We start from the raw sequence: 57,671 nt of genomic DNA, 5'->3' as shown, positions 1-57,671 counted from the left end.
GATGACGAACTGAAGCGTTGGTTTGTCGATCAAGTTGAGTCTTTGGAAGACGGTTCAATAAGCCCGAGTCGGCGTGTCGTCTTGCGATTCATCGCTCTCCGAATGGGGGTCGAGCTCCCTCACCTGGAGGTTGGCTCGGTATCGGATAAAGGTCTGGTCGCGGATCATGGCCTCGATGATTGGTTGTCCCGTCGGCGGCGATTTGCGATCCTGCAGGGTCGTGCAATATCTATTCCCTCGGACGGCAAGGTAGTCACGCTCTTCGATGCTGACGGCGAGGCCGACTTGCTGTATCTGAGCGAAAACTGTGTGGCGGTGGAGGACGACTTCTTCGGATCGTCGAAATGGAACGTTCGCGCGATGGATCAAGAGATTACCAACGCTAGCGGCACGATCACGCCGTCGAGCGTACGTTGGTGGGGCCACGTCCACCGCAGCCCAATCGCGCACGTTATCAGGCGTGCAGCGGTGGTCTGGGATGTGCCCCTCGCTTCGCTTGTCGAGAGGGTGTTCTACGTCTTTGCGCGCGACGCTGAGGAGTTCGAGCCCGAGTTGCTCACGTTGCGCGACGTGCATGGTGAAGGCCGGGCCGTCGGGGGGTGGGTTGTCGACCTTGATGCCGCGTCGCTATAGCTTGAGAGTCCGCTTCTCGGGCAGCAATGACTACAGTCGCCTCTTCTGCTTTGAGCGCCAAGCTGGACGTGTGTCGCGAGAGGTTGAGCCGTATTGACCTAGGCGGGTCCTCCCAGCGTGCCCTCCCATTGATTTATGTCCGACCGGGTTTTGGGCACTGAGTTGAACTCCTGAACCCGCAACACGACGAAGCCCGCCCCGCATCGTGCGAGGGCGGGCTTCGTCGTTCCCTGCGTCGTCACCGGCGCTCACCCCGGCCGACGTTCGTACCCTGGACACCATGGCCGATCACGACGCGCACGACGACCAGGAGCAGCGCGCCCTCCGCGCGATCGAAGCCATCAACGCCGGCGCCGACATCGGCGACGAGGCGTCCCGGCTCGCGAACGAGTTCACGGATCGCCACACGTCCCGGCTCACGGCGTGGTTGAAGAGCCGCCGCCGCGGCTAGCGCACCGCCTCAGACCGGCCACTCCCGCGCTTCGAGCCGTTCCAGCAGCACTTCTGCCGCCGAGCCCTCCATCGCGCGGACCCATCTCTGCGTCTCCGACCCGCTCGACGACACCGTCCGCCCGCGTTCGCCGCGTTCGAGCCGCACGTCGACCCGGCCCGCCGAGACGCTCACTCCGCGCAGAGCCCCCGCGGCCACCATCGCGGCGAGCGGATCGTGCAGCGCGCAGCGGCGGTCGGGAAAGACTCCGGCGTAGAAGTCGAGGTAGTGCGGCAGCATGCGCGCCAACGCCTGCGGCACGGCTCCCGGGATCGCTTCGAGGCGCACGAGGTCGGTGGCATCCAGGGTCTGCGTCATCGTGACGTCGAGGGGCACGAGCGTGGTGTCCCAGTCCTGCGCGAACACGACGGCAGCGGCTTCGGGGTCGTTGTGGATGTTGGCCTCGGCCCACGCGGTGACGTTGCCCGAGTGGGCGAACGCACCGCCCATCACGACGAGGTGGTCGAACCGCGCGACCCCGGGCGCCTCGGCGTAGGCCGCGAGATTTGTCAGGGGGCCGAGGGCGAGCACGGTGAGGTCCGGATGCCGTGACGCGACGTGGTCGATCAGCTCGACCGCCGCGCGGGCATCGTGCGCGCGGGCCGCGGCGGACAGGGCGATACCGCCGAGCCCGTCGTCACCGTGCACGTGCGGAGCTCCGCCCGCGTAGGCGCGAGCGCGGAAATCGTGCGCGCCGATCGCGACGGGGATGTCGTCTTCGCCGGCGAGCTCGAACAGCGACAGGGTGTTGGCGGCCGCGCGGGCGGCATCCGTGTTCCCGGAGACGGTCGTGACGCCCACGACCTCGACGGAGGGCTCGGCCAGCAGGTAGGCGAGGGCCAGGGCGTCGTCGATGCCGGTGTCGCAGTCGACGAGGATCGGGCGGCGGCTCATGCGGGGACTCCGTACGTGTCGAGGGCGTCGAGCGCCGGTTGCGAGGCGTCGTCGGCGACGGCGGCGGACCCCACGGCGCACGCGCGGGCGAGGGCGTCGGTTTCGGCGTCTCCGCGGAGCAGTCCGACGACGAGAGCCGCGCAGAACGCGTCGCCCGCGCCGACGGTGTTGCGAACGGTCGTGGGCACTCCCGCGGCCGAAGCCACGAGCTCGCCGCGCCGGTAGAGTCGCGCACCCTCGGCACCGAGCGTCACGCAGAGCAGAGGGGCGTCGTGCACCTCGGGCAGCTGCGCGTACTCGGTCTCGTTGACGATCACGAGGTCGCACCGCTCGAGCACCTCGGCGGGCAGCGGCCGGGCGGGGGCGGCGTTGACCGCCAGGAAGCCCGCAGCGCGCGCGGCGGCCGAGACGACGGCATCCGACACCTCCAACTGCAGCAGGACCGCAGCTCCCGGTTCGATGCCGAGCGCATCCGCGTCGATGGCGGCGTTCGCCCCCGCGCACACGACGATCGAGTTCTCGCCCGTCGCATCGACGACGATGAGGGCGGTTCCGGTCGCGGCGTCCGTGGTCTGCACTCCGGAGGCGTCGACCCCGATCGCGGCGAAGCGGTCCCGGATGCCGCGACCGTCGGCGTCGTCGCCGACGGCGCCGATGAGCCGGACGTCGGCGCCGAGGCGGGCAGCGGCAACCGCCTGATTGGCCCCCTTGCCTCCGGGGCCGCGGTCGAGGACGCCGTCGGCGACGGTCTCGCCGGGGCCGGGGGAGCGGCGGACGCGGGCGGTGAGGTCGACGTTGATGGCGCCGACGACCGTGAGTGGGACAGAGATGGCGGGGCCTTCCGATCAGTGCAGCAGGAGGTTCGCGGCGATGAGCAGCGGCGATACGAGGGCCGCGCCCATGGCGGCGCTCACGAATGGGAACGGGGTGTAGCCGGTGGGCATGGGGCGCTCAGCCTCTCGCGGAGCGGCGGCGCAGGCCCGCCGACACGATGGCGACGAGGGTTCCGACGGCGACGCCGATGACCGTCTCGATCACGCGGTCGCGCAGCAGCATGTCGGGGGCGACGGGGGAGGCGAGCGACACCATGAGCAGAGCCAGCGGGGTGATGAAGAGCATCGCGATGCCGTAGTTGCGGCCGACGAACAGCTCGGCCCCCGCCTGCAGTGCGACCGCGATGAGCAGCACGACCCACGGGGGCAGGTCGAGAGCGAGCAGCGCCGCGGCGATCAGCACGCCCAGGAGCGTTCCGACCAGCCGCTGCACGCCACGGATGAGTCGCGCGGTGACGTGTGCTCCGCCGACCGCGGCGACGGCACCGACCATCGCCCAGTACCAGTGCGTCCCGATGAGCAGGGCCCCGGCGATGCCGGCGACGAGAGCGGCGACGCCGACGGTCGCCGTCATCTCCCACGCGACCGAGCCGATGGGCGGTCGCGTGCGAGCCGGGCGCCGCCACGAGCCGCGCCGCGCGAGGACGAACGCGCAGGTCACGAGCAGGCTCCACAGCACGCTTGCGCCGCCGACGACGAGCACGGTGAGGAACGTCGCGCCGGTGGCGGGGAAGCTTGCGGTGGCTCCCGCGGCGAAGACGGCGAAGAGCGCGCCGGGCGGATGCCACTGGGCGCGGTAGGCGAAGAGGGTGACGGCCGCGGCGAGGACAGCGACGACGGCGACGCTCGCCATGGCGGGGGTGGAGAGGGCCGAGAGGGCGGTCCCGACGAGCATGCACGAGACCAGGACCGTACCCGCCACGGCCTGCATGCGCACGCGCGTGCGAGGGAGGTCGGTGCGACCGTAGAGCGCGGCGAAAGCCCCGAAGCTCGCGTAGACGCTCAGGTCGAGGCGGCCGAGCGCCAGGAGCACGAGAAGCGGGACACCGACGCTCACCACGGCACGCAGAGCCACGCGGTGATCCCCGCGGTGCGGTCCCACGCGGATGACCCCGGTCCACACGCGCCCCCGGGATTCCGCCATCCCTCCAGCCTACGCTCCAGGATCGCGGGCGCCGGGCGTCCCGCGGGGGAGCCGGACCCTCGGGGGAGAGGCGACGGTGCCCGGAGGGATGCCGAGACGTCAAGCGCGTGGCATCCCTCGCTCGATCTGATGGGGTGGAGCGATGGATGCCGAACGCCAGAAGCCCCCGATCGAGCCCGGCCCCGAGCCCGACACGTCGACGGCCGCGGAGGGGACGAGGTCGGATCCCTCGCTGGACGAGGACGATCAGCCGATCGAGTGACGTCTCGACGTCGAACGGTGAGCCGGTCAGCGGCGAGACGTTCTGCGTAGGGTGGAAAGCCCCGACTCGAACGAGGAGAGACGTGTTCCGCACGCCCCTGACCCTGTTTCGCACCCTCGCGATCGCCGAGGCGGTCTCGTGGACGCTCTTGATCGGAGGGTTGATCCTGCGCGCCGTCGCGGACCTGCCGATCGCGGTATCGATCGGCGGGGGGATCCACGGCTTCGTGTTCCTCGCCTACGGCGCGACCGCCGTGCTCGTGGCGCTGAACCAGCGCTGGGGCCTCGGTCCCACCGCCCTCGCGGTGGTCAGCGCCGTGATCCCGTACGCCACGATCCCCACCGAGATCTGGCTCCACCGCACCGGACGTCTGCGCGGCGCGTGGCGCCTCGACGACAGCGGTGACCCGCGCGATCGGCGCCCGCTCGACCGGTTGCTGCGATTCTTCCTCCGTCGACCGTGGGCCCTCGCGGTGGCGCTCGTGGCGGTCGTCGTGGTCGTGTTCGTTGTGCTGCTCACCGTCGGCCCTCCCGGCGGCAAGGGCTGACGTCGGACTCCCCGTCAGCGCACGAGGATGCGCACGCTCGCGGGGACGATCCGACAGGTCGCGGTGAAGGTCTCGACCGACCCGGACAGGGTGGCCGTCGCCCTCCCCGCCCCGAGGAACGCGACCGTGCCGTCGTGCGCGTGGACACTGGGCGAGCGGTCCGAGAAGTGGCGCATCTCGCCGCCCGAGCCGCTCGCGAAGGCGAGGTCGAGCTCGACGGCGACGATCGGACCCGTCTCGGAGCTCACGCGCCAGTCGATCGCGGCGAGCCCTCCGCCCCGGCTCGTCATCGTCAGCGTCGCCGACCCGCACTCCTCACCGCCCACGATCTCCGTGCGCAGAGGCTCGGCCGGGGGCGTGGTGGCGGCACCGCAGAGGTCGATCCCGTGCAGGCGGGCGTAGCCCCGGCCGTTGTCGGTGATGCTCGAGCAGTCCGCCAAGAGCGGGGCCGTGAGGGCGTCGGAGAGCGGATCGGCGCGCACGCTGCCGGTTGCGGGTGCGCCGGAGGCGGGAGGGGCGGGCGGCAACGCCATCGCCAGGGCCGCGACGACGAGGAGCGCGGGAACGGCGGTTCGGATCCGCACGGCGCACCTCCTCGTCGACGTCGATCGAAATCTACGCGCGGAGCGCGGCGGACGCCACGACTCGACGCGGATCGGGTCAGCGCTTCGTCGAGACGGTGACGGTGAACTTGCGATCGCGCGCCACCTGGCGGGTCGGACCGACCAGCCGCTCCAGCGCCGCGCGGTACCGCAGCGAGGAATTCCACACCGTCCACAGCTCGCCGCCCGGCTCGAGCACCCGAGCCGCGTCGGCGAACATGCGGGGAGCGAGACCCTCGTTGATGGCGGCACCCGCGTGGAACGGGGGGTTGAGCGCGATGAACGAGGCCGAGGCATCCGGTTGCGACCGGAGGACGTCGTCGCGAACCACGCTCACGCGATCGGCCACGCCGTTGGCCTCTGCCGTGGCCCGCGCCGAGGCGACGGCGACCGCGGACTGGTCGCACGCGACCACACGGACGGAGGGATGCCGCACGGCCAGGGCCGCGGCCACCACGCCCGTCCCACAGGCGAGGTCGATCGCCCGGTCTCCGCGCGGGGCGGGCAGCTGGGCGAGCATCAGGCGCGTGCCGATGTCGATCGACGCGCCCGCGAAGGCGCCGCCGAACGCACGGACCCGGATGCCGTCGATCTCGGCCCCCTCCGGCTCGGGGATTGCGCCGTCGTGTGGGCCGCGGGCGGTGAGGACGCGGGACTTCTGCCGCGCGTGCGAGACGTCCACGCGGTCGAAGAAGCGCCGCAGCACGTCGTTCATCGACACCGTCATGTGCTTCAGCCGGCCACCCGCGACCACGACGACGTCGGGGTGCGCGTGCAGCGCGATGAGTCCGGCGATGTCGGACAGCGCGTGAAGCGAGCGGGGGAGGCGCAGAAGGACGACGCGGGCGCCGGTGAGCAGGTGCGCGTCGAGCGCATGAGACACGAAGGAGTCCTCGAGCTCGGCATCGCGGGCGTTGCGCGCGAGGGCTTCCTCGCCCAGCAGCTCGTCTTGATGGACCCGGATGCCGCGGGCTCCGGCATCCGCCGCCGCCAGGGTCAGTGCCCCGTAGGAGTCGCCGACCACGACGAGCTCTCCCTCACCGAGCGCGGCACGCACGTCGGCGGATTCGTCCAGGATCAGACGATCGGCGGCATCGACGGCCACGAGGTCGGGACCCTCGAGATCGGGGTGGCGACGCAGGGCATCGAACGAGAAAGGCACCGGACCACGCTACCCGGGGGTGACGTGACGCGGTGCCTGACCGAGATGCGTGCTCAGCGGGTGCCGAAGTGGAACGGCAGCGCCAGCGAGGCCGAGACGAGGATGATGCCGAGCGCGAAGAACAGCGCCGGAGCGGCAAGAGAGAACGAGATGCCGGTCAACAGCATGCCGCCGACGAACAAGATGAGAGAGACGATGAACATGAGGATCCCTTCGGTCGCTCCAGGCTATCGTGCCGAGTCCGCGCGCGAGTGCGCGGCCGGGGTGGCGTGGGGGTCGAGCGCGTCCGGAGCGCGGCCGTCGACAGGACGGATACCGAGAGCCGCGTGCGCCCAGAGGGTACTGCCGGCCACGGCTGCGGGCATGACCGCCACCGCCCCGAGCGGGACGAGGAAGCAGAGCTGGGTCGCGACGCCGAAACCGAGGGCACGTGCTCGGTTCGTGCGGAGGAGCTCTCTGCGCGCGCGCCGATCGAGCCCCCGGGCGGAGAGCGCGCGCGAGGTGAGTTCGTCGGCCAGGAGCCACCCGGTCAGCAGCACGCCGGTGACAAAGCCCAAGACTCCGCCGACGAAGGGGATGAGGCCGATGAGCCATGCCAGAGCAGCGGCCACGATACCCCGGAGGATGAGACGCACGCTGTCTGCGACGGCCCGCCAGAAGCCGTACTCTGCGGCGGGGACCGCGCCCGTGGCGCTGCGCTCGGTCGCGCGCCAGATGCGGTCGTAGAACGGCTCGCCCACGGCGAGAGTGACGGCGGTGAACGACACGATGACCACGAGGACCGCCGCGCCGAACGACGCGAGGCCGATCGCCGCACGGAGAGCGCCGGCCCACACCGGTGCCCACGCGTCGGCGAACGGCGTCCAGTCGTCGACGAGATCGGGAAGGACGAGACCCCACGTCACGAGCGCGGCACCGAGCAGCAGGCCGACGATCGTTCCCGGGATGAGCCCGAGCGCCATTGCCCCGGGGGTTCGGCGCCATTGGCCGAGACCGCGGGCCAGCAATGCCGCTCCGGCGAGGAATTCGCGCATGCCGGAATTGTGACAGACGCCACCGACGTCGAGAGGAAGGTTGCGCTCGCCGCCGATGTCGGCGGGCAGTGCCAGGATGCCGCTATGCGCATCCGCACCACTTCGACGCAGCGCACGTACCGGTACGTGCGACTGGCGCTGATCGGTGCGACGGTGTTCCTCGCCATCGGTGTCGGCCTCGAGCTCGCGCGCGGCGACGGGCTGCCGTCGGTCAGCGCGACGTATTACACCCCCGCGGGCCCGGTGTTCGTGGGGGCGCTGAGCGCGACGGCCCTCGCCCTGCTCGCCCTGTCGGGCCGCAGCCTGGAGCAGGGCCTGCTCGACATCGCGGCGGTGCTCGCTCTCGTGATCGCCTACGTACCGACGACCATCTCGTCGAACGCCTGTGCCGACGGTCTGCGCTGCGTGCCGCCGGAGGTGAGACCGACCGTGGCGAACAACGCCGTGGCGGTGGCATCCGTGGTTCTTCTCGGGGCGGTCGCGGCGGGGATCCTGGCACGCGTTCAGGGCACCGCGAGTCGCGGGGTAGCGCTCACGGTCGGGGTCATCGTCGTGCTGGTCGCCGGGGGAGCGGCGTGGGCTCTGGCCGCGCCCGGGGTCTTCCTCGCGTGGGCGCACGAGATCGCCGCGGTCGCGTTCTTCGTTCTGATCGCGGCGGTCGCCTCGATCGCGGCGTGGAGGCCGCGGCGCAGCGGGCGGCTGCGGCGGGGAGTCCGTCTCGCCTACGCGGCCGTGGCCGTGGCGATCGTGCTGACCCTGGTCCTGCTCGTCATCGGGGTCGTCTCGGGCGTGGAACGCACGGGCTTTCCGGTCGTGCTCGTGGGCGAGTCGGCGGCCCTGGCGCTCTTCGCGATCTTCTGGCTCGTGCAGACGGTGGAGCTCTGGAACGACGCCGACCCGACCCTCCGGGAATAGACGCCGCGCACTCTCGTTGAACTTGATACGACGGCGCTCAAGTAGCAAACTTGAGTGAACCGCACTCACGTATCTCAGGAGACGGAATTGCCCGAAGAATTCACCCCCGGCGACGGCGCTCAGTCGTTCGACGAGTTCCTGGCCCGCTACCTCGCGGGCGAGCAGGCGCGAGCCGAGCGCTCGATCGACCTCAGCCGGTTCCTCAGTGCACGCACGCAGGACGCCCTCCAGGCGGCCGGACGTTTCGCGCTCGGCCGAGGCCAGCGTGAGCTCGACGCTCTGCACGTGCTCCACGTCCTCGTCGGACGCTCGCCCGCCAAAGAAGCCGTCGCGCGGCTCGGCGCCGACCCCGCCGCGATCGCCCGTGCGGCCGAGAGCCGCCTTCCCGCCGCCGCGACCCCCGCGAACGTCGACGGTGCCGTCGTCGCCGGCTCCGTGCAGCGCGCGCTGTTCCACGCGTTCCAGGTGGCGCGGGCCGCCGGGTCCACCTACGTCGACCCCGACCACCTCTTTTTCGCACTCGTCCTCGCCCAGGACGCGCCCGCGGGGCAGATCCTCGCGCAGGCCGGAGTGACCGCCGAGGCCCTCACCCAGGGGGTGCGCGAGACCGTCTTGGGCGGCGACGAGAACGAGGTGGCCGACGAGTCGGCATCCGCGACTCCGAACCTCGACCGCTTCGGCACCGACCTGACGGCGCGGGCCGTCGCCGGTGAGCTCGACCCGGTCATCGGTCGCTCCGATGAGATCGAGCAGACCATCGAGATCCTCAGCCGCCGCACGAAGAACAACCCCGTGCTGATCGGCGAGGCCGGCGTCGGCAAGACGGCCGTCGTCGAGGGGCTCGCCCGCGCGATCGTCGCCGGAGAGGTGCCCGAGCAGTTGCGCGGTACGCGCGTCGTCTCGCTCGACCTCGCGGCGATGCTCGCCGGAGCGCGCTATCGCGGCGACTTCGAAGAGCGCCTCACCCAGACGATGGAGGAGGTCGCGGCATCCGACAAGCTCGTCGTCTTCATCGACGAGGTGCACACCCTCGTCGGCGCGGGCGGGAGCGGAGACGGCTCGATGGACGCCGGGAACATCCTCAAGCCCCGCCTCGCCCGCGGCGACGTGCACCTGATCGGCGCCACGACCGTTCGCGAGTACCGCACGATCGAGAAGGACCCCGCCCTGGAGCGGCGCCTTCAGCCCGTGCGCGTGGGCGAGCCCTCGATCCCGGATGCCGTGGAGATCCTGCGCGGGCTCCGCTCGGCGTACGAGGAGCACCACGCCGTGACGTACACCGACGAGGCGTTGCGCGCGGCGATCGAGCTGAGTCACCGTTATCTGCCGGACCGCGTGCTGCCCGACAAGGCGATCGACCTCATCGACCAGGCGGGCGCGCGGCTGCGGCTGCGGCTGGGCTCGACGGTCGACACGACGGCGCTGCTCGAACGCCTCGCAACCCTGGAGGCCGAGAAGAACGCCGCGGTGTCCGCCGAGCGCTACGAGGAGGCCTCTCGTCTGCGCGATGAGATGGCTGCCGTGCAGACGCGGCTCGACGAGGCGACGGCCGGCCCCCGTGCCGCCGCGGTCGTCGACGAGCCCGAGATCGCCGCGGTGATCAGCCGTGCCACCGGCATCCCCGTCGCTCGCCTCACCGCCACCGAGCGTGGTCGTCTCGCCGAGCTCGAGACCGAGCTGCACGCCCGGGTGATCGGGCAGGACGACGCGGTCGCCGCCGTGGCGAAGGCGGTGCGCCGCAACCGCACGGGCATGGGCGACGAGAACCGCCCGGTCGGATCGTTCCTGTTCCTCGGCCCCACCGGCGTCGGCAAGACCGAACTCGCGAAGGCTCTCGCGGGCTCGTTGTTCGACGACGACGCAGCGGTGATCCGCTTCGATATGAGCGAGTTCGGCGAGCGGCACACCGTGTCGCGCCTGATCGGTGCCCCTCCCGGATACGTCGGCTATGACGAGGCCGGTCAGCTCACCGAGCGTGTGCGCCGCAACCCCTACGCCGTCGTGCTGTTCGACGAGATCGAGAAAGCCCACCCCGACGTCTTCACGCTGCTGCTGCAGGTGCTCGACGACGGCCGGCTCACGGACGGACAGGGCCGCACGGTCGACTTCCGCAACACGGTCATCGTGATGACCTCGAACCTGGGCGCCGAGTTCCTGGCATCCCGCTCGGGCGCGATCGGCTTCACCACGACGGGTCGCGAGTTCGCCGATGCCGACCTCCGCGACCGTGTGATGGGAAAGCTCCGCGAGGCCATGCGTCCGGAGTTCCTCAACCGCATCGACGACATCGTGTTGTTCCGGAAGCTCGAGAAGACGCAGCTGCGCGAGATCGTGGGGTTGCTGCTGGAGGCGACCTCGCGGCGACTGGCGTCGCGCAACGTCTCCCTCGAGGTCACCGATGCGGCGGTGGACCGTCTCGCCGAGATCGGGTACGAGCCGGAGTACGGAGCGCGGCCCCTGCGCCGGGTCATCCAGCGCGAGGTCGACGACCGTATCGCCGACCTGTTCGTGTCGGGTGAGCTGAGCGATGGCGCAGCGGTGACGGTGGATGCCACGGACGCGGGCATGACGGTCACCCCCGTCACCGCCGCTCTCGCCGCCTGACGAGCCCCTTCTCGACGCCCCCGGTGCTTCGGTGCCGGGGGCGTCTTGGCGTGGGGGCGTTTCGCCCGGGCAGCGGCGACCCGCGCGCCAGCCCCTCCCGATGTCGGAGGTTCGCGGCAGAGTAGAGACATGAGTCGTATCGGCACGATCTTCAGCCCGTACCCGCATCCGCCCGAGAAGCTTCGCGACGCAGCGCGAGCGGCCGAAGACGCGGGGGTCGACGAGCTGTGGCTGTGGGAGGACTGCTTCCGCTCGTCCGCGTGGGCCGCCGCCGCCGCCGCTCTCGCCGTCACCGACCATCTGCGCATCGGAGTCGGCATCGCGCCGCTCCCGCTGCGCAACGTCGCGGCGTCGGCGATGGAGATCGCGACGATCGAGCGCATGTTCCCCGCACGCCTCCTGCCGGGCTTCGGCCACGGGGTGCAGGACTGGATGCGTCAGGTCGGCGCCAAGGCCGCCTCACCGCTCACGCTCATGCGCGAGCAGCTTCCGGCCCTCCGCTCGCTGCTCGCCGGTGAGACGGTGAGTACCGAGGGGCGCTACGTGAAGCTCCGCGACGTCGCTCTCGACTGGCCGCCTCCCGCGGCGCCGCTCGTCTATGCCGCCGCCGAAGGGCCCAAGACCCTCTCCCTCGCCGGGGCCGTCGCCGACGGGGTGGTGCTCGACAGCAGGCACACCGTCGCCGAGATCGCGGCGGCCGTGCAGACCGTGCAGAGGGGTCGTGCCGAGGCGGGCCGTGAGGGCCGCACCGATGTCGTCGCCTACGTGCTGACGGCGTTCGGTGCCGACGCTCTCGAGCGCGCCACCGCGGTGCTCGCCGATCGCGAAGACGCGGCGGACCGCGTGCTCGCCGGCTCGGTGACAGAGGTGGCCGAGGGGGTCGCGCGCTTCCACGCCGCGGGCGTCGACGACGTCGTTCTTCTCCCCACCGACGACGTCGACCTCGCCGCCTTCTTCTCGGCGGTGGGTCAGGTCGCGCTGGCCCTGCCGAACGCGGGAGGTGCGTCATGACACGAGGAACCGTTTCGCTCGGACTCGCAGGCTCCCTCGGTCCCGACGCCGTCGCGCGGATCGCTCCGGCCGTCGAGAGAGCGGGCTTCGACACCCTCTGGATCAACGACACCCCCGATGGCGATGCTCTGGCTGCGCTCGCCGCCGCCGCGCGTGTCACGGATCGTCTTCGACTCGCGACCGGCGTCGTCCCGGTCGATCGCCGGCCCGCCGACGCGATCGCCGCCGAGGTGGCATCCCTCGGTCTTCCGCTGGACCGCTTGACGATCGGTATCGGCTCGGGCATGGCCAAGCAGGGCGCCCTGGCCCGGGTGACCGAGGCCGTCTCCGTGCTGCACGAGGCCGGCGTGCCCCGCGTCCTCGTGGGGGCGCTGGGCCCCAAGATGCGCCGCACGGGGGCGGAACTCGCCGAGGGCGTGCTGTTGAACTGGGTACCGCCCACCGAGGCTCGAGACCAGGCCGAGGCCCTCCACGCCCTCGCACCGGCCGCGCACGTCGCGGTCTACGTGCGTACCGCCGTGGTCTCGGCCGCCCGCGAGCGCCTCGACGCCGAGACCGCCATGTACGCGTCGTTCCCGAACTACGCCGCGAACTTCGAGCGGATGGGGGTGGATGCCGCGGCCACGACGATCCGCGACGCCGCCGGACTCGCAGACGCGCTCGAGGCATACACAGCGGCCGCCGACGAGGTCGTGCTGCGCGCGATCGTGCCCGAGGACACGGTCGAGGCGTATGTCGAGTTCGTGCGGACGACGGCGCCGGCCCGGCACAGCGGCCACGCGGCATCAACGGACCCAGACGCCGTACCGCCACGCCCGCCGGGGTCGTGATGACCCCCTGCTGAGGCCGGTCGGGCCGCGCGCGAGCGGCCCCGCCGGCTTGCACGGATGACAGACTGACCCCATGCCGCGTCGCACTGGTCTCACCGTCCGTTCCGTCGCCCGCGGGGTGCTGGCCCTCCTGCTCGTCGGGGCCGGTGTCGGCCACGTCACGTGGGGTCGGCGGGGCTATCGGATCGTCGTCCCGGGATGGGCCACGCGACTGCTTCGGACGGACAAGGACGCCATCGTCGTGGCATCCGGGGCCGTCGAGGTCGTCTTGGGGGTCGCTCTCGTCGCCCTGCCGCGGGAACGCGGACGCATCGGGGCGGCCATCGCGGCCTTCTTCATCGCCGTGTTCCCGGGAAACGTGCACCAGTGGCGGACCGGGCGTTCGGCGCCGGGGCTGAACACCGATCGCTCCCGCTTCATCCGTCTCTTCCTGCAGGTGCCGCTTGTCGCGTGGGCGTGGTGGTCGACGCGCGCCCGGTGACGCCCCTGCCGCGGTTCGGAACGGAACTCGCGGTGCAGAGCCGATGAATCACACCTCGAGCCGCTGACTGCCCCTCAGGCCGCCTCGCCGAGCTCCAGGATGCCCTTCTCGAATGCCGCGCGAGCGAGCACCTTGTACCCGTGGTCGGCGAAGAACACCGTGAGCCGGTCGTCCTCGATCGCCATCACGGTGCCGGTGCCGAACTCGCCGTGCTCGACGGTCGAGTCGATCCGGATGCCGTCGTCGTCGGACGTCTCGTCGCGCTCGTCGACCGTGGCCGCGGTGCCGGCGTCGCATCGATCGCACGACCCGCACTGGGCGGCAGTCTCGACGCCGAAGTACTCGAGCAACGCCCGCCGGCGGCAGTGCGTGGTCTCGGCGTACCCGCGCATGATCTCGATGCGCGAGGCTCGAATGCGCTCCTCGGCCTCGTCGCGCTCGCGCACGGCGCTGACCGCGTCGCCCGCCGATACCTTCGCTTGCGCCGAGACCCCCTCGGGGCCCGAGACGGCGAGCCCGCACGCCACGAGCTGATTGAGCACCCGGCCGATCGCCCTGACCGAGCGTCCGCTCTCGTCGGCGACGTCCCTCGCGCGCACCGGCTTCTTCGTCCGCTGGAGCACGTCCCACACCCCCGCGATGTCGGCGCGCTTGGTGTGACCGCCCGCGAAGAAGGAGCGCAGCGAGAAATCCTCGGCGCGGTAGTGCAGGATCGCCCGCGCGGGTTGCCCGTCGCGTGCCGCTCGGCCGATCTCCTGAGCGTAGGAGTCGAGGGACTCGGTCACGTCGGCGTGCACGACCAGACGAACGTCGCTCTTGTCGACGCCCATGCCGAACGCGGAGGTTGCCACGACCACGTCGAGTTCGCCTGCGCTCCAGGCGGAGTGCACCTCGTCGCGCTTCTTCTGCGCCATCGCACCGTGGTACGCCGCAGCTCGCAGGCCGAGCTCACGCAGTTCCTCGGCATACGAGTCGGTGCCCTTGCGCGTCGCCACGTACAGCAACGCCGGGCCGCCGGCATCCTGGACGTCCGCGATGACGGCGCGGCGCTTGTCGGCGTCGTGCTCGTGCCGCCGGACCGCCATGTGGATCTCGGGGCGATCCATGCCGCGCACCTCGAGGTGAGGCTCGCGCATGCCGAGGCTTTCGACGATGTCGTCTCGGACGGGAGCGGATGCCGTGGCCGTCAACGCCAGCACCGGGGGGTGACCGAGCGCCTCGATGGCGTCGCCGATGCGCGCGTAGTCGGGACGGAAATCGTGGCCCCACGCCGACACGCAGTGCGCTTCGTCGATGACGACGAGGCGCACGTCGGCTTTCGAGAGTCGATCGAAGACCTCGTCGTTGGCGAGCTGCTCGGGTGCGAGGAACGCGTACACCGAGTCGGGGCCCTCGATCGCCGCCCACGCCTTCTTCTTGGCGGCGGCACCGGTGCGGGAGTTGAGGGCGACGGCCGCGGGGGCGTCGGGGGCGGCGTCGATCGAGTCGATCTGGTCGCGCTGCAGGGCGAGCAGGGGAGAGATGACCACCGTCGTCCCCCCGAGCTCGCAGCCGGCGATCTGGTAGACCGCCGACTTTCCTGCGCCGGTGGGGAAGACGACGAGGGTGTCGCGACCGCTCACGACCGCGTCGATCGCCTCGGCCTGACCCGGCAGCAGGTCGTCCCATCCGAACACCTCACGGGCGGTGCGGGCGGACTGTTCGAGTGTGGCGGGAGCGTTCACGAATCCTCATTCCTCGGGGAGGACCCCAGCACACTCCAGACCTCCGACATCGATCCGGGGGTTGCGAGGCCGGGCCGGATCTGTTCTCACCGGAACGGCCGCACAGGCGATCCTCCTCCGAAGGTGCCGGGTTCTCCGGCGCTGCATGGCACCGCCGCCGGTTCCGCACAAGCGTCGCCGCGATGTCGGAGGGGGATGCCAGGATGCCGACATGCTCTTCGGCGATATCGAGACCGCGCTTGCGGCGGTGACGAACACGCGTTCTCGACTCGCGAAGGTCGCCGCCCTCGCCGCGCTGGTGCGCGGGCTGGACCCGGACGAGATCGAACCGGCGGTGGGGCTGCTCACCGCGTCACCGCGGCAGGGCCGCCTCGGGGTGGGCTGGCGCACGCTCTCGGCGCACGACGGCGGTCACGCAGATGAACCGAGCCTGACGATCGGCGACGTCGACGCGGCTTTCACGCGGCTGACCGCGGTCGGCGGCGCCGGGTCGGGGGCGGAGCGCACGCGCCTGCTCGACGAGCTCGCCGAGCGCGCGACGGCGCGGGAGTGGCATCTGCTGATCCGGATCATGACGGGCGAGCTGCGCACCGGCGCCCTCGAGGGGGTGCTGCTGGATGCCGTGGCCCGAGCCTCGGATCGCGACGTCGCTCTGGTTCGTCGCGCAGCCATGCTGTCGGGCGACCTGGGCGCGACAACGCGCATCGCGCTGACCGCCCCCGCTGCCGATCTCGCGGCGGTCGGACTCGTGGTGGGTCGCGGCATGCAGCCGATGCTCGCCTCGACCGCGACGAGTGTCGCGGAGGCGATGGCGGTGACGGGGCGTGCGTCCGTGGAGTACAAGCTCGACGGGGCCAGAGTCCAGGTGCATCGGCACGGTGACGAGGTACACGTCTTCACCCGCACGCTGGCCGACATCACCCATCGCGTTCCGGAGATCGTCGAGGTCGCCCTCTCGCTCTCCGTCCACGACGTGATCCTCGACGGAGAGACCCTCTCGCTCGACGAGGACGGCGGCCCCCGGCCGTTCCAAGACACCATGGCGCGCTTCGGCGCCGAGTCGGCGCGCGAGATCGCTCTCCGGCCCTGGTTCTTCGACATCATGCACGTCGACGGTCGTGACCTCGTCGACGAACCGCTCGCCGCGCGCCTCACCGAGCTCGAGAGGGTCGCGGGAGAGCACCGCATCCCCGCCGTTCTGACCGACGACGCGGAAGTCGCCGACGCCTTCGCGCGCGATGCTCTCGCCGCCGGTCACGAGGGCGTGATGGTCAAGGGTCTCGACGACGCCTACACCGCGGGGCGCCGCGGCAAGAGCTGGCTCAAGGTGAAGCCGGTGCACACGTTCGACCTCGTCGTCCTCGGCGTCGAGTACGGTTCGGGGCGACGTTCGGGATGGCTGTCCAACCTGCATCTCGGCGCGCGCGATCCCGAGGGGCGTTTCGGCGAACCCGGTGGCTTCGTAATGGTCGGCAAGACCTTCAAGGGTCTGACCGACGAGCTGCTGCAATGGCAGACGGCTCACTTCGCCGAGCGGCAGACCGGAGAGGTGGCGGGGGGTCTTCGCGTGGCACCCGACACCGTCGTCGAGATCGCCATCGACGGGGTGCAGCGGTCGGTGCGGTACCCGGGCGGCGTGGCGCTGCGCTTCGCCCGGGTGAAGACCTACCGTTCGGACAAGACCGCGGCCGAGGCCGACACGATCGACACCCTGCGCGCGCTGCTGCCCGGCGGCGAAGCAGCGACGAAAGGATGACGCGATGAGTCTGGCCCCCTGGCTCGACGGTGAACTCGGTTACCGCAGCTTCGGCACCCCCGGCGCTCCGCGTGCCGTGTTCGTCCTGCGCACCGGCGACGTCGCCACCACCGACCCCGACGCCCGGGTGACTTCGGGCTTCGACGTGCGGATCGTCGCCGTCGGTCTCGACGCCCCCGAACTCGAAGATCCGCCGGTGTTCGGGGGACAGACCCCCGCCGGGCTCACCGTCGAGGCGTTGAGGGCGCTGCTCGAGCGCGAGGCCCCCGGCGCGACGGTCGGACTGGTCGGCGAGCGGTCTGCGGGACCGATCGCGCTCTATCTGGCCGCGGCCATGGGTGAGGTCGTCGACCGTGTCGCGATCGTCGGCGTTCGGAGCCCGACCGACGCGCTGAGCCGTGACCTGCGAACGCCGCTGCTCGACGATCTCGCGGCCGACGTCCTGGTGGTCGTGGGCCACGATGGCCCCGCGGGGCAGGGCGACGCTGCGTGGTACGTCGACCGGTTGCGCTCGGGCGCCGCGGAGGTCATCCACCCCGACGAGATCGGCTCGGTCAACGGCGAGGTCACGCTGACCTCGGTCTGGTCGCGCGTGCTGACCCACGTCGCCCCGGGCGCCGAGCGCCGCTGACGGCGCGGGTCGTCACCGGCGCGGGGCGCCGAACGGCCCGCCCAACCTCTTCGACCCGTTGAGTGTCCAAAACACCCGGACGCCCGTCGAAATCGTCCGGGTGTTTTGGACACTCGAAGTGAGGGCGAGCGTCCCCGCGAGGGCGAGGTGGCCGTGAGGGCGAGGTGCCCGCGAGGTCGAGTGTGCTCGCGAGGGCGAGTGCGCCCGGTAGGGCGAGTGTGCCCGCGAGGGCGAGCGTGCTCGCGGCCGTGATGCCGCCGACCGTGCCCCGGATGGGGCCGCGCGACCGCGCCTCTGCCTCGCCCGTTCGCGTCCCTTGAGTGTCCAAAACACCCGGACGCCCGTCGAAATCGTCCGGGTGTTTTGGACACTCGACGCGGGCGCCCACGTCTGCTCAACCGCGCAGGGCCACTCATGCGCACGCGAGGCCACGTCCGCCAGCGCGTCGGGTCCGCGTGCCCGCGCCGCCTCAGGCCCGCGAGACCGCCTTCACCTGCACGACGTTCGACTCCTCGTCGACCTCGACGTGGTCGGTCTGCGCCTTGAGGAAGTCCGAGAAGCTGCGGAACCCGAGCGCCTTCTCGCTGAACGACGGATCCAGACGCTTCATCAGATCCTTCACCGCCGACGCGTGCAACCACTCGCCGTCGGCGCGCTCCGCCTCCAGTTGCATCGCACGCTCGAGCAGGTCGACCGCGGGATCTTTCGAGCGCTTGCGCGCGCGGGGCCGCGACGGGGCGGGATCCTTCTTCGTCTCGGCGAGATTCGGGATGCCGGGGAGGGAGTCGTAGGCGTCGAAACGGTCGCACGCGGCGGCGAGCGACTTCGCCGTGGACCCGGCCACGCCGACCCCGACGACATACCGGCCGAGCCGCTTGCACCTCTGAGCGAGCGGCACGTAGTCGCTGTCTCCGGCGACGACGACCACGTGCGACAGGTCGGGGAGGCGGAACATGTCTTCGACGGCGTCCACCGCGAGACGGATGTCGGCGCCGTTCTTGGCGTAGGCCGCGGCCGGGAAGAGCTGCACGAGGTCGACCGCGCGAGCCACGAGCTGCGAGCGGTACTCGGCGTTGACCGGTGACGACCAGTCGGCGTACGCGCGGGTCAGCACCAGCGTGCCGAACGATGCGGCGTAGTCGATCACCGCGCCGACGTCGATGGTCGCCTTGGTCAGGCGCTCGGCGATCTCGGGGTCGATCGGATTCTCGGCGATCTTCTGCCGATCCCGCGAGTAGGCGTTCCGGCCGTGCACGCGGTCGTACCAGGACATCACGATGTTGTCGAAGTCGAGGTAGACGGCGACGCGGGCGGTCTGGGTGTCGGGCATGCCTCCAGTCTGACCCGTCGCGGCGGAGCGCGGGTAGCCCTCGCCGCTCATCGCTCGCCGGGGTACACCACGCCGATCTGGCGTCGCACCTCGTCGAGCACGCCCATGATCGCGACCGTCTCGTCGATCGACAGGATGTCGTTCGACCCGGTGCCGGCCGCGACGAAGCGCTCTGCCGCCTGCGCCTGGAACTGCATGCCGCGGCCCTCGACCTCGGTGGTGAACTCCTCGATCACGTCGCCGTCGGGGGAGACGACGCGGAACGACGTGGGGGTGTACCAGACGCGGTCGATCTCGATGCGGGCTTCCGTACCGACGATCTGCGCCGTGTTCAGGCCGGCCCCGCGCGACGACGACACGGTGCTCGACAGCGCCCCGCCGGAGTGCACGAACGCGGTCGCCACCTCTGCATCGCTACCCGCGTCGGAAAGCCGTGCGAGAGCGGTGATGCGCTCGGGGAGGCCCAGGACGTCTATCGCGAACGAGATCGGGTAGACACCGAGGTCGAGCAGGGCTCCGCCGCCGAGTGCGAGGTCGTTGAGGCGGTGAGCCGGGTCGGTCGAGATCTTCTGGGTGTGGTCGGCCGAGACCACCCGGATCTCACCGAGGGTGCCGGCGGCGAGGATCTCGCGGATGCGCACCATGTGCGGCAGGTACCGCGTCCACATCGCCTCCATCGCGAGAAGACCCTTCGCGGCCGCCGCGTCGCGGATCTGCGCCGCCTCGGAGGCGTTCAGGGTGAAGGGCTTCTCGACCAGCACGTGCTTGCCGTGCTCGAGGGCCAGCAGGGCGTTGTCGAGGTGGCCGGGGTGCGGCGTCGCGATGTAGACGATGTCGACATCGGGGTCGGCGACGAGCTCTTCGTACGAGCCGTGCGCGTGCGCGATGTCGTATTGCTCGGCGAAGGCGCGAGCGCTGTCGATGCGGCGCGAGCCGACGGCGGTGACGTCGAGGCCCGCGGTGCGCAGGTCGGAGGTGAAGGCGTGCGCGATGCCGCCCGTTGCGAGGATGCCCCAGTGCAGTCCGGTCATGCGATCCACCGTAGCCGCGTCGGCCGACATCGGCGTAGCGCCCGCCCGTCGTACGCCGCGGACATCGGATGCCGGCATCCCCGGGGCTCCGCGACGTCCCACGACCTAGGCTCGTCGCATGACGCCCGTCGAGCGCTTCCGCGAGCTGCTGTCCATCCCGACGGTGTCGCGGGTCGACCCGGGCGAGGTCGACGACTCGGCCTTCGAGACGTTCCACGCTGCCCTCGAACGGCTGTACCCGCTGGTCCACGAGCGATTGGAGCGACAGGTCGTGGCCGGCCGCTCGTTGCTGTACCGCTGGACGGGAACGGCGAGCGACGCGCCGCTGGTCCTCCTCGCCCATCAGGATGTCGTCCCCGTCGACGGGCAGGAGTGGCGGCATCCGCCTTTCGCCGCCGACCTCGTGGGGGAGGGACCCGACGCGACGATCCACGCGCGCGGGGCGATCGACGACAAGGGCGCTCTCGTCGCCATTCTCGAGGCCGTCGAAGCGGCGCTCGCCGAAGGGGTCACCCCGCGCACCGACGTGTGGCTCGCTTTCGGTCACGACGAAGAGACTCGCGGCACCGGGGCACAGGCCATGGCCGCGCTCCTGGAAGAGCGCGGCATCCGTCCGGCCCTCGTGCTCGACGAGGGGGGAGCGGTCGTCGAGGGCGCCGTTCCCGGCGTCGCCGTGCCCACCGCGATGATCGGCGTCGCCGAGCGCGGCGCCGCGACCTTCGAGCTCGTGACGCGCGAGGCCGGGGGCCACGCCTCGACCCCGCCGCGCATGCCCGCGACGGCCCGACTCGCTCGGGCCATCGATCGCCTCCGGCGTCGTCCGTTCCCGCGTCGGCTCGTCGCTCCCGTCCGGGCGATGCTCGCCACCGCCGCCGCTCACACGAGCGAGCCCGTCTCGACGCTGTTCCGCCGCACCTCGCTGTCGGCTCCCGCGGTGACCGCGGCCCTGTCGGTGCTCGGACCCGAGACCAACGCCCTCGTGCGCACCACTGCGGTCGTCACCCGTCTCGAAGGTTCGGCGGGCGAGAACGTGCTCGCCACCTCGGCGCGGGCGAGCGTGAACGTGCGGCTGCTGACCGGCGACACACTGGCCGACGTCGCGATCCACCTGCGTCGAGCGGTGGCCGACCCGCTCGTCGACATCGAGCTGCGCCACGGCGACGATCCTTCGCCGGTCTCGCCCTGGCAGGGGGAAGCATGGCGGCGGTTGTCGCGGGCGGTCACCGACACCCTCGGCGCCGACACCGTGCCCCTGCCCTACCTGCAGCTCGGGGCCAGCGACAGCCGGTTCTACACGGGGATCACCGACGCGGTGTACCGCTTCGCGCCGTTCCACCTCACGCGCGCCGAGCGCGATGCGCTGCACGCTCCCGACGAGCGCATCCGAGTGGACGTCTGGCTCCGCGGCATCCGGTTCTATCGGGCACTGCTCGAGTCCTGAACGGGTTCGCACTCAGCTGGTCGACTGTCCCGCGGCGACATCCCGATCCGATCCCGAGACGTCGAGCCGATGCTGATGCGCCGGCCCCGACGCGCCCACGACGACCCGCCCCGCCCGCGCACCCCGGCGGATCGCGCTGACGTGAGCACGTTCGGGCGGACCGAGCCGCGTCGGCTATCCTCGTGTGACCGGTCACGCAACAGCGCGCGACCCGCAATGAGGCGGACCATGAGCGACACCGATATTCCGGAGGCGACGGGGCGCGCGCCGAGCATCCGCGACGTCGCGCGGCTCGCGGGGGTGTCGTATCAGACCGTCTCTCGTGTGATCAACAACAGCACGCAGCTGCGTCCCGAGACCGCGGCCAAGGTGCGATCCGCGATCGCCGAGCTGAAGTTCGTGCCCAACCAGGCCGCTCGTGCCCTCGCCACCAGCCGCTCGCGCCTGATCGGCGTCCTGGGGCCGCGCGCCACCACCCACGGCACCGCATCAATGGTGCAGGCCATCGAATCCGCCGCTCGCGCCGCCGGTTACCGTCTCACCGTCACCAACCTCGCCACGAGCGCCCCCGACGATGTCCGCTCGTCGATCGACCACCTCATGCAGCAGTCGATCGAGGGGCTCATCGCGGTGGCTCCGCAGACCCGGGTCGTCCCGATCCTCGACGAGCTGAAGCTTCCGGTGCCGGTGCAGATCGTCACCTCGACGGACACCTCCACCACGCACAACGACCAGAGCGCGGGGGCACGCGCCGCCGTCCGCCACCTCATCGAGCTCGGGCACTCGCGCATCCTCCACCTCGCCGGTCCGCGTGACTGGGTCGAGGCCGATCACCGTATGCGGGGGTATCTCGCGGAGATGGATGCCAACGACCTGTCGCCGCGACCGCCCGTCCTCGGCGATTGGACGGCGCAGTTCGGCTTCGAGGCGGGGCTGGAGCTTCTGCGCACCGAGGATGCCACCGCGGTGTTCGCGGGCAATGACCATATGGCGCTCGGGTTCATGCATGCCGTGCGAGCCATAGGTCGTTCGGTCCCCGAGGACATCTCCGTCGTCGGTTTCGACGACGTCCCCGAATCCGCGCATCTCTGGCCCCCGCTCACCACGGTGCGCCAGGACTTCGTGGGCATCGGCACGCGCGCGGTCGCCGATCTCCTGGCATCCCTCGGCGAGGTGAACGACGACAAGCCGGTGGTCGAACCCGACCATCTGCGTCTCATCGTGCGGGCGTCGACGGCCGCACCCCGGGCGTGAGCCGCGCGCCGCGCACGTCACGTTTCGGCAACGGCTGGACTTCGAGCGCATCGAGACTTGACAGTCCCGCCTGGCGGGGAGGTAGCATCGCTCACACGATGTGAACGGTCACATGACCGGGTCACACGGCCGACGGGACTCGCTGCGGAGCGGATCCGTCGAGACGAAGACGTTTCGAACGACGCGGGTCGCACCGCCTCGCCGAGGGCCCTTCGTTTCGCCCCCGAAGCCGTGCGCCCCGACGCGACCCGTCTGCATCACCGCGGTGGGCTCCAGGGGGAGGCGCCGCGACAAACACCCAACGGAGGGAACCAGAGTGAAGAAGCACAGCATGCTCAAGGCGATCGCGGGAGCGGGCGTCCTCGCGCTCGGCATCGGCCTCGCCGGTTGCGCGGGAGACCGCACCGGCGCCGGCAGCGGAGACTCGCAGGAAGCCGGTGGCACCATCGGCGTCGCCATGCCGACGCAGCAGTCGGAGCGGTGGATCGCCGACGGCAACAACGTCAAGTCGCAGCTCGAGGAGCTCGGCTACCAGGTCGACCTGCAGTACGCCAACGACGACATCCCCACCCAGGTCTCGCAGATCGAGAACATGATCACCACGGGCGCCAAGGCCCTGATCGTCGCCTCGATCGACGGCACCACGCTCACCGACGTGCTGCAGCAGGCCAAGGACGCGAACATCCCCGTCATCGCGTACGACCGCCTCATCAACGGCACCGAGAACGTCGACTACTACACGACGTTCGACAACTACAAGGTCGGCGTCCAGCAGGCCACCTCGCTCCTGACCGGCCTGGGCGTCCTCGACGCGTCGGGCAAGGACACCGGCGCCGCCGGCCCCTTCAACGTCGAGCTGTTCGCGGGCAGCCCCGACGACAACAACGCCACGTTCTTCTGGAACGGCGCCATGGACACCCTCAAGCCCTACATGGACAAGGGCGTGCTGAAGGTTCCCTCCGGCCAGACCGAGTTCGGCCAGGCGGCCATCCTCCGCTGGCTGCCCGAGACGGCGCAGAAGCGCATGGAGAACATCCTCACCGTCATCGGCGGCACCAAGCTCGACGGCGTCCTCTCGCCCTACGACGGTCTGTCGATCGGCATCATCTCGGCCCTGACCTCGGGCGGCTACGCCGCCAACGCCCTCCCCGTCATCACGGGTCAGGACGCCGAGGCCGGCTCGATCAAGTCGATCATCGCCGGTGAGCAGTACTCGACGATCTTCAAGGACACGCGCGAGCTGGCGAAGCAGGCCGTGACCATGGTCGACGACATCCGCAAGGGCGAGAAGCCCGAGGTCAACGACGAGAAGACCTACGACAACGGCAAGAAGGTCGTTCCCTCGTACCTCCTGCAGTCGACGATCGTCACGAAGGACAACTACAAGGAAGTCCTCGTCGACAGCGGTTACTACACCGAGGCCGACCTGGGTTGATCCCCGGAGGGGCTCTGAGCCCCTCCACCCCGCCTCCGCCGCGGCCCACCGGGTCGCGGCGGAGGCTCCTGCGGGTCCGCGGCATCCCGCACCCGCCCCACATTCCGACCGGCCACGAGCCGGTTCTGCAAGGAGGACCTCGTGAGCACCATCCTCGAGATGCGCTCGATCACCAAGGAGTTCCCCGGCGTCATCGCGCTCGCCGACGTGTCACTGACCGTCGAGCGCGGGACGGTTCACGCCATCTGCGGCGAGAACGGCGCCGGCAAGTCCACCCTCATGAAGGTGCTCAGCGGCGTGTACCCCGCGGGCGACTACCGCGGCGAGATCGTCTTCGACGGCAACACCGTCGAGTTCAAAGACATCCGCGACAGCGAAGCGGCCGGCATCGTCATCATCCACCAGGAGCTCGCCCTCAGCCCCTACCTCTCGATCGCCGAGAACATCTTCCTCGGCAACGAGATCACCCATCGCGGTCTCATCGACTGGGATGCCACGAACCGAGAGGCCGCCAAGCTCCTCGCTCGCGTGGGTCTGGGCGACAGCCCCGACGTCCCCGTCAACGAGATCGGCGTCGGCAAGCAGCAGCTCGTCGAGATCGCCAAGGCGCTGTCGAAGGACGTCAAGCTGCTGATCCTCGACGAGCCGACCGCGGCGCTCAACGACGACGACTCCGAGCACCTGCTCGATCTGATCCGTCACCTGCGCGGCCAGAACATCACCTGCATCATCATCAGCCACAAGCTCAACGAGATCCGTGCGATCGCCGACGAGGTCACCATCATCCGTGACGGTCGTACGATCGAGACCCTCGACGTGGCCACCGGCGGTACGAGCGAAGACCGCATCATCCGCGGGATGGTGGGCCGAGAGCTCGAGAACCGCTACCCCGACCGCGACGTCGAGATCGGCGACGAGGTCCTGCGCATCGAGGACTGGAACGTCAGCCACCCGACCGATGCGAGCCGCGTCGTCATCCACCAGGCGAACCTGAACGTGCGTGCCGGCGAGGTCGTCGGCATCGCCGGTCTCATGGGCGCGGGGCGCACCGAGCTTGCGATGAGCGTCTTCGGCAAGAGCTTCGGCTCGCGCATCTCGGGCAACGTCTACATCCGCGGTGAGAAGGCCGACACCTCGACGGTTCCCGCGGCCATCCGCAGCGGGCTGGCGTACGTCACCGAGGACCGCAAGGGCGCCGGGCTCAACCTCATCGACACGATCAAGCGAAACATCTCGATCGCCGGCATGCGCAAGCTCGTCAAGGGCGGGTTCGTCGACGGGGACGAGGAGTACCTCGTCGCCAACCGCTACCGCAAGTCGATGAACATCAAGGCGCCGAGCGTCGACGTGGTCGTCGGCAAGCTCTCGGGCGGCAACCAGCAGAAGGTCGTCCTGTCGCAGTGGCTGTACTCCGACCCGGAGGTGCTCATCCTCGACGAGCCGACGCGCGGTATCGACGTGGGCGCGAAGTACGAGATCTACACGATCATCAACTCCCTCGCGGCGCAGGGGAAGGGGGTGCTGGTCATCTCCTCGGAGCTGCCGGAGCTCCTCGGCATCTGCGACCGCATCTACACCCTCAGCGAAGGCCACATCACCGGCCAGCTGCCCATCGAAGAGGCCACTCCCGAGGCACTCATGGTGCTCATGACGAAGGAAAAGGAAGCCGACCATGTCAGCGCTTGACAACACCGTGACCCCCCAGGGTCCCGCCACGCCGAAGGGCCCCGTCGGCGGCGGTGCCGGCAACGGTGCCGGCGGCATCGTGCAGTTCTTCACGTCGCGCCTGCGCGAGATCGGCATCTTCATCGCGCTGATCGTCATCGTGCTGCTCTTCCAGGCGCTCACGGGCGGGCGTCTGCTCACCGCGGGCAACGTGTCGAACATCATCGTTCAGAACAGCTACATCCTGATCCTCGCGATCGGCATGGTGATGATCATCATCGCCGGCCACATCGACCTCTCGGTTGGCTCGGTCGCCGCCTTCGTCGGTGCGGTCTCGGGTGTGCTCATCGTCCAGTGGGGCCTGCCCTGGTGGCTGGGCATCGTCCTCTCGCTGCTCCTCGGCGCCGTGGTCGGCATGTGGCAGGGATTTTGGGTCGCGTACATCGGCATCCCCGCGTTCATCGTGACCCTGGCGGGCATGCTGCTCTTCCGCGGTCTGACGCAGATGACCCTGGGCAACACCCAGATCACGCCGTTCCCCACCGAGTACCGCGCCCTCGGCGGCGGCTACCTGTTCCCCGATCTCTTCCCGGCGGCGTCGTCGCCGGCCGAGTGGATCACGGTCGCCCTCGGCGTACTGACCCTCGTGCTCTTCGTCGTCTCGCAGGTGCGTCAGCGCGCCAAGCGTGCCGCCCTCGAGCTGCAGAACGAGCCGCAGGTCGCCTTCCTGGTCAAGCTCATCGGTGGCGGCGCGCTCATCGCGTACCTCACCTACCTGCTGGGCGTCGCGCCCGGCTCGCGCGGCACGCCCATCGTGCTCGTCGTGCTGGCGCTGCTCATCATCGGCTACTCGACGGTCATGAGCCGCAGCGTCTTCGGCCGCCACATCTACGCGCTCGGCGGCAACCGCACCGCCGCGAAGCTGTCGGGCATCAACACCCGTCGCGTCGACTTCATGCTGTTCGTCAACATGGGCGTCCTCGCGGCCCTCGCCGGCATCGTCTTCACGGGCCGCCTGAACTCCGCCGGTCCCGGCGCGGGAAACCTCTTCGAGCTGGATGCCATCGCGGCATCGTTCATCGGTGGAGCGGCCGTCCAGGGTGGTGTCGGCCGCGTGGTCGGCGCGATCGCCGGTGGTCTGGTCATGGGTGTGCTGAACAACGGCATGTCGCTCATGGGTATCTCGACCGACGTCCAGCAGTTCATCAAGGGTCTCGTGCTGCTGCTGGCCGTGGCCTTCGACGTGTGGAACAAGAACCGCACCCGCGGTTGATCCAGGCTCTTTCTTCGAACGCCCCGTCGCCTCGTGCGGCGGGGCGTTCGTGCGTCCGGCGCGTGAGGGGCCAGTTCTTGTCGCCGACGCTCGCGCTCGGCGACAAGAACTGACCGCTCACGCGCGTTCGGGATAACCCGAAAACGCGCGGGGGCTGACCGGGCGGTGCCCGCGCGGGCCCCCCTCTAGCGTGGAACCCATGACCACGGCATCCGTCCTCCCGCCTCCTCCGCCGACGCCCGCGAGCGCAGAGACCGCCCCCGCGGCCGGGGCGGATCAGCCCCTCGCCGCGCGCGTGCGGATCGCCTCGCCGGGTCGCATCGCCGGGGCGGTGGCCCACCTCGCCGCGCTCGGCGTCATCGGGCCGGGCGTCTTGGGCGCCGTGTTCGGCTTGTTCGGCGCCGGGGTCGGTCTCCTCGCAGCCCTGTTGATCGGTGTGATCGCCCTCGTCGCTCTCGTCTACGTGCTCTTCGCGATCGCGTGGTTCGAGCGGGTCCGCCTCGACGGCCTGTACGGTCTCGGGCTTCCCGTTCTGCGCCCGCGTCGGAGCGCACGCCCGGGCTTCGTCGGCGTCCTGCACACCATCTGGCTGCAGGCGATCGATCCGGGCCAGTGGCGTGCCGTCGCTTCGTTCACCATCGCGACGATCCTCGGAGTCAGCACGCTCGGGGTCGTGGGCTTCACGGCCTGGGGTCTCGCGGTGACGGTGAGTCCCCTCTTCGGCTGGTCGGACATCAACCTGCTCGGACTGCTCCCGCTTTACGGGATCGCTGCGCCCCTCGTGGGCCTGCTCGTCTTCGTCGCCTCGCTCGCCGCGATGGTCGGTCTCGCCGTGCTGCACGGTCTCATCTCCCGAGCGATCCTCGTGCCCTCTCGTGAGGTGCAGCTCGAGGAGCAGGCGCGTGCCTCCGACACCCGGCGCGCCGGGGCCGTCCGCGCCGCCGAGGTCGAGCGCACGCGCATCGAACGCGATCTGCACGACGGCGTCCAGCCGCGGCTCGTCTCGATCGGCATGACCCTGGGCCTCGCGCAGACCAAGATCGACGACGACCCCGAGGCCGCGAAAGCCCTCATCGCCGAAGCCCATGCCTCGACCAAGTCGGCCATCACCGAGCTGCGCCAGCTCGCCCGCGGCATCCACGCCTCCGTCCTGGACGATCGCGGTCTCGACGCCGCTCTCTCGGCCCTCGCTTCGCGGTCCCACATCCCGGTCACTCTCGATGTGCGTCTGCCGCACCGGTGCTCCCGCCCGGCCGAGGCCGCGGTGTATTTCGTGATCGCCGAGGCGCTGACGAATGCGGCGAAGCACTCCCGTGCGACCGGATGCCGTGTCCACGTGCGCCTGCGCGACGACGCGACGCTCTGGGCACGGGTCGAAGACGACGGCCTGGGCGGCGCCCGGATCGCGCCCGGCGGCGGCCTGGACGGGATCGTCAACCGCGTCACCGCGGCCGGCGGCACCGCGCGCATCGACAGCCCCCAGGGCGGTCCGACCACGGTGGAGGCGAGCATCCCGTGCGCATCCTGATCTGCGAGGACTCGGTCCTGCTGCGCGAGGGGCTCGTCCGCCTCCTCGCCGACGACGGCCACGAGGTCGTCTCGTCGCTCCCGGATGCCGACGGTCTCGAGGCCGCGGTCGCGGAGACCACCCCCGACCTCTGCATCCTCGACGTGCGGCTCCCGCCGACCTGGACCGACGAGGGCATCCGCGCGGCGATCGCGCTGAGGTCCCGGCATCCGGGGCTGTCCGTCCTGGTCCTGTCGCAGTACGTCGAGGAGCAGTACGCCAGCGATCTCATCGCCGACGGGCAGGGCTCGCTCGGGTACCTGCTGAAGGACCGGGTCGCCGACGTGCGCGACTTCCTCGACACGGTCGCCCGCATCGCCGGGGGAGCGACCGTGCTCGACCCCGAGGTGGTCGGGCAACTGCTGGCCCGGCGCCGTCGCGACGAGCGACTGCAGCTACTCACCGAGCGCGAGCGATCGGTGCTCGCCCTCATCGCCGAAGGCCGCTCGAACCAAGCCATCGCGCAGGCCCTCTTCGTGTCCGAGGCGAGCGTCGAGAAGTACATCACCGCCATCTTCACCAAGCTCGGCCTCGAGCAGGACGAGACCGGCAACCGCCGCGTCATCGCCGCCCTCGTGCACCTGGGCCACGATCACACCGGAGCGACCTCATGACCTCGCACTCACCCTCGACCGCGTCGAACCCGGGCCCGCGGCACGGAACGCCCTTCTTCGTCTCGCTCGCCACGATCGTCGTCGGAACGTGCGTCCTCGCGGGGGCGGTCGTCTCGGCGGGAGTGAGCGCGGCGGCCACCCTGCGCGACAACGGGCCCGCGTACGCCGCGAGCGAGACCTCGACGACCGGACTCACCGCGCTCGATGTCGACGTGGCCGGCGGCTCGCTCACGATCGCCTACGGCGACGTGTCGGAGGCGCAGCTCGACGTCGACGGGGGTGGGACGGGCGACTGGACGTTCGAACGCGACGGCACCACGCTGCGGGTGAGCTCTCCGCGGACGAACGTCGTCGGGTGGTCGAACCCCGCCGGTTCCGCGACCCTGCTCCTGCCGCGGTTGTCGACCACGACGAACCTCGACGCGCGCATCGAGGTCGCCGGTGGCGCCCTCAGGCTCGACGCCGACTTCACCTCCCTCTCCGTGCAGCTCGCCGGGGGCGACGTGGATCTCGCCGGAGACGTGCGCACGCTCTCCGTCTCCGTCTCGGGCGGCGCGGCCTCGGGCACGCTCACCGGCGTCGGGGACGCCACGCTCGAGGTCGCGGGAGGCAGCCTCGCCACGACGTTGAAGGGCGATGCCCCCGCTCGCACGAAGGTCACGGTCACAGCCGGATCCGCCGACATCACCCTGCCGGACGACGAGTACAACGTCACGACTGACAGCGGCCTCGGCCGGGTCGACAACGGCCTGCGCACCTCGAACTCGGCGACCGCGGTCGTCGACGTCGAAGCGACGCTGGGTCAGGTGTCGCTGCGGTCGTAGCGCCGTTGCGCAGGGTCGGACCTCTCGCCCTGGGGCGGCAGGTTCCGGCCCCGCGTCCGGCTCGACACGGCGATCGCGACGAGCACGAGCACGATGCCGAGCACCTGCGGCGGCGCGAGCGACTCGCCGCCGACGGCCACACCGAGCAGCACCCCGGTCACCGGGTTCAGCAGACCGATGAGTCCCACGGCGCCCGCGGGCAGATGTCGGAGTCCCGTGAACCAGCACACGAATGCCAGCGCCGTCGCGATCACCGCGATCCCGACGTACGCGGCGAGGCCCGTGGCATCCACCGTCGGAGGAGCACCTTCGACCGTCAGGGCGACGGCGACCAGGGCGAGACCACCCGCGGTCAGCTGCCACGACGTGGTCGCCAGAAGGGGCGTGTCGTCTTTCCAGCGGGTCGTGAGGATCGCACCCAGCGACGACGCCAGAAGGGCGACGGCGGATGCCACGACCCCCGCGAGCGGAACGGCTCCGGTACCGAGGCCGACCACGAGAGCGACCCCCGCGAGGCCGAGGGCTGCGCCGACGGCCCAGCGCGCCGTGGGGCGCTGGGCGAGCAGGGGCCACGCGAGTCCGGCGAGGGCCAGCGGGGCGAGGGCCATGATCGAGGCGGCGATCGACGACAGCAGCAGCTGCGCCGCGACGTAGACGAGCACGAAGAACGCGCCGAAGTTCAGCATCCCGAGCACGGGCGCTTTCCACCACCATGCCCCGCGGGGCCGACGTCTCGCGAGCGCCCACAGCAACAGGCCCGCCGGCAGGGCGCGCAGGGCAGCCCCCCACAGCGGTGCATCGGCCGGCAGGAGGTGCCGCGTGACGACGTACGTCGCACCCCAGGCGATCGGCGCGACGGCAGTGACGGCGAGGATGCGCCATTTTGCTTCCATGGAAGATATTGTACTTTCCGCGGAAGATAGAATGGGTGCCATGACCCCGACGACCGACCGCGTCGACACCCTCACGGCGCAATGGCACGCCGAACGCCCCGACATCGACGTCTCACCGATGCAGGTGATCGGACGCCTGCACCGTCTCGCCGACCACCTGCGCGACGAGCTACTCGCCGTCTACCGCCGCTACGGTCTCGGCGAGGGGGAGTTCGACATCCTCGCCGCTCTCCGCCGCGCGGGGGAGCCCTTCGCCGCGGCCCCCGGCGAACTCGCGCGCCACACGATGGTGACCAGCGGGGCGGTGACCAAGCGCGTCGATCGACTCCTGGCATCCGGTCTCGTGGTGCGCGATGGCGACGCCGACGACGGGCGCGCGCGGGTCATCCGGCTGACACCGGCCGGACGCCGCGTGATCGACGAGGCCTTCACCGCCCACATGGCGAACGAGCAGCGTCTGCTCGCGGGCCTCGACGCCGAGCAGCGTCGCGCGCTCGAGGCGCTGCTGCGTGACTGGGGTGCGTCGCTCGGCGTGTGAGTCGCCGACGCGCTTTCGATCCTGTGGGTCGCGGCCGGACCCGGGTCATTTCCAAGGATTCGCTGCGCCTCAGGTTCGGGGGAGCAGGGGCCGTTGGATCCGTCGCTCGTATCGCACGATGCAACGCGTGCGCTGGGCGAGGTCGTAGGCCGCGACGCTGTCCGGGTCGACGAGTGATGCTTCCCGATATCGTTCGTACTCCGCCAAAGACGGGAACGAGAACAGCGCGAAGGCCTCGTCGCTATCGCCTTCCGCGGGCAGGAAGTACCCGTGGTGGACGCCGCCGAACCGAGGAACGATCTCCATCCATCTCTCGGCGTACTCGATGAACGCGTCGATCGCTGCCGCGTCGATCTGGTAGCGAAGGTGGATCGTGATCATCGTTTTCTTCTTTCGCCGGGGTGTGCGATGTAGGGCGCGGGTTTCAGAGGGGACGAGAATGACGTCGCGGTGGAGCACGGAGAGGACTCTCCTGGCGTTTCCGCGGCGCACCCCATCGTCGTTCCGTGAGGCGCGCTGCTGATCTGACGATAACCCCGCCACGCCTCGCGAGAAGGCCCGGTCGGCGGCCATATCTCACCGGAAAACTGCCAGGGACGGAGGCCGGTCATCTCCGCGCCGTAGCGAGCGGGTACCGCCTGACGACGGGGCTCGATCCTTGAGCGCGTGAGGCGCTGCTTCGCGCCTGAGGCGCGTCACTCGGCGTGTGCGCGAGGCACCAGTCTCCACGTCACGAAGGGCGCGCCGGCGGGACCGGGGCGGGTCTGATCGCTGGGCAGCCAACCGCGCCGGCGATAGAAGGCTTTGGCGCGTTCGTTGCGGTCCCAGACCTCGAGATGGGCGGCACGCCCCCGGGACTCCGCAACGAAAGACGCGTACAGGGTGTCGGCGACACCGGTCCCGAACCGCGCAGGCTCCACGTACAGGCTCTGCAGCTCCACTTCTTTCGCCTCGGCAGGCTGACGCAGGCAGCAGAAGGCGATGACGACCTCGTCTTCGACCGCGCACAGAACGACAACGCCCTGCTCCGTGACGAGGCGCCGCCACATCGGGCGCCGGTCGTGCCCCGAATCCTCCGCCGAGAGCGCGTCGCCGTAGTAAGCCGACCGAGACCGCACGTGCAGCGCGGCGATCGCATCGGCATCGTCCGCTCGGGCGCGCCGAACCACCACGGCCTCGCTCATCGCGGCGAGACGTCGGCGATCACGCGATCGATCCAGACGCGGCGTTCCAGAGCCGTGATCGCCTCGCGCTCGAACCACCGGATTTCGAGAAGCTCCTCGCCGTCGGCGACGGCGTCGCCGAGCAGTTCGCAGTCGTACGCGGTCATGACGTACCCGACGCGGTCGCCGTTCGGATAGGTGACCATCATCGGTTCTCCGCCGTAGACGCCGACGATGCCGCGGATCCGGACCGACGCGCCCGTCTCTTCGTGCACTTCGCGCAGGAGCGCCTCAGAGGGCTCCTCCCCGGGTTCCACCCCGCCGCCGATCAGGCTCCAGGAGCCGCCGTGGCGATCTCGCGCGAGCAGGAACCGGTCGCCGTCGCGGATCACTGCCGTGACCCCGGGCAGCAGGAGCAGGTCTGATCCGATCCGCGCCCGGATTGAGCGCACGTAGTCCGACATCGGCATCCGTCGAGTCTAGGTCTGTGCGTCCGTCGCCAGCCGTGGGTCTCGGCAGGGGCGAGCCCCGGCGACTCACCCGCCCTTCAGCGCCTTCGCGATGCGCTGCGGCGACACGGGCTCGGCCGTGCCGAGGCGCTGAGCGAACAGGCTCACGCGCAGTTCCTCGAGCAACCACCGTGTCTGCACGAGGTGCGCGGGGGCGTCCGCGGGGAGGGGCATCGTCCCTCCGGCATCCACGAAGCCCGCGGCGGCGCGCTCGTATTCGGTCATGCGTTGGCGGTCGCGGCCGGGGTTGTCCGACAGGGTCTTCACCCGTTCGAGCGCTCCCGCGAGGTAGCGCGGCAGGTGCTGCAGTCGCGCGAGGCCGGTGCGGGAGAGGAAACCGGGGAAGATCAGCCCCTTCACCTGGCCGCGCACGTCGTTCAGCGCACCGAGCAGGGTGATCGACGAGGCGTCCTTCATCGCGCGGTCCACCTCGCGCTGCGCGAGCAGGACCTTGGCCGCGAGAGACACGGTCTGGAAGGTGCGCTCGACGGAGACGGACGAATACGCATCGCGCACCCGCTCGAACTCCGCCTTCGTCCGGACGACGCCGCTCGTGCTCTCTCGCAGCAGCACGTCATCGGCCAGGGCGACGCGCGCGTCTTCGATCAGCGCCTTGGCGTTCTGATACGGCGAGGCCGCGAGCGCGAGCTTCTCGTTCGCGGTGAGGTGGTCGAGAACGTACGTGGCGGGGGAGGGGACGGCGAGCAGCATCAGGCGGCGGATTCCGGCACGGGTGTGTCGCGCGGCGTCTTCGGGTGTCGCCTCGACGCGCAGGGCGACGCTGTCGCCCTCGTCGACGAGCGCCGGGTACCCGCGGACCACGCCACCGGCGACGGGGGTGTCGACGACCTCGGTGAGCTCGTCGAAGTCCCAGCTGGTGAGCTTCGAGCGCGACGCGAACGCCGGCGAGGCCTCGGCGACCTTCGCCGCCGACCGGGCGGCGGGGCGCTCGCGCGTCACGGCCGACTCGACGCTCGAGCGTGCGCGGTCGGCGAGGCGGCGTTGCAGGGTCGCGAGGTCGCGGTCGCTCCCGATGGCGCGTCCGCGAGCGTCGACCGCGCGGAACGAGGGCATGAGGTGACCGGGCACGCGCTCGAGCTCGAAGTCGGCGGCGCTGACCCGCTGGTTCGCGACGCGCTGCACGAGGGCGGCGAGCGCGTCGACGAGCGTCGTCTTCGGCAGGCCGTTTGCGTGCTCGGGGCCCTTCTCGGCGAGTTCGGCCGAGAACTTCTCCGCCCAGTCGGCGGCGGGGACGACGTTGCGGCGGATGGCCTTGGGAAGCGCGCGCAGCAGCGCGGTGACGAGCTCGTCGCGCATGCCCGGCACCTGCCAGTCGAAGCCGTCGGGTCGCAGCTGCGCGAGCAGCGGCAGCGGGACGACGACCGTCACACCGTCGTCGGGCGCCCCGGGCTCGAAGCGGTAGGCGAGGTTGAGCGTCTGGTCTCCTTGACGCCACCGCGCCGGGAAAGCACGGTCATCGCCCTGGGCCCGGTCGCCGGTGAGATCGGACTCGCGAAGGTCGAGGAGGTGAGGTGTGCGGTCGGCGGCATCCTTCCACCAGGCCTCGAACGAGCGCACGTCGGTGACGTCGGCGGGGATCCGCGCGTTGTAGAACGCGAAAACCGCTTCGTCGCCGATCAGGATGTCGCGGCGCCTCTCGCGCTCCTCGATCTTCTCGAGCAGGCGGCGCTGCTCCTGATTGCGGCGGAGGAACGCCGTGAGGCGCTTGTCGAGCACCGAGGGGTCCCACTCGCCCTCCACCAGCGCGTGTCGCACGAACATCTCACGCGCGAGCGGGCGGTCGAAGCGGGCGAGCTGCACGCGGCGACGGCCGACGAGCTCCACCCCGAAGAGAGTGACCTTCTCGTAGGCGGCGGCGGAGCCGGCATCCTTCGACCAGTGCGGCTCGCTCAGCGACCGCTTGACGAGGTCGGGGGCGAGGTCTTCCGCCCAGGCCGGGTCGACGGCGGCGACCGTGCGGGCGAACAGGCGCGAGGTCTCGACGAGCTCGGCGGCCATGACCGCGGAGGGACGCTTCTTCTTCAGGCCCGAGCCCGGGAAGATCGCGAACCGCGCGCCGCGCGCGCCGATGTATTCGCCCTTCGTGGGGCGGGCGTCGCCGGGAGCCTTGCGGTCCTTCGTCTGGGCCATCGTTCGCGGATCCAGGATGCCGAGGTGCGACAGCAACCCGGACAGGATCGCGCGATGGATGGCATCGCCGGCGGCGTGGCCCTCCGGGCCGTCGCCCTGGTCGGCGCGTGTCGAACCGCGTTCCGATATGAGTGAGCCGCGTCCCGATCTGTGCGGCCTGGAGGGGGCTGAATCAGCCCCAAGTGGGACATGGCTCCCCGAACCGCGCCCACGCCCACCGTCGCCGCGCCCGCCCTCGCCGCGCGCCTCGCCCGACCCGCGCTCGCCGCCCAGCGATCGCAGCTGCCGGTGCACGTCGACCCACTCGCGGACCCGCACGTAGTTGAGGTGCTCGCTGCGGCACAGCCGCCGGAAGGCGCTCGAGCCGAGCTCGGACTGCTTCTCCTGGAGGTACTCCCACAGGTTGAGCAGGGAGAGGAAGTCGCTGGTGGGGTCGGTGAAGCGCGCGTGGAAGCGGTCGGCCTCCTCGCGGCGGTCCTCCGGACGCTCGCGTACGTCCTGGATCGACATGCCCGACACGATCGCCAGCACCTCGGACTGCACGTCGTTTCGCCGCGCCTCGACGAGCATGCGAGCGAACCGCGGGTCGATCGGCAGGCGCGCGATCTCGCGGCCGATCTCGGTGAGGCGGGGACCGTCGTCGTCACGGCGCCCGCGGGCGTTGTCCCGCCCGCCGCGTCCGCGCGACGGGTCGCCGTCGCTGCGCACATCGCGGTCGCGCGAGGTGTCGGCCCCGCGCGACCCCGGCGCCGGCAGCTTCACCGCGCCGAGCTCCACGAGCAGGTCGAACGCCGCCTTCACGCCCCGCGAGTCCGGCGGCGTCAGGAACGGGAACGCCTGGATGTCGCCGAATCCGAGCGAGAGCATCTGCAGGATGACGGATGCCAGCGAGGTGCGCAGGATCTCGGGCTCGGTGTACTCGGGACGACGTGCGAAATCGTCTTCGGAGTACAGCCGGATCGCGATGCCCGGTGAGGTGCGGCCCGCGCGACCAGAGCGCTGCTGCGCCGAGGCCTGCGAGACGGCCTCGATTGGCAGGCGCTGGATCTTCGAGCGGTTGCTGTAGCGCGAGATGCGCGCGGTCCCGGTATCGACGACGTACCGGATGCCGGGGACGGTGAGGCTGGTCTCGGCGACGTTCGTGGCGAGGATGATGCGTCGACGCACGCCCGCGACGGTGGACCGCTCGAACACGCGGTGCTGTTCGGCGGCGGACAGCCGCCCGTAGAGGGGGAGCACCTCGGTGGGCGCGGCGTCCTTCTGGTAGGCCCCGCGGATGGCGTCCGCCGCGTCTCGGATCTCGGCCTCGCCGGGGAAGAAGACGAGCACGTCGCCCGCGGGCTCGCGGTCGAGCTCGCGCAGGGCGGCGACGACGGCTCCGACCTCGTCGGCGTCGTCGGCATCGCGCCGGGTCTTGGCCGCGGGTCGTGCCGAACTCCTGACTTTCGAGGGCCCTGCGACCGCGCGACCTCGGGATGAGGGGGGTTCGGCGCCGTCCACATCCGAATCCTCAGGAGTTTCGCCCGCGTCGTCCGCGCCGTCGACCGGCCGATACCGGATCTCGACCGGGTACGTCCGGCCCGACACCTCGATCACCGGTGCCGGAACCGGCTCGCCGCCGGGCTCGGCGGGGGCCGCGGCGAAGTGTCGCGCGAAGCTCTCGGGGTCGATGGTCGCCGAGGTGACGATGACCTTGAGGTCGGGGCGCTTGGGCAGGATGCGGCGGAGGTAGCCGAGCAGGAAGTCGATGTTGAGCGAGCGCTCGTGCGCCTCGTCGACGATGATCGTGTCGTAGCGGCGCAGCAGCCGGTCGCGGTGGATCTCGTTGAGCAGGATGCCGTCGGTCACCAGCGCCACGCGCGTATCGGCCGACACCTTGTCGGTGAAGCGCACCTTATACCCGACGGTCGAGCCCAGCGGCACCTGCATCTCGTGGGCGATGCGCTCGGCGATCGTTCGCGCGGCGATGCGGCGCGGCTGCGTGTGCGCGATGGAGGTGCGGCCCAGCTCGAGGCAGATCTTGGGCAGCTGCGTCGTCTTTCCCGAGCCGGTGGCCCCGGCGACGATCACGACCTGGTGGTCGCGGATGGCGCGCGCGATCTCATCCCGCGCGGCGCTGACGGGCAGCTCGGGCGGGTAGACGATGACGGGTTCGACAGACACAGCCTTTCAGCTTATCGCGGCCCTACGGCATCGACGCCTTCTGCTCCACGATCCGTCGAGCCGCGGCATCCACTTTCACGGCGAACGCGGGGTCGCTCTCGGCGCGCGCCAGCACGGCCTGGTGCATCTCGGGGTAGACCGACGGGTCGGCCGACACGAGCAGCAGGTCGACACCGGCGTCGACGGCGAGCGTCGCGCGGTCGGCCGGAGACCAGGGCTGCACCTGCCGGGCGGCCGAGAGGTCGTCGACCGTGATCACCCCGTCGAAACCGACGCGGTCGCGCAGCACGTTCACCACCGCGGCTGAGAACGCGGCGGGTGCGTTCGGGTCGATCTGGGCGTAGATGGCGGTCGACATCATGACGATGGCGTCGCCCTGCGGCAGCACACTCTCGTACACGCCCACATCGGCGCCGTCCGCGGTGACCGTGTCGTCGGTCACGCCCGTGCGCGTGTCGGTGTTCTCGTCGACGTGGCCGAGGCCTGGGAAGTGCTTGAGCGTCGGCATCACACCGCCGTCGCGCATCCCGGCGGCGAACGCCCCGGCCTTCGTCGCGACCGCCGCCTGGTCGTAGCCGTACTCGCGCGCGAGCGCGCCGATCGGAGGATTGGATGCCGCAAACTCCGGGCTGGTGACGATGTCGGCGACGGGCGCGAGGTTCATGTTCACCCCGGCCTGAGCGAGCTGCGCGCCCCAGGTCGCGGCCGACGAGCGCAGCGCCGCGTCGGTCTGGGTGGCCTGCTCGATGGCCGAGGGGATGCGGTCGAAACCCGGGCCCTTCAGCACCTGGACGGTGCCGCCCTCCTGGTCGGTGGCGACCCACAGCTCCGGGGCGCCCGCGCCGACGGTGGAGGTGAACTGCCCGATGAGTCCCGCGGTGGCCTGGGTGCCGGCATCTGACCGTCCGTGCAGGAAGATCCCGCCGACGTGGTCGTCGCGCACGGCCGCGAGGGTCGTGGGGTTGGCGCCCTCGACCGAGGTGCCGACCATGAACATCTGACCGACCTTGTCGGCGAGGCTCATTCCCGCGAGGGGGTCGGGAGTGGCGGTCGGCGTGGGCGTGGGAGTCGCGGTGGGGGAGGGGGATGCCGACGGCGCGGGGGCCGCGGCCGGGGCACATGAGGTGAGGGCCAGGGCCGCGAGCAGCAAGAGGGCGGTCGAGCGCGTGGCGGTTTTCACCCAGCAATGCTCCCCGACGACTCTGGACGGTTCCCGGGACTTGACCGCGACCCGATGGCCTCGATCAGCCGTTGCCGGCCGAGCACGTCGCCTGGTTCGCCTTGGTGCCGCTGACGTTGCTCGGCAGTTCCACCACGCCCGGCGCGGCGCTGGCGTCCGTGGCATCCGGGGCGGGGGTGCTCGCCTCGGGGGCGGGCTCGCTCGGCGCGGCGGTGGGAGCGGACGGGTCGGCGATGACGCCGCCGTTCGCGCCTTCCTGGCCGGTCAGCTGCAGGGGAGCGTTGGTCTCCAGCGCCTCCCACAGCGTCGCCGCCGATGCCTGGTCGGGGATGACGTGGTTGTTGTCGGCGGGGTCGTCGACCACGGGGAACTGCACGAAGGTGATGTCCGAGAACGGGACGTCCTTCAGCGTGTACGCGAGTTGCGCGATGCGGATCGGGTCGGCGAGGCTCTCGCTCGGCTCGATGTTGTTCACCGCGGTGTTGGCCAGGCCGATGAGCGTTCCGGGGTTGGAGAGCACCTCGTCGCTGCGGAGCTTGTTGATGAGGCGAGACAGGTACTGCTGCTGGTTGCCGATGCGGGCGAGGTCGCTGCCGTCTCCGATGCCCTTGCGTGTGCGCAGGAAGGCCAGGGCGTCGTAGCCCTTGACCACCCGCGGGCCGGGCTCCCAGTCGATGCCCGCGTCGGGATCGTCGATGCCGTCGCCACCGATGCAGACCTCCACGCCGCCGATGGCGTCCGTGATGTTCACGACGTTGCCGAAACTCACCTTCGCCGCGAACGGGATGCTCTGCCCGCTCAGCTCGGACACGGTGTCGGCCACGCACGTGAGCCCGCCCGCCTCGTACGCGGAGTTGATCGGCGCCTTGTACGAGGCGTTCGAGACCGTCCCGTCGGGGTTCGTGCACTCCGGGATGCCGATCTGCAGGTCGCGCGGGAAGGACACGACCGTGACGCGACGGGGATTGGCCGACACGTGCACGAGCATGTTGACGTCGTTGCGCGTGCCCTCGTTGCCGGGGTCCGAGCAGCGGGCGCCGAACGCGGCCTTGACCTGGTCGTCGCACTCGTCCGTGCCGACGACCAGCACCGAGAACGGCTCGTTGTACGCGCTCAGCGCGGGCGGCTCGGCCGGTGCGTCCTTCAGGGGTACAGCGGCTTCTTGCAGCCGCTGCGACAGCGAGAAGGCGTAGAAGCCGCCCACAGCGACCGCCGCGACGAGCACGACGGTGACGGCGATCGCGACGAGCTTCGCTCCGCGGCGCCAGGTCGAGGAGGGATCACGTCGAGCGTGCCGGGTGGGGGGCTGCGGCGTCATCACGGTAGTCAACCACGCGGACTCGCGGTCAGGGCAGTCGAGGGGTGGAGCGGCCGGAGAATCGACCGCCCCACCCGGTGGACGATTACTTGCCGCCCTCGGTGAGCGTCACCTCGATCGGGGTGTAGCTGCCGCCGACGGCGACCCCCTCGTCCTTCAGCTCGCTCAGCGCCGCCTCGATGTACTCGTTCGAGTGTGCGGACTCGGCCGGCTCGGTGGTGATGAGGTTCAGCCCGTCCTGGTTGACGGCCTTGAGCGCGCCCTGCACCGTCTTGTCCCACGCCGCGGAGTCGATCATGCCGAACTCCCCACCGGTCCAGATGAGCTTGTTGACCTCGTTCATCTGCCAGAGCTGATGGGTCGGCCCCACCGGGAAGGCGTTGACGCCCGGAGCGGTCGCGGCCTTGTACGTGATGTCTGCGGCCTCGGCGGGGTTGTCGCGCGCGAACACCCACCCCTTCACGACCGCCTTGAGGAAGCGCTTGGCCGCGTCCGCGTACGCGGGGTCGTCGGCCAGGCGCTTCGTGTCGGCCCAGATCGCGTCCTGCAGCATGGCGCCGGCGGTGTCCTCGTACGAGATCACGTTGATGTCGTCCATCGTGTAGAGCTTGCCGGTGGCGGGGTTGACCGTCTCGAGCAGCTGCGCGAGCTCGTTGTAGGTCATCGCCTGCGCGGCATCCACGTCCTTATCGAGCAGGGCGTTCATCGAGAAGTCCTGCGTGGTGATCTTCACCGTCGAGGCGTCGAGGCCCTTGTCGGCCATCGCGGCGAAGATCTCCCACTCGTTGCCGAAGCCCCACGAGCCGATGCGCTTGCCCTCGAAGTCGTCGACGCTGGTGATGTTGGAGTCCTTCCACGACACCTGGGTCGTGCCCGACTTCTGGAACACCTGTGCGATGTCGGTGAGCTCGACGCCCTGGTTCTCGAGCGTTCCGAGCACCTTCGGCACCCACGCGACGGCGAAGTCGACGTCGCCGGCGACGAGGGCGTCCTGCGGTACGATGTCGCCGCCCGAGGGAAGCACCTCGACGTCGTCGAAGCCCTCCTCTTGGAAGTAGCCCTTGTCGAGGGCGACGTAGTAGCCGGCGAACTGCGCCTGCGGGAGCCACTGCAGCTGCAATTTCACCGACGTGAGGGGCGTGAAGTCGGCGCCGGACGACGATGGCGTCGATCCTCCGCCCGAGCAGGCGGAGAGAGCGAGGGCCGCGACGGCGACTCCCGCGATCGCGCCGAGAGCGCGACGGGTGCTGTGTCTCATGGGTGGTCCTTCCGGTTCTGGTGGAGCAGTTCGGGTGGAGCAGGCGGTGAGTGTCTACGGGCGCAGCGCGCCGAGGCGCCGGGCGACGATCCGTTCGAGCAGGGCGGTGAGCAGGAAGAAGAGCAGCCCGATCGCGATGCCGCCGCCCACGAACGCCCAGGCGAGGGCCGCGCGTCCCGACTTGGCGTACGTGGCGATCGCGGTGCCGATACCGTCGGCGGGCCCGCCGAAGTACTCCGCGACCAGGGCGGAGATGACGGCGAGGGATGCCGCGACCCGCACGCCCGTGAGCAGGTACGGCAGCGCGGTGGGCAGCGTGAGCCGCAGGAACGTCTGTCCGCCGGTGGCGGCGGTGGCCCGGAACAGGTCGCGCTGCACCGGGCGTGTCTGCCGGAGACCCCGGAGGGTGTTGACGAACACCGGGACGAAGGCGGCGATGCCGGCGACCGCTTGGCGGCCGAACTGGCTCGACGCGCCGAACATCGTGTTGAGGATGGGGGTGAGGGCGACGATCGGCACCACCGCCAGCGCGGCGACGAGCGGGGCGGTCATGCCGTCGACAGGACGCCAGGTCGCGGCGAGGGCGGCGAGCAGCACCGCGATGACGGTTCCGGCGAGCAGACCCACGAGAGCATTCGTGCCGGTGATGCCGGCAGCCTCCCACACGAGTGGGGCGCGCCCGACGAACTCCGCCGCGACGGCGAACGGGGCGGGCAGCATGCGCGGCGCGTTGCCGGAGGCGACGAACGCGTACCAGGCGAGGAGGCCGGCGATCCCCACGACGACGGGGGCCGCGAACCGGGCCCAGACCGGGAGCCGGACGGCGTTCATCGGGTACCCCCGAGAGCGACGGATACGTCGGAGCGCTCCGCGGCGACGGATGACACGGCATCCCGCATCCCGCTCATCGCTCGTTCGCCCGCTGGACGGGGGCGCCGTGCAGCGCCTCGCGGACGGCCGTGACGCGGGCGAAGAACTCGGGTGACTCACGGAGGGCCTCATCACGCGGGCGACCGGGGCGCGTGTCGATCACGTCGGTGATGCGGCCCGGGCGAGGGCTCATCACCACGACCCGGTCCGAGAGGAACACCGCCTCGGGGATGGAGTGCGTGACGAACACGACGGCGGCGCCGGTGTCGGCCGCGATGCGGGCGAGCTCGGACTGCAGGCGTTCACGGGTCATCTCGTCGAGCGCACCGAATGGTTCGTCCATCAGCAGCAGGCGGGGCTGTGCGGCGAGGGAGCGGGCGATCGCGACGCGCTGCTGCATGCCGCCGGAGAGCTGGTCGGGGTAGCGGTCGACGAAGTCGGTGAGACCGACGAGCTCCGCGAGTTCGGCTACCCGTGCGTCGCGGCGCGTCTTCGCCCACTTGTGCAGGTCGAGCGGCAGGGCGATGTTCGCCGCGACCGTCAGCCACGGCAGCAGAGCCGCCTGCTGAAAGGCGATGCCGTAATCCTGGTCGAGCCGCGCCTGGTGCGCGGTCTTGCCGTAGAGCGTGAGCTCGCCGACGCTGGGGGAATCGAGATCGGCGATGAGCCGCAGGAGCGTCGATTTGCCGCAGCCCGAGGGGCCGATGAGCGAGACGAACTCGCCGGCGGCGACGTCGAGTTCCACGCCGGTCAGCGCGATGACCTCCCCACCGGCCGTCGCGAAGGTCTTGCCGATGCCCGAGGCCCGGACGGCGAGGTCCGATAGAGGTGGCGGTGGTCATGCGGTGTCCTCCCCGCGACGGAAACGATGAAGGGCGACACCGATGAGGGTCACGCCGAAGGCCGCGACGAGTCCCATCACGACGGTGCCGAAGGTGGGCGCCCAGGGGGCGGCCGGGTCGGACGAGGCCTGACCCGCGAGCTGGATGAGCATGCGCCCGATGCCGCCGCGCAGGCCGATCGAGACCTCCGCCACGACAGCCCCGACCACCGCCGAGGCTGCCGCGAGGCGCAGGGCAGGCAGCAGGTGCGGCACGGCGGAAGGCAGGCGCAGGCGTACGAGCGTCTGCCACCACCCGGCGGAGTTCGCGCGCATGAGGTCGAGGTGCATCGCATCGGGAGCTGACAGGCCCCGCAGCATGCCGATCGCGACGGGGAAGAACGCCAGATACGACGCGATGAGCGCGACCGAGAACCACGGCGGCCACGGGAAGCCGGATCGGTCGACCTGTGTCCCGATGGCGTTGACCACCGGTGCGAAGGCGATGAGCGGCACGATCTGACTGACGACGATCCAGGGGAGGAGCCCCGCCTCGACGAGGCGCCAGCGTTGCATCGCCACCCCCAGCAGCGATCCGACGATCACGCCGATGAGCCAACCGAGCGCCGCGAGACCCAGCGTCATGCCCGCGGCCGCGGCGACCGAGACGATCAGCGGTGGGGTGTCGCCACCGCTGGTGGGCGCGAACATCCGCGTCACCATCTCCCAGACGTGCGGCATGGCGCGGTCGTGCGTGCGGGGGAGCAGAATGACGCCCGACCCGGCCGACCCGTCGCCGCCCGCCGTGACGCCGTCCGCGGGGCCGAGCAGCTTGGACAGCTCCCACACGGCGATGACCGCGGCGACACCGGCCACGCCCCAGCTCACGCGGATCGCGGTGGCGCGCCCCCGGGAGGAGGGGATGCCGCGCGGCATCCGCTCCTCAGAGGCGACCGCCGCCGCGGTCCCGGGTGCCACCGCCTGATCGGTCACCGCTTCGCCGTCACCGGGGGAGTGAGAGCGGGGATGACGGTCTCGCCGTAGACCCGCATCGTCTCCTCCTTGTTGTCGTGCTGCAGGTAGCCCGCGAACTGGGTGACTCCCAGGGCACGCAGCTTCTCGAGCTTGGCGATGTGCTCCTCGGCGGTGCCGAGCACGCAGAAGCGCTCGACGATCTCGTCGGGCACGAAGTCGACGTGGTCGTTGTGACTCTTGCCGTGCGAGTTGTAGTCGTACCCGGTGCGTCCGGCGATGTAGTCGGTGAGGGCTGCCGGCACGTCGGAGTCGCCGCCGTACTTCGACACGATGTCGGCCACGTGATTGCCGACCATCCCGCCGAACCACCGGCACTGCTCGATCATGTGCGCGCGAGCCTCGGGGGTGTCGTCGCCGATGTACATCGGAGCGGCGACGCAGAACGCGATGTCGTCGGGGTTGCGCCCGGCTTCCTCGGCAGCGCGGCGGACGGTGGCGATCATCCATTCGGCGATGTCGAGATCGGCCAGCTGCAGGATGAACCCGTCGGCCACCTCGCCGGTGAGCTTGAGGGCGAGGGGGCCGTAGGCCGCGACCCACACGTCGAGCTTCGACCCGCGACTCCAGGGGAACTGCAACGTCGCGCCGTTGTACTCCACCGCGCGGGAGTTGCCGAGCTCCCGGATGACGTGCACCGACTCGCGCAGCGCCTTCAGGGTCGTGGGCCGCCCGTTCGTCACGCGCACGGCGGAGTCTCCGCGACCGATCCCGCAGATGGTCCGGTTGCCGTACATCTCGTTGAGGGTGGCGAAGGTGGATGCCGTGACCGTCCAGTCGCGGGTGGCGGGGTTCGTCACGAACGGACCGACCGTGATGCGGCGGGTGGCGGCGAGGATCGCCGAGTGCACGACGTAGGGCTCTTCCCACAGCAGGTGCGAGTCGAAGGTCCAGACGTGGCTGAAGCCGTGCGCCTCCGCCAGCTGCGAGAGCTGGACGACGCGGGCGGCGGGAGGGTTCGTCTGCAGGACGACGCCGAAATCCATGGGTTCTCCTCTCAGACCAGGTACTGGCTCAGGCCGCGTTTGACGAAGCGCCCGTCGCCCTTCGCGCCGATGTATGCGCCGTCGTCGACGACGACCTTGCCGCGCGAGATGACGGTGTCGACGTGCCCGTCGATCTCGTAGCCCTCCCACGCGGAGTGGTCCATGTTCATGTGGTGGGTCTTGCCCACGCCGATCGAGGTATGGCCGGCCGGGTCGTAGACGACGATGTCGGCGTCGGCATCGGGGGCGATGACGCCCTTCCTGCCGTACATGCCGAACATGCGCGCCGGCGTCGTGCTGGTCAGCTCGACCCAGCGCTCGAGCGTGATCTGCCCGGTCACGACGCCCTGATACATGAGGTCCAAGCGGTGTTCGACCGAGCCGATGCCGTTGGGGATCGCGCGGAAGTCGCCCTGGCCGAGCGTCTTCTGGTCCTTCATGCAGAAGGGGCAGTGGTCGGTGGAGACCATCTGGATGTCGTTGGTGCGCAGCGCCTGCCACATGTGGTGCTGGTGGCCCTCGTGCTTCGAGCGCAGCGGCGTCGAGCACACCCACTTCGCGCCCTCGAAGTCGCCCCACTCCTCGCTCGAGGCGCCGAGCTGGTCCTCGAGAGAGAGGTAGAGGTACTGCGGGCACGTCTCGCCGAACACGTTCTGTCCGTTGTCGCGGGCCCAGGCGAGCTGCTCGACGGCCTGCTTGGCGCTGACGTGTACGACGTACAGGGGGGCGCCGGTGAGGTTCGACAGCATGATCGCGCGGTGCGTGGCCTCTTCCTCCATCTGCCAGGCACGCGCGACGCCGTGGAAGTACGGCGAGGTCTTGTTCTTCTCGATCAGCTGCTCGGCGAGCACATCGATGACGGGGCCGTTCTCGGCGTGCATCATCGTCAGCAGGCCGGTGTCGGCGGCGACCTGCATCGCGCGCAGGATCTGCGCGTCGTCGGCGTAGAACACGCCCGGGTACGCCATGAACATCTTGAAGCTCGAGATGCCCTCGTCGATCAACCCGGGCAGGGCGGCGAGGGAGTCGGCATCCACCCCTCCCACGATCTGGTGGAAGCCGTAGTCGATCGCGCAGTTGCCCGCGGCGAGTTCGTGCCAGTGGGCGAGGCCGTCTTGGACGCGCTCGCCGGTGCGCTGGATGGCGAAGTCGACGATCGTCGTCGTTCCACCCCATGCCGCGGCGCGGGTGCCGGTCTCGAAGGTGTCCGACGCACTGGTGCCGCCGAAGGGCAGCTGCATGTGCGTGTGCGCATCGATGCCGCCCGGAATCACGTACTTGCCCGTCGCATCGATGACGGTGTCGACGGATGCCGCGGGGTCGTGGCCCAGCAGGGTCGAGCCCGGCGCGAGCACGGCGGCGATCGTCTCGCCGTCGATCAGCACGTCGGCGGCGCTGCGACCGGTCGCCGACACGACGGTGCCGCCCGTGACCAGGGTGGTCGCCATCTCAGGCCTCCACGATCTCGCCGTAGGTGTCGGGGCGGCGGTCGCGGTAGAACTGCCAGTCGTCGCGCATCTGCTGCACGAGGTCCATGTCGAGGTCGCGGATGAGCACCTCCTCGTGCTCGGAGGAGCCGACCGCTCCGACGTGGTTGCCGCGCGGGTCGATGACCTGGCTCGTGCCGTAGAAGGTGACGGCTTCGTCGCCGTACTCGTTGTCCTCGCGGCCGACGCGGTTGGGCTGGAGGACGAAGTAGCCGTTCGCCACGGCCGCACACGGACCCTCGACCTCCCAGAGGCGGTTCGACAGGCCGGGCTTGGTGGCGTTGGGGTTGAACACCATGTGCGCCCCGTTCAGGCCGAGCTCGCGCCAGCCCTCGGGGAAGTGGCGGTCGTAGCAGATGTACATGCCGACCTTGCCGACCGCGGTGTCGAAAACGGGATAACCGAGGTTGCCCGGACGGAAGTAGAACTTCTCCCAGAACTTCTCGAGGTGCGGGATGTGGTTCTTGCGGTAGCTGCCGAGCACCGTCCCATCCGCGTCGACGAGCACCGAGGTGTTGTAGTAGACGCCGGTCTGGGCCTCTTCGTAGATCGGCAGCACGCTGACGAGTCCGAGCTCTTTCGCGAGTGCCGCGAATCGCTGCACGAGGGGACCGTCGATCGGCTCGGCGTAGCGGTAATACTTCTGATCCTGCGTGATGCCGAAGTAGGGGCCGTAGAAGAGCTCCTGGAAGCACACGACCTCGGCACCCGCCGCCGCCGCATCGCGAGCGAACTGCTCGTGCTTGTCGAGCATCGATTCCTTGTCGCCGGTCCACGTGGTCTGCGTGATGGCTGCGCGCACGGTCGTCATGCGATTCTCCCGATCTCACGGCCGGTGCCGTGTTCTGTTACTGTCGCGGCTGAACATTTCCCGACGATTTCCGTGCGTGACAACACGGTGAAGAGAAGGGGCTTCGCGCGATCTGCCGGCGCCGCGGGGAACGACGAGGGCGAGGGACGACATGCTGGAAGCCGAAGCACTGACCGAACGCTCCTCGGCGGGTCTCGCGTCGGAGATCGCGCGCCTCGTCACCGATGGGACGCTGGTGCCCGGCGAGCGCCTGCCGACGGTGCGCGCCGTCGCCGCCGAGCTGAGAGTGTCGACCGGAACCGTGGCCGCGGCGTGGCGCGCGCTCGCCGACGCGGGGGTCATCGTTTCGCGGGGTCGCGCCGGTTCTTTCGTGCGCTCCGAGCGGCGGGAGTGGCTGAGCCCGCGCGTACGGGGCCTGGCCCTCGATGCCCCCGGTGTTCCCGCGCCACCCCGAGGGCTCGGAGGTCGCGTCGCCGCCTCCGCGCGCCTCGACCTCTCGCGCGGAACGCCCGACCCGGCGCTCCTGCCGTCGATCGCGAGGGCGCTGTCGCTCGCGCGACCGCGCGCCGACACGGGCCGGTACCACGACCTTCCCGTGCTGCCCGAGTTGTACGACGTCCTGATGGAGCAGTGGCCGGTGAGCGGCGTCGAGGCCCTCACGGTGGTCGACGGCGCTTTCGACGGCATTTCGCGCACGGTGGATCAGGTGGTCCGTTTCGGCGATCGCGTCGCCGTGGAGTCCCCGGGGTTCCCGTACATCTTCGATCTCGTCGACGCGGCGGGCGGCATCCCTCTTCCGCTCGAGAGCGATGCCGACGGCATCCTCCCCTCCTCTCTGGCGAGGGCTCTGGCGCGACAGCCCTCGACGCTCGTGCTGCAGCCGAGGGCACAGAATCCCACGGGGGTGTCGATGTCGTCCGAGCGAGCCCGCCGGCTCGCCAACGTGCTGCTGACCGTACCCGGGGGTCGTCGGGTCACCGTGATCGAAGACGACCACTCGGCGCTCATCGCCACGGCGCCCGCCGTCACGCTCGCGCGCTGGATCCCCGCTCAGGTGGTCCACGTGCGCGGCTTCTCGAAATCCCACGGTCCCGACCTGCGGATCGCGGCCCTCGGCGGTCCCGCCGACATCGTCGAACGCATCGTCCGCCGCCGCATGCTCGGGCCGGGGTGGACCTCGCGTCTGCTCCAGAGCGTGCTGCGGGAACTCCTCACCGATTCGAGCTCGATCGCCGCCGTCAGCACCGCTCGTCTCATCTATCGCGACCGGCTCGATCGCCTCGCCGACGCCCTGCGGCGATGCGGAGTCGACGTGGGCGCACCCGACGGCATCAACCTGTGGGTTCCCGTGCTCGACGAGCGCGCGGCGGTCGTGCATCTCGCGGCCGAGGGGATCGCGGTGTCGGCGGGAGCGCCCTTCGTCGTCGAGGCGTCGCCCGAGTCGGGGGCGGTCGGCGGGCGCGTGCGCGTCACCGGGGGATCGGTGTCGGAGAACGTCCGTCTCGTCGCCGAGGCCCTCGCCCGCGCGGCGATCGCCCCGCCGCTGTCGTGATGCGCGCGACGCGCGCGCTTCGTCCCCGCCCTGCGCACCCCGTCAACCCCGAAGCCGCTTCGAATCGATTCTCCTAGGCTCGATGCATGACCGTTCCTTCAGTTCAGCTCAACGACGGAAACTCCATCCCCCAGCTCGGCTATGGCGTGTTCCTCGTGCCCGCCGACGACGCCGAGCGTGCCGTGTCCGAGGCCCTCGAGGTCGGCTACCGACACATCGACACCGCTGCCATCTACAAGAACGAAGAGGGCGTCGGTCGAGCGATCGCCGCCAGCGGTATCCCGCGCGACGAGCTCTTCGTCACCACCAAGCTCTGGAACGACCGCCACGACGGCGACGACGCGCACGCCGCGATCGACGAGAGCCTCCAGAAGCTTCAGCTCGACGCCGTGGACCTGTACCTCATCCACTGGCCCACCCCGAAGAACGACAACTACGTCAACGCGTGGCAGAAGCTCATCGAGATCCGCGAGGCCGGCAAGACCCGCTCGATCGGCGTCTCGAACTTCCTCGTGCCGCACCTCGAGCGCATCGTCGCCGAGACCGGCGTCACCCCCGTGGTGAACCAGATCGAGCTGCACCCCGCCCTCAGCCAGCGCGAGATCGCCGCGTGGGGCCACGAGCACGACATGCACATCGAGTCGTGGGGTCCGCTCGGCCAGGGCAAGTACGACCTGTTCGAGATCCCCGCGGTGAAGGAAGCCGCCGAGGCCCACGGCAAGAGCCCGGCCCAGGCGGTGCTGCGCTGGCACATCCAGCACGGCTTCATCGTGTTCCCGAAGTCGGTGCGCCGCGAGCGCCTCGAAGAGAACTTCGCGCTGTTCGACTTCGAGCTCTCCGCCGACGAGATGGCCGCGATCGACGCGGTCGACCCGGGTGACGGTTCGGGCCGCGTCGGCACGCACCCTGACGACCTCAACTGACGTCGCCGCGACCGCGCGCATGAACCGCCTCGCGAACGCCTCGAGCCCCTACCTGCGGGCCCACGCCGACAATCCCGTCGAGTGGTTCCCCTGGGGGGCCGAGGCGTTCGCGCTCGCGGCCAAGAGAGACGTCCCCGTGATGATCTCGATCGGCTACAGCACCTGCCACTGGTGCCACGTCATGGCGCGAGAATCGTTTCAGGATGCCGAGACCGCCGGCATCCTGAATGAGGGCTTCGTCTCGATCAAGGTCGATCGCGAGGAGCATCCCGACGTCGATGCCGCCTACCTCGACGCCGCGTCCGCCTTCACGCCGCACCTGGGCTGGCCGCTGACGGTGTTCGCGAGCCCCGAGGGGCGCGTCTTCTACGCCGGCACGTACTTTCCGCCCTCGCCCCGCCCGCCTCAGCCCTCATTCCGCCAGGTGCTCGCCGCGGTCCGAGAGGCGTGGACCGAGCGACGGAGCGAGGTGGATGCCACGGGCTCCTCGCTCCGAGATGCCCTGGCCGCCGCAGCCACCGCCCCGGCCGACGCCCCGCCATCCCTCGACCAGCTCGCGGCCGCCGCCCGCGCGATCGCCGCGCGTGAGGACCGCGAGTACTTCGGCTTCGCCGCGGGCCCCGCCTTCGAGACCCCGAAGTTCCCGAACACCCCGGTGCTCCGCTTCCTGCAGCACCCCGCCCTCGCCTCGGACGCTCCGGATGCCGCGGACGTGGCATCCCGAGCCCTGTCCGCCATGGCCGGCTCCGACCTGCACGACACGGTCGAGGGCGGATTCTTCCGGTACGCCACGCGCCGCGACTGGAGCGTGCCGCACTACGAGCGCATGCTCACCGACAACGCCGCGCTCGTCGAGGTCGCGCTCGCCGCGGGCGACGACGCCACGGCGACCGATGCCGCCCGCTTCCTCGTCGACGTCCTGCAACTGCCCTCCGGCGGGATCGCCGCCGCCCAGGACTCGGAATCGATCATCGACGGCGTCCGCAACGAGGGCGGGTACTACCGTGTCGCGGACCGTTCGGCACTGCAGCCCCCCGCTCTCGACGCCAAAATCGTCACCGGCTGGAACGGGCACGCGATCGCCGCCCTCGCCGCCGCCGGAACCCGAACCGACCCCCGCTTCCTCGAGGCGGCGCGCTGGGCCGCCGACGCGGTGCTCGAAAGCAACGTCGCCGACGACGGGACGCTGCGCCGCGCCTCGCTCGACGAGGTCCGCTCCGCCGCCCCCGCGACGCTCGAGGACTACGGCGGACTCGCGCGGGGCCTCCTCGCCCTCGCCCGTGCGACCGGCGAGGTCGCCTATGCCGCGCGGGCGCGGGCGCTCGTGGACCTGTGCGTCGGCGACGACGGCATCCGTCCTCCGGGTGGTGGTGACCCCGTGCTCGTGGGGCAGGGCATGCAGTCGCACGCCGTGCCCACCGACGGCGCCTCGCCCTCGGGCCCGTCGGTGTTCGCCGCTGCCGCCCTCGACCTGTGGCGCCTCGGGGCGGGGGAGCGCTACCGGACCGCCGCGGAGACCCTGGTCCGGGCCGCGGCCGACGCCGCGTTGTCGTCACCCCTCGCGCACGGCGCGATCCTCGAGGTCGCCCTCGGCCTGGCCTCGGCCCCGCGCCAGGTGGTCGTGGTGGGCGAGACGGATGCCGAGATCGCCGACGCCGCCCGCCGGATCGCCGCCGACGTGGTGGCGGTGGTGTCGCCCGCACAGGCTGTCGCTTTCGCCGAGGCGGGGTTCGAGCTGTTCGAGGGCAAGGTCGCCCAGGGCGGCGAGGCGACGGCGTACGACTGTCGTGCCTTCACGTGCGCGCTGCCGACGACGGATGCGGGGCAGTTGGTCTGACTGAGGCGGGGGGGGCGTGGCTGCCTTCTCACCGGTTGGTCGCAGAACACTTCGTGCACCGTTGCGGCGGGGGCCTCAATCCAGCAGGTGCCGCAGATATCTCCCGGGCGACTCGAGGAACCCGCGCTGCAGCCGCACCAGCTCCAGGTCTTCCCACGCGCTCTCGCGAATGCCCCAGTCGCCGAGCTCCAGGATCGTCGCCCCCGGAAGTGCCACCAGCACGGGGGAGTGAGTCGCGCAGATCACCTGCGTCCCGCGCGAGCGCATACGGTCGAGCGACGCCAGCCAGCGCAGCGTCGACGAGAACGACAGCGCCGCCTCGGGCTCGTCGAGGCACGCCAGCCCCGCGACATGGTGCGGGTGATCGAGCGTCTCGTCGAGCAACGCATTGAACGATTCGCCGTGGCTCAGGGTGTGCAGGCTGGGAGCGTCGCCGCCGATGTCGTCGCGCCACGAGTAGTAGCTGTGCATCGTCTCTGCTCGCAGGAAGAAACCCCACCGCGGCGCCCTCGGGCTGCGTTCGATCCGCAGCCACTCGCCGAGCGGACTCTCGGTTCGCCGCGTCTCACCGCCGCCGTTGGTCGAGCCGCCCTCGGCAGGCAGCCCCGCGGCCTCGGCGATGCCCTCGATGAGCGTCGACTTGCCCGACCCGTTCTCTCCCACCAGGAAGGTGACGCCGGGCGCGAACTCCCAGCCGTCGCCCCTGGCCACTTCGAGGAACTGCGAGACGGCGGGTACGGTCGCCGGCCACGCCGACGGCTCGACCGGCGCATCGCGGAACAACTTCACCCGCTGCACGGGCCGCGGGTCGTGCAGCCACTCGTCTCCGTCGACCATGCTCACCCCCGGTCTTTCACGAATTCGGACCCGTACAGCACATTCGGCTGCCGAGCCCGTCACCGGATCGATTCTGTGGCATCCATCCCTGTACTCCCACCCCGCCCGCACGCCACCTCGCGCCCACCCGCCCCGCGCTCAGATCCAGGTGGGCAGCCAGTTGTGCAGGCGCCAGAACTCGTACGGCACCGGAAGCCCCGCCCACACGGGATACCAGAACGCCGAGATCACGAGACACAGCCCGAGGAAAGCCAGGACGAGCACCTGCCCGCTCGCCCGTGACGCGCCCTTCACCCCGCGGGCGATGTCGCGCAGCGCGAAGGTGAGCGCGAGCACGAGGAAGGGCAGCATCGCCACCGTGTAGAACTGGAAGATCGTCCGCTCGGGGTAGAGCAGCCACGGCACATAGGTGGCGGCGAGTCCGGTCAGCACGAGAGCGAAGCGCCAGTCGCGGACCATGACGAAGCGCACGAGCAGATAGAGGGACGCCGCGACGCCGGCCCACCAGATGATCGGGTTCGCGATGCTCGAGATCGCCTCGGTGCAGCCCGTCGGCAGCGTGCAGCCGTTGACGCCCGCCTGGTCCTGGTGCCAGTACATCGAGGTGGGGCGGATGAGCAGCGGCCACTGCCAGGCGGGACTCGCGTAGCTGTGCGGGGTGACGAGGCCCACGTGGAACGCGTACATCTCCTGGTGGTAGGCCCAGAGCTGTCGAAGCGGCTCCGGGACCCACCCCCAGATGCCGGTCGCGGCGACCGGGGTGCCGCGCATCCAGCCGCCGTTCGAGAACAGCCACCCCGACCAGCTCGCGAGGTACACGACCACCGCGACCGGCACGAGCAGGACGAACGATGCGAGGCCCTGGCGCACGGCATACATAGGCCATTGATCGATTCCGGCGCGGCGACGGGCGAGGGCGTCGGTGATCACCGCGTACAAGCCGACGGCGGCGAGCACGTACAGTCCCGACCACTTCACGGCGGTGGCCGCCCCGGCGGCGGCTCCCGCGGCGAAGAGCCAGGGACGGGCCCACAGGACGGGCCCCCACGTGTGCCGTTCTCCCGGCAGGGCCGCGATGGCGGTGCGCAAGCGGTCGGTGCTGCCCCGGTGGTCGAGGGCGACGAACCAGAAGACGAGCACGATGAAGAACGTCAGGAAGACGTCGAGCAGCGCGATGCGGCTCAGCACGATCCCGAGGCCGTCGATCGCGATGAGACCGGATGCCACGGTCGCGAAGGGGATCGACCGGGTGATCGTGCGCGCCAGCAGGTACACCAGCAGCACCGTCGCGGTACCGAAGACGGCGGCGGAGATGCGCCAACCCGTCGCCGAGTCGGGACCGAGCAGCGCCATGCCCGCGCCGATGAGGATGCGTCCGAGGGGAGGGTGCACGACGTAGCTGCCGATGCCCGTGAAGACGTCGGTGTCCCCCGCCGCGAAGCTGGCGTCGGCGCCGTCGGGCCAGGTCGAGGGGTAGCCGAGCACCCACTGGCTCCACGAATCCTTCACGTAGTACGTCTCGTCGAAGACGAGCTGGTGCGGATTGCCGATGTCGACCAGACGCAGCACGGCCGCGAGGACGGTGACCAGCGCGGGTGCGAGCCAGCGCCACAAGCGGAACCCGCGGGGGCCGTCGAGGAGGGCGTCGCGCCACCGATCGATGCGCGTCTGCTCGATCGACGGGAGCAGCGGAGGGACGGCGGTGGTCACGGCCCCCAGCCTAAGGTGGAACGGTGATCATCCTGGCGGCGACCCCCATCGGCAACCTGGGCGACGCCTCGAAGCGTCTGATCGAGGCGCTCGAGAACGCCACCGTCGTCGCGGCAGAAGACACCCGCACCACGCAGCGTCTGCTCGCGGGACTCGGGGTCGAGAACCGGCCGCGCCTGATCGCCCTGCACGATCACAACGAGAAGGAGAGGGCCGCCGAACTGGTCGAGCTCGCCCGCGAAGACGATCTGCTGGTGTTGAGCGACGCCGGCATGCCCACGGTGAGCGACCCCGGCTTCGGCCTCGTCGCGGCAGCCGCCGCCGCGGGTGTCACGGTCACCGCGATTCCCGGTCCGAGCGCGGTCGTCACGGCCCTGGCCGTCGCGGGCCTTCCCACCGACCGCTTCGCCTTCGAGGGCTTTCCGCGCCGCAAGCCGGGGGATCGCCGCAAGGCCTTCGCGCAGCTCGCGTCGGAGGAGCGGACCCTCGTCTTCTTCGAGTCGCCGTCGCGACTGGCATCCACTCTCGAAGACCTCGCGACCGAGTTCGGCGCCGATCGTCCCGCCGCCGTCTGCCGCGAGCTCACCAAGCTCTACGAAGAGGTCAAGCGCGGAACCCTTGCCGAGCTCGCCGCGTGGGCGGCCGAGGGCGTCCGCGGTGAGATCGCGATCGTCGTCGGCGGCGCCACCGCTCGCGAGGTGGCGTTCCCGGATGCCGTGACCCAGGTGCTCGAGATCGTGCGCGGCGGCGCGCGGCTCAAAGAGGCCGCCGCCGAGGTGGCCTCGCAGACCGGCCACTCCTCGCGCGAGCTGTACCAGGCGGCGCTGGCCGTCAAACGCTGACACCCGTCACACGGTCGGCCGTGTCGGTGCCTCCCCGTAGAATCTCCAGGTGACTTCCGGCCGATCTTTCTACATCACGACGCCGATCTACTACCCCAGCGATCTGCCCCACATCGGGCACGGGTACACGACGGTGGCCGTCGATACGCTCGCGCGCTGGCACCGCCAGGCGGGTGACGACACGTGGATGCTCACCGGCACCGACGAGCACGGCCAGAAGATGCTGCGGGCGGCCGCCGCGAACGGCGTGACGCCGCAGGAGTGGGTCGACAAGCTCGTCACCGAGTCGTGGTTCCCGCTGCTCGAGACCCTCGACGTCGCCAACGACGACTTCATCCGCACCACGCAGCCGCGCCACGAAGAGCGCGTGCAGCAGTTCGTAAAGGCGTTGTTCGACCGGGGCTACATCTACGCGGGCGAGTACGAGGCGCTGTACTGCGTCGGTTGCGAGGAGTTCAAGCCCGAGGCCGAGATCGTCGACGGCACGGGACCCTTCGAAGGGCTCAAGGTCTGCGCGATCCACTCGAAGCCCCTCGAGCTGCTGCAAGAGAAGAACTACTTCTTCAAGCTCAGTGAGTTCCAGGACCGCCTGCTCGAGCTCTACAAGACCGAGCCCGACTTCGTGCGACCCGAATCGGCGCGCAACGAGGTCGTCTCGTTCGTGCGCAGCGGTCTGAAAGACCTCTCGATCTCGCGTTCGGCCTTCGACTGGGGCATCACCGTTCCGTGGGACCCCTCGCACGTCATCTACGTGTGGGTCGACGCTCTGCTCAACTACGCCACCGCCGTGGGCTACGGCACCGACCCCGAGACCGGCGAGGTCACCGCGGAGTTCGCGCGCCGCTGGCCCGCGTACCACGTGGTCGGCAAAGACATCCTGCGTTTCCACGCCGTCATCTGGCCCGCCATGCTCATGGCTGCGGGCCTCGACGTGCCCCGGGGCGTCTTCGCACACGGGTGGCTGCTCGTCGGCGGCGAGAAGATGTCGAAGTCCAAGCTCACCGGCATCGCGCCGACCGAGATCACCGACGTCTTCGGCTCCGATGCGTACCGGTTCTACTTCCTCTCGGCGATCGCTTTCGGTCAGGACGGCTCCTTCTCGTGGGAAGACCTCTCGGCCCGTTATCAGGCCGAGCTCGCCAACGGCTTCGGCAACCTGGCGTCCCGCACCATCGCGATGATCTCGAAGTACTTCGACGGCGTGGTACCCGAGCCCGGCGCCTACACCGACAGCGACCTGACGATCCAGAAGATCGTGGCGGATGCCGCGGCCAACGCCGACGCCGCCGTGGAGCGTTTCCGCATCGACGAGGCGATCGCCGCCATCTGGACGATCGTCGACGCGCTGAACGGCTACATCACCGAGAACGAGCCGTGGGCTCTGGCGAAGGACGAGGCCACGCGCGAGCGTCTGGGCACCGTGCTGTACACCGCGGCCGAGGGCCTGCGCGCGCTCGCCGTGCTGTTGTCGCCGGTCATGCCGGCGTCGACCGAGAAGCTGTGGTTCGCGTTGGGCGCGTCCGAGGGCCTCGGCGACCTGCACGATCAGCGTCTGCGCGAAGCGGGGGCATGGGGCGTGCTGCGCCCCGGCTCCTCGGTGAACGCGCTCTCGCCGCTGTTCCCCCGCGTCGAGCAGGCGTGACGGCGATGTCGGGTGCAGCGGCGGTCCCTGAGCCCGGCGAGGCGACCGCCGCCGCACCGGCCCCCGGCTCCGCCCCCGTCGAACGCCCACGCGGCACCATCGACGGCGGTGATCCGAGTCAGTACGTGCGCGAGCGCTCGGTCGACGGCCGTCGCGACGTGAGCTATCCGCCGGCGCCCGAGCCGCTCGGCATCCCGGTCTACGACAATCACACGCACCTCGAGATCGAGGACGGCGACACCGGTTTGTCGCTCGACGAGCAGCTCGAGCGCGCGCTCGCCGTCGGCGTCCACGGCGTCGTGCAGGCCGGCGGTGACGTGGACTCCTCGCGTTGGTCGGCGTGGGCGGCGCGTTCGCACCCTCGGGTGCTGGCCGCCGTCGCCATCCACCCCAACGAGGCTCCGGTCTACGAGCGGGCAGGCGAGCTGGATGCCGCGATCGCCGTCATCGACGAACTCGCCGCCGAACCCCGCGTCCGGGCGATCGGCGAGACGGGCCTGGACTTCTTCCGGACCGAAGCCGACGGCATCCCGGCCCAGATGCGCTCCTTCGAGGCGCATATCGCGCTGGCGAAGAAGCACGGCATCGCGATGCAGATTCACGACCGTGACGCGCACGAGGCCGTGCTCGAGACCCTCGAGAGGGTCGGTGCCCCCGACAAGACGGTGTTCCACTGCTTCTCGGGCGACGCCGACATGGCGCGCATCGCGGCAGACCGCGGGTACTACCTGTCGTTCGCGGGCAACGTGACATTCAAGAACGCGCAGAACCTGCGCGACGCTCTCGCGGTGACTCCGCTCGACCGGATCCTCGTCGAGACCGACGCGCCGTTCCTCACCCCGGTGCCCTACCGCGGCCGCCCGAACGCGCCGTACCTGATCCCGGTGACGCTGCGCTTCCTCGCGGCGGAGCTGGCGATGGACACTGACGAGCTCGGTGCCCGTGTCGCGGCGAACACGCTGCGCGTCTACGGCGCCTTCGAGGACTGACCGGCGCGCACGAGCCGGGTGCCGCGCAGCCTCAGTGATTCGCGCAAACCCAGCCCTTTGGCCCCGGATGCCGGTGAGTTTGTGTGGATCCTGGGGTCATGTCGCGTGGGTGGGGCGGGCGTCGCGCAGTCTCAGTGTTTCGCGCAACTTCAGCTGCTTGGCCCTGGATGCCG

Annotated in this window: 51 protein-coding genes (1 of these 51 only partly in view); 25 read left to right on the top strand and 26 right to left on the bottom strand. The window is 70.5% G+C overall.

Features of this window, described 5'->3' with window-relative positions; genetic code table 11:
* A protein-coding gene (locus QE416_RS16075) for an ATP-binding protein (RefSeq protein ID WP_307317704.1) crosses the window boundary here: on the top strand, positions 1 to 633 show its end. The gene continues 2,124 nt to the left of window position 1, outside the view; 633 of the gene's 2,757 nt are visible here — the last part of the coding sequence; its start codon lies off the left edge, out of view; it ends in the stop codon at positions 631 to 633.
* A gap of 280 nt (positions 634 to 913) precedes the next feature.
* Positions 914 to 1,084, top strand: coding sequence for a hypothetical protein (locus tag QE416_RS16070; protein ID WP_307317703.1), 171 nt, complete (start codon positions 914 to 916; stop codon positions 1,082 to 1,084).
* Positions 1,085 to 1,093: 9 nt separating this feature from the next.
* Here QE416_RS16070 and QE416_RS16065 read toward each other — a convergent pair whose 3' ends face one another.
* From QE416_RS16065 to QE416_RS16055, 3 genes are all read right to left on the bottom strand, one after another.
* Entirely contained in the window at positions 1,094 to 2,017 is a 924-nt protein-coding gene (locus QE416_RS16065; protein WP_307317700.1) for a nucleoside hydrolase, read from the bottom strand.
* Positions 2,014 to 2,847 carry a ribokinase gene (locus QE416_RS16060; protein ID WP_307317985.1) on the bottom strand — a complete coding sequence of 278 codons (834 nt, stop codon included), beginning with the start codon at positions 2,845 to 2,847 and terminating at the stop codon, positions 2,014 to 2,016. The genes QE416_RS16065 and QE416_RS16060 overlap by 4 nt, the downstream gene beginning before the upstream one ends.
* A 121-nt stretch (positions 2,848 to 2,968) precedes the next feature.
* Positions 2,969 to 3,994 (bottom strand): FUSC family protein, encoded by a 1,026-nt coding sequence (locus QE416_RS16055; RefSeq protein WP_307317698.1) that lies wholly within the window; start codon positions 3,992 to 3,994, stop codon positions 2,969 to 2,971.
* A 344-nt stretch (positions 3,995 to 4,338) separates the two neighbouring features.
* On the opposite strand from QE416_RS16055, the gene QE416_RS16050 reads away from it, so the two are divergent.
* Positions 4,339 to 4,803, top strand: coding sequence for a DUF3817 domain-containing protein (locus QE416_RS16050; RefSeq protein ID WP_267787536.1), 465 nt, complete (start codon positions 4,339 to 4,341; stop codon positions 4,801 to 4,803).
* A 14-nt stretch (positions 4,804 to 4,817) separates the two neighbouring features.
* On the opposite strand, the gene QE416_RS16045 is transcribed toward QE416_RS16050, so the two are convergent.
* From QE416_RS16045 to QE416_RS16030, 4 genes are all read right to left on the bottom strand, one after another.
* On the bottom strand, positions 4,818 to 5,387 hold the full coding sequence (locus tag QE416_RS16045) for a hypothetical protein (protein ID WP_307317696.1): 570 nt from the start codon (positions 5,385 to 5,387) through the stop codon (positions 4,818 to 4,820).
* A gap of 76 nt (positions 5,388 to 5,463) precedes the next feature.
* Positions 5,464 to 6,567, bottom strand: coding sequence for a methyltransferase (locus QE416_RS16040; protein WP_307317694.1), 1,104 nt, complete (start codon positions 6,565 to 6,567; stop codon positions 5,464 to 5,466).
* 53 nt (positions 6,568 to 6,620) lie between these two features.
* A complete protein-coding gene (locus QE416_RS16035) occupies positions 6,621 to 6,770 on the bottom strand; it encodes a hypothetical protein (RefSeq protein ID WP_164481596.1) in 150 nt (49 codons plus the stop codon).
* Between the two features lie 24 nt (positions 6,771 to 6,794).
* On the bottom strand, positions 6,795 to 7,601 hold the full coding sequence (locus QE416_RS16030; protein WP_307317690.1) for an EI24 domain-containing protein: 807 nt from the start codon (positions 7,599 to 7,601) through the stop codon (positions 6,795 to 6,797).
* A 9-nt stretch (positions 7,602 to 7,610) separates the two neighbouring features.
* Between QE416_RS16030 and QE416_RS16025 the strand changes: the two genes are divergently transcribed.
* The 5 genes from QE416_RS16025 (at position 7,611) to QE416_RS16005 (ending at position 13,442) form a co-directional block, all read left to right on the top strand.
* Positions 7,611 to 8,516, top strand: coding sequence for a hypothetical protein (locus QE416_RS16025; protein WP_307317689.1), 906 nt, complete (start codon positions 7,611 to 7,613; stop codon positions 8,514 to 8,516).
* A gap of 87 nt (positions 8,517 to 8,603) precedes the next feature.
* A complete protein-coding gene (locus QE416_RS16020; protein ID WP_307317687.1) occupies positions 8,604 to 11,120 on the top strand; it encodes an ATP-dependent Clp protease ATP-binding subunit in 2,517 nt (838 codons plus the stop codon).
* Positions 11,121 to 11,249: 129 nt separating this feature from the next.
* Entirely contained in the window at positions 11,250 to 12,131 is an 882-nt protein-coding gene (locus QE416_RS16015; protein ID WP_307317685.1) for an LLM class flavin-dependent oxidoreductase, read from the top strand.
* A complete protein-coding gene (locus tag QE416_RS16010; protein ID WP_307317683.1) occupies positions 12,128 to 12,961 on the top strand; it encodes an LLM class flavin-dependent oxidoreductase in 834 nt (277 codons plus the stop codon). Before QE416_RS16015 ends, QE416_RS16010 begins: the two co-directional genes overlap by 4 nt.
* A 73-nt stretch (positions 12,962 to 13,034) precedes the next feature.
* Positions 13,035 to 13,442, top strand: a complete 408-nt coding sequence (locus QE416_RS16005) for a hypothetical protein (RefSeq protein WP_307317681.1) — start codon at positions 13,035 to 13,037, stop codon at positions 13,440 to 13,442.
* A gap of 74 nt (positions 13,443 to 13,516) precedes the next feature.
* Here the strand turns inward: QE416_RS16005 and QE416_RS16000 are convergent, their stop codons facing one another.
* Positions 13,517 to 15,166: an ATP-dependent DNA helicase RecQ gene (locus QE416_RS16000; RefSeq protein ID WP_307317678.1), complete on the bottom strand. Its 1,650-nt coding sequence runs from the start codon at positions 15,164 to 15,166 to the stop codon at positions 13,517 to 13,519.
* Between the two features lie 211 nt (positions 15,167 to 15,377).
* On the opposite strand from QE416_RS16000, the gene QE416_RS15995 reads away from it, so the two are divergent.
* Entirely contained in the window at positions 15,378 to 16,922 is a 1,545-nt protein-coding gene (locus QE416_RS15995; RefSeq protein WP_307317675.1) for an ATP-dependent DNA ligase, read from the top strand.
* 4 nt (positions 16,923 to 16,926) lie between these two features.
* On the top strand, positions 16,927 to 17,553 hold the full coding sequence (locus tag QE416_RS15990) for a hypothetical protein (RefSeq protein WP_210073985.1): 627 nt from the start codon (positions 16,927 to 16,929) through the stop codon (positions 17,551 to 17,553).
* A gap of 469 nt (positions 17,554 to 18,022) precedes the next feature.
* On the opposite strand, the gene QE416_RS15985 is transcribed toward QE416_RS15990, so the two are convergent.
* Positions 18,023 to 18,883 (bottom strand): NYN domain-containing protein, encoded by an 861-nt coding sequence (locus QE416_RS15985; RefSeq protein WP_307317672.1) that lies wholly within the window; start codon positions 18,881 to 18,883, stop codon positions 18,023 to 18,025.
* 47 nt (positions 18,884 to 18,930) lie between these two features.
* Positions 18,931 to 19,914, bottom strand: a complete 984-nt coding sequence (locus QE416_RS15980; protein WP_307317669.1) for a Gfo/Idh/MocA family protein — start codon at positions 19,912 to 19,914, stop codon at positions 18,931 to 18,933.
* Between the two features lie 118 nt (positions 19,915 to 20,032).
* On the opposite strand from QE416_RS15980, the gene QE416_RS15975 reads away from it, so the two are divergent.
* From QE416_RS15975 to QE416_RS15940, 8 genes are all read left to right on the top strand, one after another.
* Entirely contained in the window at positions 20,033 to 21,355 is a 1,323-nt protein-coding gene (locus QE416_RS15975) for a M20/M25/M40 family metallo-hydrolase (RefSeq protein WP_307317667.1), read from the top strand.
* 228 nt (positions 21,356 to 21,583) lie between these two features.
* The gene (locus QE416_RS15970; protein ID WP_307317665.1) at positions 21,584 to 22,609 is read left to right on the top strand and encodes a LacI family DNA-binding transcriptional regulator; all 1,026 of its coding nucleotides are present in this window, start codon (positions 21,584 to 21,586) and stop codon (positions 22,607 to 22,609) included.
* A 331-nt stretch (positions 22,610 to 22,940) separates the two neighbouring features.
* Positions 22,941 to 24,044, top strand: a complete 1,104-nt coding sequence (gene chvE, locus QE416_RS15965) for a multiple monosaccharide ABC transporter substrate-binding protein (protein WP_210074199.1) — start codon at positions 22,941 to 22,943, stop codon at positions 24,042 to 24,044.
* A gap of 159 nt (positions 24,045 to 24,203) precedes the next feature.
* The gene (gene mmsA / locus QE416_RS15960) at positions 24,204 to 25,730 is read left to right on the top strand and encodes a multiple monosaccharide ABC transporter ATP-binding protein (RefSeq protein ID WP_210074201.1); all 1,527 of its coding nucleotides are present in this window, start codon (positions 24,204 to 24,206) and stop codon (positions 25,728 to 25,730) included.
* The gene (gene mmsB / locus QE416_RS15955; protein WP_267787524.1) at positions 25,717 to 26,982 is read left to right on the top strand and encodes a multiple monosaccharide ABC transporter permease; all 1,266 of its coding nucleotides are present in this window, start codon (positions 25,717 to 25,719) and stop codon (positions 26,980 to 26,982) included. The genes mmsA and mmsB overlap by 14 nt, the downstream gene beginning before the upstream one ends.
* Positions 26,983 to 27,181: 199 nt before the next feature.
* Complete coding sequence (locus tag QE416_RS15950) at positions 27,182 to 28,510, top strand: sensor histidine kinase (RefSeq protein ID WP_307317662.1); 1,329 nt, start codon at positions 27,182 to 27,184, stop codon at positions 28,508 to 28,510.
* Complete coding sequence (locus tag QE416_RS15945) at positions 28,498 to 29,163, top strand: response regulator transcription factor (RefSeq protein WP_307317660.1); 666 nt, start codon at positions 28,498 to 28,500, stop codon at positions 29,161 to 29,163. Before QE416_RS15950 ends, QE416_RS15945 begins: the two co-directional genes overlap by 13 nt.
* Positions 29,160 to 29,987, top strand: a complete 828-nt coding sequence (locus QE416_RS15940; RefSeq protein WP_307317658.1) for a hypothetical protein — start codon at positions 29,160 to 29,162, stop codon at positions 29,985 to 29,987. Before QE416_RS15945 ends, QE416_RS15940 begins: the two co-directional genes overlap by 4 nt.
* On the opposite strand, the gene QE416_RS15935 is transcribed toward QE416_RS15940, so the two are convergent.
* Positions 29,966 to 30,880, bottom strand: a complete 915-nt coding sequence (locus tag QE416_RS15935) for an EamA family transporter (protein WP_307317656.1) — start codon at positions 30,878 to 30,880, stop codon at positions 29,966 to 29,968. The two genes, QE416_RS15940 and QE416_RS15935, sit on opposite strands and share 22 nt — an antisense overlap.
* Before the next feature lie 40 nt (positions 30,881 to 30,920).
* Between QE416_RS15935 and QE416_RS15930 the strand changes: the two genes are divergently transcribed.
* Positions 30,921 to 31,418 carry a MarR family winged helix-turn-helix transcriptional regulator gene (locus QE416_RS15930; protein WP_307317655.1) on the top strand — a complete coding sequence of 166 codons (498 nt, stop codon included), beginning with the start codon at positions 30,921 to 30,923 and terminating at the stop codon, positions 31,416 to 31,418.
* 69 nt (positions 31,419 to 31,487) lie between these two features.
* Here the strand turns inward: QE416_RS15930 and QE416_RS15925 are convergent, their stop codons facing one another.
* The 13 genes from QE416_RS15925 to QE416_RS15865 form a co-directional block, all read right to left on the bottom strand.
* Complete coding sequence (locus tag QE416_RS15925; protein ID WP_210074005.1) at positions 31,488 to 31,799, bottom strand: NIPSNAP family protein; 312 nt, start codon at positions 31,797 to 31,799, stop codon at positions 31,488 to 31,490.
* Positions 31,800 to 32,113: 314 nt separating this feature from the next.
* Complete coding sequence (locus QE416_RS15920) at positions 32,114 to 32,602, bottom strand: N-acetyltransferase (protein WP_307317653.1); 489 nt, start codon at positions 32,600 to 32,602, stop codon at positions 32,114 to 32,116.
* On the bottom strand, positions 32,599 to 33,051 hold the full coding sequence (locus QE416_RS15915) for an NUDIX domain-containing protein (RefSeq protein WP_307317651.1): 453 nt from the start codon (positions 33,049 to 33,051) through the stop codon (positions 32,599 to 32,601). Before QE416_RS15915 ends, QE416_RS15920 begins: the two co-directional genes overlap by 4 nt.
* Positions 33,052 to 33,117: 66 nt before the next feature.
* On the bottom strand, positions 33,118 to 37,404 hold the full coding sequence (locus QE416_RS15910) for a DUF3418 domain-containing protein (RefSeq protein ID WP_307317649.1): 4,287 nt from the start codon (positions 37,402 to 37,404) through the stop codon (positions 33,118 to 33,120).
* A 22-nt stretch (positions 37,405 to 37,426) separates the two neighbouring features.
* Positions 37,427 to 38,584 carry a glycoside hydrolase family 3 N-terminal domain-containing protein gene (locus QE416_RS15905; RefSeq protein ID WP_307317648.1) on the bottom strand — a complete coding sequence of 386 codons (1,158 nt, stop codon included), beginning with the start codon at positions 38,582 to 38,584 and terminating at the stop codon, positions 37,427 to 37,429.
* A gap of 64 nt (positions 38,585 to 38,648) precedes the next feature.
* The gene (locus QE416_RS15900; RefSeq protein WP_307317647.1) at positions 38,649 to 39,902 is read right to left on the bottom strand and encodes an LCP family protein; all 1,254 of its coding nucleotides are present in this window, start codon (positions 39,900 to 39,902) and stop codon (positions 38,649 to 38,651) included.
* Between the two features lie 85 nt (positions 39,903 to 39,987).
* Positions 39,988 to 41,160 (bottom strand): ABC transporter substrate-binding protein, encoded by a 1,173-nt coding sequence (locus QE416_RS15895; RefSeq protein WP_307317646.1) that lies wholly within the window; start codon positions 41,158 to 41,160, stop codon positions 39,988 to 39,990.
* 54 nt (positions 41,161 to 41,214) lie between these two features.
* A complete protein-coding gene (locus QE416_RS15890; protein WP_307317644.1) occupies positions 41,215 to 41,991 on the bottom strand; it encodes an ABC transporter permease in 777 nt (258 codons plus the stop codon).
* Positions 41,992 to 42,064: 73 nt separating this feature from the next.
* On the bottom strand, positions 42,065 to 42,826 hold the full coding sequence (locus QE416_RS15885; protein WP_307317984.1) for an ABC transporter ATP-binding protein: 762 nt from the start codon (positions 42,824 to 42,826) through the stop codon (positions 42,065 to 42,067).
* A 42-nt stretch (positions 42,827 to 42,868) separates the two neighbouring features.
* On the bottom strand, positions 42,869 to 43,843 hold the full coding sequence (locus QE416_RS15880) for an ABC transporter permease (protein ID WP_307317642.1): 975 nt from the start codon (positions 43,841 to 43,843) through the stop codon (positions 42,869 to 42,871).
* A complete protein-coding gene (locus QE416_RS15875; RefSeq protein ID WP_210074024.1) occupies positions 43,840 to 44,868 on the bottom strand; it encodes a TIGR03842 family LLM class F420-dependent oxidoreductase in 1,029 nt (342 codons plus the stop codon). The genes QE416_RS15880 and QE416_RS15875 overlap by 4 nt, the downstream gene beginning before the upstream one ends.
* 11 nt (positions 44,869 to 44,879) lie before the next feature.
* A complete protein-coding gene (hydA, locus tag QE416_RS15870) occupies positions 44,880 to 46,316 on the bottom strand; it encodes a dihydropyrimidinase (protein WP_307317638.1) in 1,437 nt (478 codons plus the stop codon).
* 1 nt (position 46,317) lies between these two features.
* Positions 46,318 to 47,166 (bottom strand): nitrilase-related carbon-nitrogen hydrolase, encoded by an 849-nt coding sequence (locus QE416_RS15865; RefSeq protein WP_307317635.1) that lies wholly within the window; start codon positions 47,164 to 47,166, stop codon positions 46,318 to 46,320.
* A gap of 151 nt (positions 47,167 to 47,317) precedes the next feature.
* Here QE416_RS15865 and QE416_RS15860 point away from each other — a divergent pair, with 151 nt between their 5' ends.
* The 3 genes from QE416_RS15860 to QE416_RS15850 all read left to right on the top strand — a co-directional run bounded on the left by QE416_RS15860 (position 47,318) and on the right by QE416_RS15850 (position 51,478).
* The gene (locus QE416_RS15860; protein ID WP_307317633.1) at positions 47,318 to 48,718 is read left to right on the top strand and encodes an aminotransferase class I/II-fold pyridoxal phosphate-dependent enzyme; all 1,401 of its coding nucleotides are present in this window, start codon (positions 47,318 to 47,320) and stop codon (positions 48,716 to 48,718) included.
* Between the two features lie 86 nt (positions 48,719 to 48,804).
* Entirely contained in the window at positions 48,805 to 49,641 is an 837-nt protein-coding gene (locus QE416_RS15855) for an aldo/keto reductase (RefSeq protein ID WP_307317631.1), read from the top strand.
* 19 nt (positions 49,642 to 49,660) lie between these two features.
* Complete coding sequence (locus QE416_RS15850; protein WP_307317630.1) at positions 49,661 to 51,478, top strand: thioredoxin domain-containing protein; 1,818 nt, start codon at positions 49,661 to 49,663, stop codon at positions 51,476 to 51,478.
* 75 nt (positions 51,479 to 51,553) lie between these two features.
* Here the strand turns inward: QE416_RS15850 and QE416_RS15845 are convergent, their stop codons facing one another.
* Both QE416_RS15845 and QE416_RS15840 read right to left on the bottom strand, forming a co-directional pair.
* On the bottom strand, positions 51,554 to 52,315 hold the full coding sequence (locus QE416_RS15845) for an AAA family ATPase (RefSeq protein ID WP_307317982.1): 762 nt from the start codon (positions 52,313 to 52,315) through the stop codon (positions 51,554 to 51,556).
* A gap of 138 nt (positions 52,316 to 52,453) precedes the next feature.
* Complete coding sequence (locus QE416_RS15840) at positions 52,454 to 54,025, bottom strand: dolichyl-phosphate-mannose--protein mannosyltransferase (protein WP_307317628.1); 1,572 nt, start codon at positions 54,023 to 54,025, stop codon at positions 52,454 to 52,456.
* Between the two features lie 23 nt (positions 54,026 to 54,048).
* Here QE416_RS15840 and rsmI point away from each other — a divergent pair, with 23 nt between their 5' ends.
* The 3 genes from rsmI to QE416_RS15825 are packed head-to-tail and all read left to right on the top strand — an operon-like array spanning position 54,049 to position 57,498.
* Entirely contained in the window at positions 54,049 to 54,867 is an 819-nt protein-coding gene (gene rsmI, locus QE416_RS15835) for a 16S rRNA (cytidine(1402)-2'-O)-methyltransferase (RefSeq protein WP_307317627.1), read from the top strand.
* A 49-nt stretch (positions 54,868 to 54,916) separates the two neighbouring features.
* Positions 54,917 to 56,509: a methionine--tRNA ligase gene (metG, locus tag QE416_RS15830; protein ID WP_307317624.1), complete on the top strand. Its 1,593-nt coding sequence runs from the start codon at positions 54,917 to 54,919 to the stop codon at positions 56,507 to 56,509.
* 5 nt (positions 56,510 to 56,514) lie between these two features.
* Positions 56,515 to 57,498 carry a TatD family hydrolase gene (locus QE416_RS15825; protein ID WP_307317621.1) on the top strand — a complete coding sequence of 328 codons (984 nt, stop codon included), beginning with the start codon at positions 56,515 to 56,517 and terminating at the stop codon, positions 57,496 to 57,498.
* Positions 57,499 to 57,671 lie beyond the last annotated feature (173 nt).

Origin of the sequence: Microbacterium sp. SORGH_AS_0421 (assembly GCF_030818635.1) — a bacterium.
Lineage (GTDB): Bacteria > Actinomycetota > Actinomycetes > Actinomycetales > Microbacteriaceae > Microbacterium.
Note: the sequence above shows the minus strand (reverse complement) of the source record. Positions and strands in the feature narration are given on the sequence as shown.

Bases quoted from the DNA above. Each gene is read 5' to 3' on its own strand.
- QE416_RS16070 (WP_307317703.1), top strand. From the start codon at position 914: ATGGCCGATCACGACGCGCACGACGACCAGGAGCAGCGCGCCCTCCGC.
- QE416_RS16065 (WP_307317700.1), bottom strand. From the start codon at position 2,017: ATGAGCCGCCGCCCGATCCTCGTCGACTGCGACACCGGCATCGACGAC.
- QE416_RS16055 (WP_307317698.1), bottom strand. From the start codon at position 3,994: ATGGCGGAATCCCGGGGGCGCGTGTGGACCGGGGTCATCCGCGTGGGA.
- QE416_RS16035 (WP_164481596.1), bottom strand. From the start codon at position 6,770: ATGTTCATCGTCTCTCTCATCTTGTTCGTCGGCGGCATGCTGTTGACC.
- QE416_RS16030 (WP_307317690.1), bottom strand. From the start codon at position 7,601: ATGCGCGAATTCCTCGCCGGAGCGGCATTGCTGGCCCGCGGTCTCGGC.
- QE416_RS16015 (WP_307317685.1), top strand. From the start codon at position 11,250: ATGAGTCGTATCGGCACGATCTTCAGCCCGTACCCGCATCCGCCCGAG.
- QE416_RS16010 (WP_307317683.1), top strand. From the start codon at position 12,128: ATGACACGAGGAACCGTTTCGCTCGGACTCGCAGGCTCCCTCGGTCCC.
- QE416_RS16005 (WP_307317681.1), top strand. From the start codon at position 13,035: ATGCCGCGTCGCACTGGTCTCACCGTCCGTTCCGTCGCCCGCGGGGTG.
- QE416_RS15995 (WP_307317675.1), top strand. From the start codon at position 15,378: ATGCTCTTCGGCGATATCGAGACCGCGCTTGCGGCGGTGACGAACACG.
- QE416_RS15990 (WP_210073985.1), top strand. From the start codon at position 16,927: ATGAGTCTGGCCCCCTGGCTCGACGGTGAACTCGGTTACCGCAGCTTC.
- QE416_RS15985 (WP_307317672.1), bottom strand. From the start codon at position 18,883: ATGCCCGACACCCAGACCGCCCGCGTCGCCGTCTACCTCGACTTCGAC.
- QE416_RS15980 (WP_307317669.1), bottom strand. From the start codon at position 19,914: ATGACCGGACTGCACTGGGGCATCCTCGCAACGGGCGGCATCGCGCAC.
- QE416_RS15975 (WP_307317667.1), top strand. From the start codon at position 20,033: ATGACGCCCGTCGAGCGCTTCCGCGAGCTGCTGTCCATCCCGACGGTG.
- QE416_RS15970 (WP_307317665.1), top strand. From the start codon at position 21,584: ATGAGCGACACCGATATTCCGGAGGCGACGGGGCGCGCGCCGAGCATC.
- chvE (WP_210074199.1), top strand. From the start codon at position 22,941: ATGCTCAAGGCGATCGCGGGAGCGGGCGTCCTCGCGCTCGGCATCGGC.
- mmsA (WP_210074201.1), top strand. From the start codon at position 24,204: ATGCGCTCGATCACCAAGGAGTTCCCCGGCGTCATCGCGCTCGCCGAC.
- mmsB (WP_267787524.1), top strand. From the start codon at position 25,717: ATGTCAGCGCTTGACAACACCGTGACCCCCCAGGGTCCCGCCACGCCG.
- QE416_RS15950 (WP_307317662.1), top strand. From the start codon at position 27,182: ATGACCACGGCATCCGTCCTCCCGCCTCCTCCGCCGACGCCCGCGAGC.
- QE416_RS15940 (WP_307317658.1), top strand. From the start codon at position 29,160: ATGACCTCGCACTCACCCTCGACCGCGTCGAACCCGGGCCCGCGGCAC.
- QE416_RS15935 (WP_307317656.1), bottom strand. From the start codon at position 30,880: ATGGAAGCAAAATGGCGCATCCTCGCCGTCACTGCCGTCGCGCCGATC.
- QE416_RS15930 (WP_307317655.1), top strand. From the start codon at position 30,921: ATGACCCCGACGACCGACCGCGTCGACACCCTCACGGCGCAATGGCAC.
- QE416_RS15925 (WP_210074005.1), bottom strand. From the start codon at position 31,799: ATGATCACGATCCACCTTCGCTACCAGATCGACGCGGCAGCGATCGAC.
- QE416_RS15920 (WP_307317653.1), bottom strand. From the start codon at position 32,602: ATGAGCGAGGCCGTGGTGGTTCGGCGCGCCCGAGCGGACGATGCCGAT.
- QE416_RS15915 (WP_307317651.1), bottom strand. From the start codon at position 33,051: ATGCCGATGTCGGACTACGTGCGCTCAATCCGGGCGCGGATCGGATCA.
- QE416_RS15900 (WP_307317647.1), bottom strand. From the start codon at position 39,902: ATGACGCCGCAGCCCCCCACCCGGCACGCTCGACGTGATCCCTCCTCG.
- QE416_RS15895 (WP_307317646.1), bottom strand. From the start codon at position 41,160: ATGAGACACAGCACCCGTCGCGCTCTCGGCGCGATCGCGGGAGTCGCC.
- QE416_RS15890 (WP_307317644.1), bottom strand. From the start codon at position 41,991: ATGAACGCCGTCCGGCTCCCGGTCTGGGCCCGGTTCGCGGCCCCCGTC.
- QE416_RS15875 (WP_210074024.1), bottom strand. From the start codon at position 44,868: ATGGATTTCGGCGTCGTCCTGCAGACGAACCCTCCCGCCGCCCGCGTC.
- hydA (WP_307317638.1), bottom strand. From the start codon at position 46,316: ATGGCGACCACCCTGGTCACGGGCGGCACCGTCGTGTCGGCGACCGGT.
- QE416_RS15865 (WP_307317635.1), bottom strand. From the start codon at position 47,166: ATGACGACCGTGCGCGCAGCCATCACGCAGACCACGTGGACCGGCGAC.
- QE416_RS15860 (WP_307317633.1), top strand. From the start codon at position 47,318: ATGCTGGAAGCCGAAGCACTGACCGAACGCTCCTCGGCGGGTCTCGCG.
- QE416_RS15855 (WP_307317631.1), top strand. From the start codon at position 48,805: ATGACCGTTCCTTCAGTTCAGCTCAACGACGGAAACTCCATCCCCCAG.
- QE416_RS15850 (WP_307317630.1), top strand. From the start codon at position 49,661: ATGAACCGCCTCGCGAACGCCTCGAGCCCCTACCTGCGGGCCCACGCC.
- QE416_RS15845 (WP_307317982.1), bottom strand. From the start codon at position 52,315: ATGGTCGACGGAGACGAGTGGCTGCACGACCCGCGGCCCGTGCAGCGG.
- QE416_RS15825 (WP_307317621.1), top strand. From the start codon at position 56,515: ATGTCGGGTGCAGCGGCGGTCCCTGAGCCCGGCGAGGCGACCGCCGCC.